At 66.8% G+C, this 54775-nt stretch carries 55 protein-coding genes (1 of these 55 running past the window's edge); 30 read left to right on the top strand and 25 right to left on the bottom strand.

All coding sequences use genetic code 11. The annotated features are described in order from the left end of the window. The first annotated feature begins 12 nt into the window (after positions 1–12). From FJQ54_RS12090 to FJQ54_RS12055, 8 genes are read left to right on the top strand one after another with little or no spacing between them, the layout of a single operon-like run. Positions 13–504 carry a flagellar basal body-associated FliL family protein gene (locus tag FJQ54_RS12090; RefSeq protein ID WP_140928669.1) on the top strand — a complete coding sequence of 164 codons (492 nt, stop codon included), beginning with the start codon at positions 13–15 and terminating at the stop codon, positions 502–504. Between the two features lie 11 nt (positions 505–515). Further along, positions 516–1307, top strand: coding sequence for a FliM/FliN family flagellar motor C-terminal domain-containing protein (locus FJQ54_RS12085; RefSeq protein WP_140928668.1), 792 nt, complete (start codon positions 516–518; stop codon positions 1305–1307). Next, entirely contained in the window at positions 1304–1723 is a 420-nt protein-coding gene (locus FJQ54_RS12080; RefSeq protein ID WP_140928667.1) for a FliM/FliN family flagellar motor switch protein, read from the top strand. Before FJQ54_RS12085 ends, FJQ54_RS12080 begins: the two co-directional genes overlap by 4 nt. Continuing rightward, positions 1723–2031, top strand: coding sequence for a flagellar biosynthetic protein FliO (locus tag FJQ54_RS12075; protein ID WP_140928666.1), 309 nt, complete (start codon positions 1723–1725; stop codon positions 2029–2031). The genes FJQ54_RS12080 and FJQ54_RS12075 overlap by 1 nt, the downstream gene beginning before the upstream one ends. After that, entirely contained in the window at positions 2019–2807 is a 789-nt protein-coding gene (fliP, locus tag FJQ54_RS12070) for a flagellar type III secretion system pore protein FliP (RefSeq protein ID WP_140928665.1), read from the top strand. The genes FJQ54_RS12075 and fliP overlap by 13 nt, the downstream gene beginning before the upstream one ends. After that, positions 2804–3076 carry a flagellar biosynthetic protein FliQ gene (locus tag FJQ54_RS12065; RefSeq protein WP_140928664.1) on the top strand — a complete coding sequence of 91 codons (273 nt, stop codon included), beginning with the start codon at positions 2804–2806 and terminating at the stop codon, positions 3074–3076. The genes fliP and FJQ54_RS12065 overlap by 4 nt, the downstream gene beginning before the upstream one ends. A gap of 7 nt (positions 3077–3083) precedes the next feature. Continuing rightward, on the top strand, positions 3084–3851 hold the full coding sequence (locus FJQ54_RS12060; RefSeq protein ID WP_140928663.1) for a flagellar biosynthetic protein FliR: 768 nt from the start codon (positions 3084–3086) through the stop codon (positions 3849–3851). Further along, positions 3844–4959, top strand: coding sequence for an EscU/YscU/HrcU family type III secretion system export apparatus switch protein (locus FJQ54_RS12055; RefSeq protein WP_140928662.1), 1116 nt, complete (start codon positions 3844–3846; stop codon positions 4957–4959). Before FJQ54_RS12060 ends, FJQ54_RS12055 begins: the two co-directional genes overlap by 8 nt. 11 nt (positions 4960–4970) lie before the next feature. Here FJQ54_RS12055 and grpE read toward each other — a convergent pair whose 3' ends face one another. Together grpE and hrcA are read right to left on the bottom strand one after the other, a co-directional pair. Beyond that, positions 4971–5489 carry a nucleotide exchange factor GrpE gene (gene grpE, locus FJQ54_RS12050; protein WP_140928661.1) on the bottom strand — a complete coding sequence of 173 codons (519 nt, stop codon included), beginning with the start codon at positions 5487–5489 and terminating at the stop codon, positions 4971–4973. Next, positions 5486–6529, bottom strand: coding sequence for a heat-inducible transcriptional repressor HrcA (hrcA, locus tag FJQ54_RS12045; protein ID WP_140928660.1), 1044 nt, complete (start codon positions 6527–6529; stop codon positions 5486–5488). Before hrcA ends, grpE begins: the two co-directional genes overlap by 4 nt. A gap of 101 nt (positions 6530–6630) precedes the next feature. Here hrcA and rph point away from each other — a divergent pair, with 101 nt between their 5' ends. The 4 genes from rph to FJQ54_RS12025 are packed head-to-tail and all read left to right on the top strand — an operon-like array spanning position 6631 to position 9461. Next, positions 6631–7347 (top strand): ribonuclease PH, encoded by a 717-nt coding sequence (gene rph, locus FJQ54_RS12040; RefSeq protein WP_140928659.1) that lies wholly within the window; start codon positions 6631–6633, stop codon positions 7345–7347. Next, positions 7344–7955 (top strand): RdgB/HAM1 family non-canonical purine NTP pyrophosphatase, encoded by a 612-nt coding sequence (gene rdgB / locus FJQ54_RS12035; RefSeq protein ID WP_207790417.1) that lies wholly within the window; start codon positions 7344–7346, stop codon positions 7953–7955. Before rph ends, rdgB begins: the two co-directional genes overlap by 4 nt. Beyond that, positions 7952–9118, top strand: coding sequence for a radical SAM family heme chaperone HemW (hemW, locus tag FJQ54_RS12030; RefSeq protein WP_140928658.1), 1167 nt, complete (start codon positions 7952–7954; stop codon positions 9116–9118). Before rdgB ends, hemW begins: the two co-directional genes overlap by 4 nt. A gap of 19 nt (positions 9119–9137) precedes the next feature. Then, positions 9138–9461, top strand: coding sequence for a hypothetical protein (locus tag FJQ54_RS12025; RefSeq protein ID WP_140928657.1), 324 nt, complete (start codon positions 9138–9140; stop codon positions 9459–9461). Between the two features lie 5 nt (positions 9462–9466). Here the strand turns inward: FJQ54_RS12025 and FJQ54_RS12020 are convergent, their stop codons facing one another. Further along, positions 9467–10330 carry an alpha/beta fold hydrolase gene (locus tag FJQ54_RS12020; RefSeq protein ID WP_140928656.1) on the bottom strand — a complete coding sequence of 288 codons (864 nt, stop codon included), beginning with the start codon at positions 10328–10330 and terminating at the stop codon, positions 9467–9469. Positions 10331–10470: 140 nt separating this feature from the next. Here FJQ54_RS12020 and FJQ54_RS12015 point away from each other — a divergent pair, with 140 nt between their 5' ends. Together FJQ54_RS12015 and FJQ54_RS12010 are read left to right on the top strand one after the other, a co-directional pair. Further along, positions 10471–11181, top strand: coding sequence for a TetR/AcrR family transcriptional regulator (locus tag FJQ54_RS12015; protein ID WP_235890434.1), 711 nt, complete (start codon positions 10471–10473; stop codon positions 11179–11181). 31 nt (positions 11182–11212) lie between these two features. Next, positions 11213–12580, top strand: coding sequence for a protein adenylyltransferase SelO family protein (locus tag FJQ54_RS12010; protein WP_268920581.1), 1368 nt, complete (start codon positions 11213–11215; stop codon positions 12578–12580). 210 nt (positions 12581–12790) lie between these two features. Here the strand turns inward: FJQ54_RS12010 and FJQ54_RS12005 are convergent, their stop codons facing one another. After that, positions 12791–14188 carry an N-acetylmuramoyl-L-alanine amidase gene (locus FJQ54_RS12005; protein WP_181160135.1) on the bottom strand — a complete coding sequence of 466 codons (1398 nt, stop codon included), beginning with the start codon at positions 14186–14188 and terminating at the stop codon, positions 12791–12793. Positions 14189–14357: 169 nt separating this feature from the next. Between FJQ54_RS12005 and FJQ54_RS12000 the strand changes: the two genes are divergently transcribed. After that, entirely contained in the window at positions 14358–15068 is a 711-nt protein-coding gene (locus FJQ54_RS12000) for a hypothetical protein (RefSeq protein ID WP_140928654.1), read from the top strand. Here FJQ54_RS12000 and FJQ54_RS11995 read toward each other — a convergent pair. Both FJQ54_RS11995 and FJQ54_RS11990 read right to left on the bottom strand, forming a co-directional pair. Then, entirely contained in the window at positions 15058–15543 is a 486-nt protein-coding gene (locus tag FJQ54_RS11995; RefSeq protein WP_140928653.1) for a vgr related protein, read from the bottom strand. The genes FJQ54_RS12000 and FJQ54_RS11995 overlap by 11 nt on opposite strands. Further along, complete coding sequence (locus FJQ54_RS11990; protein ID WP_181160134.1) at positions 15521–16015, bottom strand: copper chaperone PCu(A)C; 495 nt, start codon at positions 16013–16015, stop codon at positions 15521–15523. Before FJQ54_RS11990 ends, FJQ54_RS11995 begins: the two co-directional genes overlap by 23 nt. Positions 16016–16249: 234 nt before the next feature. On the opposite strand from FJQ54_RS11990, the gene dnaK reads away from it, so the two are divergent. The 3 genes from dnaK (at position 16250) to FJQ54_RS11975 (ending at position 21537) form a co-directional block, all read left to right on the top strand. Next, positions 16250–18151: a molecular chaperone DnaK gene (gene dnaK, locus FJQ54_RS11985; RefSeq protein WP_140928651.1), complete on the top strand. Its 1902-nt coding sequence runs from the start codon at positions 16250–16252 to the stop codon at positions 18149–18151. A gap of 74 nt (positions 18152–18225) precedes the next feature. Continuing rightward, a complete protein-coding gene (gene dnaJ, locus FJQ54_RS11980) occupies positions 18226–19371 on the top strand; it encodes a molecular chaperone DnaJ (RefSeq protein ID WP_140928650.1) in 1146 nt (381 codons plus the stop codon). A 774-nt stretch (positions 19372–20145) separates the two neighbouring features. Further along, entirely contained in the window at positions 20146–21537 is a 1392-nt protein-coding gene (locus tag FJQ54_RS11975) for a RyR domain-containing protein (protein ID WP_181160133.1), read from the top strand. Between the two features lie 19 nt (positions 21538–21556). On the opposite strand, the gene FJQ54_RS11970 is transcribed toward FJQ54_RS11975, so the two are convergent. After that, the gene (locus tag FJQ54_RS11970; RefSeq protein WP_140928648.1) at positions 21557–23122 is read right to left on the bottom strand and encodes an AbgT family transporter; all 1566 of its coding nucleotides are present in this window, start codon (positions 23120–23122) and stop codon (positions 21557–21559) included. Between the two features lie 161 nt (positions 23123–23283). On the opposite strand from FJQ54_RS11970, the gene FJQ54_RS11965 reads away from it, so the two are divergent. After that, positions 23284–25125: an SLC13 family permease gene (locus FJQ54_RS11965; protein WP_207790416.1), complete on the top strand. Its 1842-nt coding sequence runs from the start codon at positions 23284–23286 to the stop codon at positions 25123–25125. Between the two features lie 56 nt (positions 25126–25181). Here FJQ54_RS11965 and FJQ54_RS11960 read toward each other — a convergent pair whose 3' ends face one another. The 4 genes from FJQ54_RS11960 to hslV are packed head-to-tail and all read right to left on the bottom strand — an operon-like array spanning position 25182 to position 27650. After that, positions 25182–25514, bottom strand: a complete 333-nt coding sequence (locus FJQ54_RS11960; RefSeq protein ID WP_140928646.1) for a hypothetical protein — start codon at positions 25512–25514, stop codon at positions 25182–25184. 26 nt (positions 25515–25540) lie between these two features. After that, positions 25541–25720 (bottom strand): hypothetical protein, encoded by a 180-nt coding sequence (locus tag FJQ54_RS11955; RefSeq protein ID WP_140928645.1) that lies wholly within the window; start codon positions 25718–25720, stop codon positions 25541–25543. Positions 25721–25776: 56 nt separating this feature from the next. Further along, positions 25777–27108: an ATP-dependent protease ATPase subunit HslU gene (hslU, locus tag FJQ54_RS11950; RefSeq protein WP_140928644.1), complete on the bottom strand. Its 1332-nt coding sequence runs from the start codon at positions 27106–27108 to the stop codon at positions 25777–25779. Then, positions 27108–27650, bottom strand: a complete 543-nt coding sequence (gene hslV / locus FJQ54_RS11945) for an ATP-dependent protease subunit HslV (RefSeq protein ID WP_140928643.1) — start codon at positions 27648–27650, stop codon at positions 27108–27110. Before hslV ends, hslU begins: the two co-directional genes overlap by 1 nt. Before the next feature lie 124 nt (positions 27651–27774). On the opposite strand from hslV, the gene FJQ54_RS11940 reads away from it, so the two are divergent. Further along, positions 27775–28890 (top strand): DUF2157 domain-containing protein, encoded by a 1116-nt coding sequence (locus FJQ54_RS11940; protein WP_181160132.1) that lies wholly within the window; start codon positions 27775–27777, stop codon positions 28888–28890. Next, complete coding sequence (locus FJQ54_RS11935) at positions 28887–29384, top strand: GDYXXLXY domain-containing protein (RefSeq protein ID WP_140928641.1); 498 nt, start codon at positions 28887–28889, stop codon at positions 29382–29384. Before FJQ54_RS11940 ends, FJQ54_RS11935 begins: the two co-directional genes overlap by 4 nt. Before the next feature lie 15 nt (positions 29385–29399). Here the strand turns inward: FJQ54_RS11935 and FJQ54_RS11930 are convergent, their stop codons facing one another. The 3 genes from FJQ54_RS11930 to acnA form a co-directional block, all read right to left on the bottom strand. Continuing rightward, complete coding sequence (locus tag FJQ54_RS11930; protein WP_140928640.1) at positions 29400–31142, bottom strand: N-acyl-D-amino-acid deacylase family protein; 1743 nt, start codon at positions 31140–31142, stop codon at positions 29400–29402. A 77-nt stretch (positions 31143–31219) separates the two neighbouring features. After that, entirely contained in the window at positions 31220–32032 is an 813-nt protein-coding gene (locus FJQ54_RS17530; RefSeq protein WP_181160131.1) for a hypothetical protein, read from the bottom strand. Between the two features lie 130 nt (positions 32033–32162). Beyond that, the gene (gene acnA, locus FJQ54_RS11915; protein ID WP_140928638.1) at positions 32163–34847 is read right to left on the bottom strand and encodes an aconitate hydratase AcnA; all 2685 of its coding nucleotides are present in this window, start codon (positions 34845–34847) and stop codon (positions 32163–32165) included. Between the two features lie 154 nt (positions 34848–35001). Between acnA and FJQ54_RS18015 the strand changes: the two genes are divergently transcribed. Next, positions 35002–36096: a GGDEF domain-containing protein gene (locus tag FJQ54_RS18015; RefSeq protein WP_140928637.1), complete on the top strand. Its 1095-nt coding sequence runs from the start codon at positions 35002–35004 to the stop codon at positions 36094–36096. A 9-nt stretch (positions 36097–36105) separates the two neighbouring features. On the opposite strand, the gene FJQ54_RS11905 is transcribed toward FJQ54_RS18015, so the two are convergent. Next, positions 36106–37446, bottom strand: coding sequence for an MFS transporter (locus FJQ54_RS11905; protein WP_181160130.1), 1341 nt, complete (start codon positions 37444–37446; stop codon positions 36106–36108). A 73-nt stretch (positions 37447–37519) separates the two neighbouring features. Here FJQ54_RS11905 and FJQ54_RS11900 point away from each other — a divergent pair, with 73 nt between their 5' ends. From FJQ54_RS11900 to FJQ54_RS11890, 3 genes are all read left to right on the top strand, one after another. Next, on the top strand, positions 37520–38953 hold the full coding sequence (locus FJQ54_RS11900; RefSeq protein ID WP_181160129.1) for a lipopolysaccharide biosynthesis protein: 1434 nt from the start codon (positions 37520–37522) through the stop codon (positions 38951–38953). A 116-nt stretch (positions 38954–39069) separates the two neighbouring features. Beyond that, a complete protein-coding gene (locus FJQ54_RS11895; RefSeq protein WP_140928634.1) occupies positions 39070–40182 on the top strand; it encodes a DUF898 family protein in 1113 nt (370 codons plus the stop codon). Beyond that, complete coding sequence (locus tag FJQ54_RS11890) at positions 40151–41230, top strand: M48 family metallopeptidase (RefSeq protein ID WP_181160128.1); 1080 nt, start codon at positions 40151–40153, stop codon at positions 41228–41230. Before FJQ54_RS11895 ends, FJQ54_RS11890 begins: the two co-directional genes overlap by 32 nt. Before the next feature lie 10 nt (positions 41231–41240). Here FJQ54_RS11890 and ruvB read toward each other — a convergent pair whose 3' ends face one another. Further along, a complete protein-coding gene (ruvB, locus tag FJQ54_RS11885) occupies positions 41241–42272 on the bottom strand; it encodes a Holliday junction branch migration DNA helicase RuvB (protein WP_140928632.1) in 1032 nt (343 codons plus the stop codon). A 37-nt stretch (positions 42273–42309) separates the two neighbouring features. Here ruvB and FJQ54_RS11880 point away from each other — a divergent pair, with 37 nt between their 5' ends. Together FJQ54_RS11880 and FJQ54_RS11875 are read left to right on the top strand one after the other, a co-directional pair. After that, complete coding sequence (locus tag FJQ54_RS11880) at positions 42310–43416, top strand: dipeptidase (protein ID WP_181160127.1); 1107 nt, start codon at positions 42310–42312, stop codon at positions 43414–43416. Position 43417: 1 nt separating this feature from the next. Then, positions 43418–43642 (top strand): putative hemolysin, encoded by a 225-nt coding sequence (locus tag FJQ54_RS11875; protein WP_140928630.1) that lies wholly within the window; start codon positions 43418–43420, stop codon positions 43640–43642. A gap of 438 nt (positions 43643–44080) precedes the next feature. Here the strand turns inward: FJQ54_RS11875 and ruvA are convergent, their stop codons facing one another. The 3 genes from ruvA to FJQ54_RS11860 are packed head-to-tail and all read right to left on the bottom strand — an operon-like array spanning position 44081 to position 45902. Then, a complete protein-coding gene (gene ruvA, locus FJQ54_RS11870; protein WP_140928629.1) occupies positions 44081–44680 on the bottom strand; it encodes a Holliday junction branch migration protein RuvA in 600 nt (199 codons plus the stop codon). Beyond that, positions 44677–45162: a crossover junction endodeoxyribonuclease RuvC gene (gene ruvC, locus FJQ54_RS11865; RefSeq protein WP_140928738.1), complete on the bottom strand. Its 486-nt coding sequence runs from the start codon at positions 45160–45162 to the stop codon at positions 44677–44679. The genes ruvA and ruvC overlap by 4 nt, the downstream gene beginning before the upstream one ends. Continuing rightward, the gene (locus FJQ54_RS11860) at positions 45162–45902 is read right to left on the bottom strand and encodes a YebC/PmpR family DNA-binding transcriptional regulator (protein WP_140928628.1); all 741 of its coding nucleotides are present in this window, start codon (positions 45900–45902) and stop codon (positions 45162–45164) included. The genes ruvC and FJQ54_RS11860 overlap by 1 nt, the downstream gene beginning before the upstream one ends. 94 nt (positions 45903–45996) lie before the next feature. On the opposite strand from FJQ54_RS11860, the gene FJQ54_RS11855 reads away from it, so the two are divergent. Further along, the gene (locus FJQ54_RS11855; RefSeq protein ID WP_140928627.1) at positions 45997–46494 is read left to right on the top strand and encodes a GNAT family N-acetyltransferase; all 498 of its coding nucleotides are present in this window, start codon (positions 45997–45999) and stop codon (positions 46492–46494) included. A gap of 15 nt (positions 46495–46509) precedes the next feature. On the opposite strand, the gene FJQ54_RS11850 is transcribed toward FJQ54_RS11855, so the two are convergent. Beyond that, the gene (locus FJQ54_RS11850) at positions 46510–47250 is read right to left on the bottom strand and encodes a hypothetical protein (RefSeq protein WP_408006027.1); all 741 of its coding nucleotides are present in this window, start codon (positions 47248–47250) and stop codon (positions 46510–46512) included. 137 nt (positions 47251–47387) lie between these two features. Further along, positions 47388–47633, bottom strand: a complete 246-nt coding sequence (locus tag FJQ54_RS11845) for a DUF2312 domain-containing protein (RefSeq protein ID WP_140928625.1) — start codon at positions 47631–47633, stop codon at positions 47388–47390. A 77-nt stretch (positions 47634–47710) separates the two neighbouring features. Between FJQ54_RS11845 and FJQ54_RS11840 the strand changes: the two genes are divergently transcribed. Both FJQ54_RS11840 and FJQ54_RS11835 read left to right on the top strand, forming a co-directional pair. Then, positions 47711–49078, top strand: a complete 1368-nt coding sequence (locus tag FJQ54_RS11840; RefSeq protein WP_140928624.1) for an MATE family efflux transporter — start codon at positions 47711–47713, stop codon at positions 49076–49078. Then, complete coding sequence (locus tag FJQ54_RS11835) at positions 49075–49710, top strand: queuosine precursor transporter (protein ID WP_140928623.1); 636 nt, start codon at positions 49075–49077, stop codon at positions 49708–49710. Before FJQ54_RS11840 ends, FJQ54_RS11835 begins: the two co-directional genes overlap by 4 nt. A 199-nt stretch (positions 49711–49909) precedes the next feature. On the opposite strand, the gene FJQ54_RS11830 is transcribed toward FJQ54_RS11835, so the two are convergent. The 4 genes from FJQ54_RS11830 to FJQ54_RS11815 form a co-directional block, all read right to left on the bottom strand. Then, complete coding sequence (locus tag FJQ54_RS11830) at positions 49910–51844, bottom strand: S9 family peptidase (protein ID WP_140928622.1); 1935 nt, start codon at positions 51842–51844, stop codon at positions 49910–49912. A gap of 16 nt (positions 51845–51860) precedes the next feature. Then, positions 51861–52514, bottom strand: a complete 654-nt coding sequence (locus tag FJQ54_RS11825; RefSeq protein ID WP_140928621.1) for a YoaK family protein — start codon at positions 52512–52514, stop codon at positions 51861–51863. A gap of 1240 nt (positions 52515–53754) precedes the next feature. Further along, complete coding sequence (locus tag FJQ54_RS11820; RefSeq protein WP_181160126.1) at positions 53755–54612, bottom strand: N-formylglutamate amidohydrolase; 858 nt, start codon at positions 54610–54612, stop codon at positions 53755–53757. A gap of 10 nt (positions 54613–54622) precedes the next feature. Next, a protein-coding gene (locus FJQ54_RS11815) for a HesB/IscA family protein (RefSeq protein ID WP_140928619.1) crosses the window boundary here: on the bottom strand, positions 54623–54775 show its final stretch. 210 nt of this gene lie beyond the right edge of the window; only the last 153 of its 363 coding nucleotides appear in the window; its start codon lies beyond the right edge, outside the window — the gene reads right to left on this strand; its stop codon occupies positions 54623–54625.

Raw genomic sequence — 54775 nt, 5'->3', positions numbered from 1 at the left:
AGGCCCGCCCCCATGGTTGAAGCCGCCGCACCCGCAGCGCCTGCGCCGAAGCCCGGCTTGCTGAAGCGCCTTGCCCTGCCGTTGATCCTGCTGCTGGGTGGCGCGGCGGCGGGCGCGGCCGGGGCCTATTTCATGCCTGCCCTGATCCCGGCCAGCCATGAGAAAAAGCCGCCTGCGCCCAAGGTCGCGCCGCTGGAATATGTGGAAATCCCCAACAGTTTCACCGCGAACCTGAAAGATACCGGCCGCTTCGTGCAGGTGAAGATCGCCATCTCCACGCAGGGCGGCGAAACGGTGACGGAGGCGGTGAAGCGCCACCAGATCGCCATCGTCGCCGCCGTGCTGGATATATTGGCGGATACGACGGAGGCCGATCTCTCCAATCCCGGCGGACGGGAAAAACTCACCCGGCAGATGCGCCTCGCCATCAACGATGTGCTGCAACGCAAGAGCGGGATCGCCGGCGTCGATGACGTCTTCCTTACCAGCTTCGTGATGCAATAGGGAGGCTGCCCGTGGCCCGCGCCATCGTCTGGCCCAGCATCGGCGATCCCGCCCCCGAAGCCGCGCCTGCCCTGATGGAGGCGCTGGATGCTCCGGCGCTCGCGGCGGCATTTGGCCCGGAACTCGCCCGACTGATGGGTGCGCGCATCACCGCACGCGTCAGCAATACGCCGTCGGCGTCGCCGCTGCTGCACCTCTCCTCCATCGCGCTGTCTGCCCCCGTCGAACTGTCCGCGATCGGCCTCGGCTGCCCGGCTGACAGCGCCGCGCGGCTGTTGGAACGGCTGTTCGGCACCCGCGCCGCCGATGGTGCCCGCCCGGCGGGGGTGGAGGCGCTGCCGCCCGGCTCGGCCTCGTGGGCGGTGCTGTGCCACACGCTGGCGCAGGCGCTGGCGCGCGCACTACCCGCCGCCAACGCCAGCGCCGCCGCGCCCGCCCGCCATACGGACAGGCCGCGCGCGCTGAACCCCGAACCGGCCTTCCTGCTGGAGCTCGACGTGGAAGGCATGGCCTGCACGCTGGCGGTCGTGCTGGAGGGTGCCCGCCCTGCCCCACCCCCACCGGACGCGCCGGATGCCGCAGAATGGCGCCAGCGCGCCCGTGCCCGTGCGCTGGATCTGGAACTGCCCGTGGCACTGCGCATCGCTGAGCGGCGGATCGGCCTTGCCCAGCTCGCCGCGCTGCAACCCGGCGACATTCTGCCGCTGGAGCGTCCGGAAACGGTGGACGTGCTGGCCGCAGGCCGCCGCATCGCCCGCCTGCCCGCCGCCCAACTGCTCCCGCCCGAAGGACCAGAGGAATGAACGCCATCCCCCCCAAAGGCCAGATGGCCGCCAAGCCCGCGCCGGATGGCGATCCGGTGCGCCTCACCATGGATTTTGGCAGCGATCTGGCGGCCGATGCCCTCGCCGAACCGGAAATGGCGGAGATGGGCGAACCGCTCCCCCGTGCCCGCGCGACTCCCAGAGCACCCGCCATGCCCGCCGGGCTAGCCGGGCTGGAACTCACGCTCACGGTGGAAGTCGGCCAGCTACGCATCCCGCTGAAAGACCTGATGGCAGTCGAGCCGGGGCAGCTGCTTGCGCTGGACCGGATGACGGCCGAGCCGGTCGCCGTGCTGGTGAACGGCAAGCTGTTCGCCCATGGCGAAATCGTCGCCGTGGGGGAGCGGTTCGGCGTGCGGCTGACGGACATCGCCGCCCCGGCAGGTCTCGCCTGATGTTCGGCGAATTCCTGCTCCGCCTCGCGGTCGCGCTGCCGCTGGTCTGCGCGCTGGCCACGCTCAGCCTGTGGGCGGTGAAGCGCGGCTGGTTTCGCCTGCCCCCTATAAAGATGCTCGGCGTGGTGACACGCGCCCCACAGGAGCCTCCCCCGCTCGACCTGATCGCCACCCGCAGCCTCGGCCCCGGCGCGCGCCTCGCCGTGGTGCGCTTCGATGGCCGCGATCATCTGGTCGGCCAATCCGGCAACGCCTTCACGCTGATCGCCAGCACCGTCCCGCAGGAGCAACCGCCATGCGCGTCCTGACTGCCGCCCGCCGACGCCACGCCCTGCTGTTCGTGGTGGGGCTGCTGGCCATGCTGATGGCCGCGCCGGTGTTCGCGCAAACCGCGCCGGAACAGCCCAGCGCGCTCGGCGGCCTGATCGCGCTCGCCGGGGGCGAAAAGGGCACCGCCTTCTCGCTTTCGCTGCAGGTGCTGCTGCTGATGACGCTACTCACCCTGCTGCCCTCGGTGCTGCTGATGATGACGGCGTTCGTCCGCATCGTCGTGGTGCTCGCCATCCTCCGGCAGGCGATCGGCCTGCAGCAGGCCCCGCCCAACCAGTTGATGATCGGGCTGGCGCTGTTCCTCACCTTCTTCGTGATGCAGCCCTGGATGGAGCGGATCAATGATCAGGCGCTGCAACCCTTCGTCGCCAACGAACTGCCCGCCGAACAGGCCATCAGCCGCGCGTCTGACATCCTGCACGGCTTCATGCTGCAGCACACCCGCACGGCCGATCTGAACCTGTTCGCGGGCCTCGCCAATGCCTCGCCCTTCGCCAGCGAGGCGGAGGTGCCCATGCGCATCCTGCTGCCCGCCTTTGCCACCTCCGAACTGAAAACGGCGTTCCAGATCGGCATTCTGCTGTTCCTGCCCTTCCTCATCATCGATCTCGTCGTTGCGTCCGTGCTGATGGCGCTGGGGATGATGATGGTGTCGCCGGTGCTGATCGCGCTGCCGTTCAAGCTGATGCTGTTCGTCGCAGTGGATGGTTGGGCGCTCGTCACCGCCTCTCTCGCGCGGAGTTTCGCCACATGAACGGCACCGATCTTCTGTATGATACCGCCGCGCGGGGGGCGTGGGTGCTGGTGCTCGCCACCCTGCCCGCGCTGCTGCCCGCGCTCGCCATCGGCCTTGTCGTCGGGCTGTTGCAGGCGGCCACCTCCATTCAGGAGGCAACGCTCAGCTTCATCCCCAAGCTGATCGGCGTGTTCCTTGCCCTCGTGCTGTTCGGCGGCGTGATCGGCGGGCTGCTCAGCGATTATCTGCGGGAGGCCGCGAGCGCGATTCCCATGATGGCCCGCTGACCCCCCGATGCTCCCTCCCGCCATCGAGCCATTCCTTCTCGCCCTCCTCTTCACCAGCCTGCGCACGGGGGCGGCGCTCACCTTCCTGCCCGCGCTCGGTGGTCAGTTGATCCCGGTGCGCGTGCGGATCGGGCTGGCAGGGGCCGTCAGCTGGCTGGTGATCGGCAGCGGCCACGCCCCCACGCCGCCTACAGACCTGCTCAGCCTCCCCGGCTTCGCGGCCATCGCGGGCGAACTGCTGATCGGCCTCGCCGCCGCGCTGTCGCTGCACGCCGCCTTCGCCGTCGCGCTCGCCGCCGGGGACTGGTTGGCTCAATCCATGGGTCTTGGCTTCGCACAACTGGTCGATCCCACGATGCCGCAGGCCCCTATCCTTTCCGGCCTGTTCGCCATGCTGATGTGGGCGTTGCTGCTCACGGGAGGCGGCCATCTCGTGTTTCTGGACATCCTGATCCGCAGCTATGCCGCCATGCCGAACGCGGCCGCGCTGTTCGAACCCGGACGCCTTTCCGCCGTCACCGCATGGGGCGGCTATGCCTTCGCCTCGGCCTTCATCGCCGCGCTGCCCGTCGGCGCGACGCTGCTGATGGTGAACCTCGCCATCGGCGTCGCCGCCCGCTCCGCGCCGCAGCTGAACCTGTTTTCCATCGGCTTCCCGCTGATGCTGCTAATCGGGCTCATCGCCCTGCCGCTCGCACTGCCCGCGCTCGCCGCCAGCTTTCAGGGCGCGCTCACCGCCTCGCAATCCCGCCTCGCGGACCTGCTTCTTGGCTGACGACAATCGCACAGAGGCCCCCACCCAGCGCCGCAAGCAGGACGCGCTGGAGAAAGGGGACCGCCTGCTCTCCCGCGATCTCGCCACCGCGGTCGCGGGGCTGGCGGGCTTCCTCTGGCTCTGGTCTCAGGCCGACACGCTGGCCGCCCGCCTCTCCGCCGGTCTCGCCAATGCGCTGAGCTTCGCGCCCGCCGACGTCCGCCGCTTCACCCCCGTCGAACGCGCGGTGGAAATGGTGGCCCCGCTCGCCATCCCCATCGCCCTGCTGGGCGCGCTGCTGCTGCTCGCCGCCGCCGTCGGGCAAGCCGCCAGCGGCGGCATCGGCTTCGTTCCCGGCCTGCTCGCCCCCAAGCCGGAGCGACTGAACCCCCTCGCCGGGCTGAAGCGGCTGTTCGGCTCGCGCGGCCTGATCGAACTGGCGAAGTCGATTTTGAAGGCGGCTCTGCTGCTCGGCGTTTCCACATGGTTCCTTCGCGGCCATCAGCAGCATCTCGCCAGCCTGTCCGCCTTGCCGTTCGAAGCCGCCGTGCAGCAGGCTGCCCGTCTCGCCGGGCTGCTGCTGCTCTGGCTGGGCGCGGGCCTTGCCTTCATCGCCGGGATCGATCTGCCGGTGCAGCTGTTCCAGTGGTTGAAGAAACTCCGCATGTCGAAGCAGGACATCCGCGACGAGCATAAGCAACAGGAAGGCTCGCCGGAAATGAAGGCCGCCATCCGCCGCGCCGCGCGGGACGCCATCCGCCGCTCCAACCGCGCCGGCATGGCCGAGGCCACCGTCGTCGTCACCAACCCGACCCATTTCGCGGTCGCGCTGCGCTACCGCCCGGATGCCGATTCCGCCCCCACCATCGTCGCCCGCGGCCGCGGCACCGCCGCAGAGGTCATCCGCGAAATGGCCGCCGCGCAGGCCACGCCGATCCTCTCCTACCCCTCCGTCGCCCGCGCGCTCTATTTCACCGGCAAGGTCGGCCAGCTCGTCCGCCCCGATCTCTACACCGCCGTCGCCACCATCCTAGCCTTCGTGCTGCGCGTCGGCGCGCAGGGCGAACCGCCGCCCGCAGAAGCCCCGGCCTCAGCGTTGTTCGACGAGAATGGACGACGGGCGGGGTAACGCGCGGGGGGCTACCCCTTGGCCTTCGCCACCGTCACCAGTGCCGGGCGGAGCAGCCGGTCTTTCAGCATATAGCCGGCTTGCAGTTCGGAGACGATGGTGCCGGGTTCGGCGTCATGCTCCACTTCCACCATGGCCTGGTGGCTGTTCGGGTCCAGCGGCAGGCCGACTGCGGGCACGCGCTTCACGCCATGGCGCTCGAGGATGGCGGAGAGTTCGCGGCCCGTCGCTTCAAGCCCGGCGCGCAGCGCGTCCGAGGCTTCGGCGGGCAGCGATTCGAGGGCGCGGGTGAGGTTGTCTGCCACGGTCAGCATGTCGCGCGCGAAGTTGGCGGCGGCATATTGTACGGCGTCGGCCTTGTCCCGCTCAAGGCGGCGGCGGGTGTTTTCGGCTTCGGCGGCCATGCGCAGGGCGCGGTCGCGCTCTGCGTCGCGCTCGGTCACGAGGGAGACGATCTCCTCCCGGGCGGCGGCCAGTTCCTGTTCCACGGTGTGTTCGTCTGCGCCGATGTCCGGCGTTTCGGCAGTCATGCCATCAACCTCGATAATCTGTTTGCGGTGAAATCCACCATGGGGACGACGCGGGCATAGTTCAACCTTGTGGGGCCGATTACGCCGACAACGCCGATCACCCGGCCATCCGCGCCGCGATAGGGCGCGGCGATCACGGAGGAGCCGGAGAGGGCGAACAGCCGGGTTTCCGCGCCGATGAAGATTCGCATCGCGTCGGATTGCCGCGCCTGATCCAGCAGGCGGGCGAGTTCGGCCTTTTCTTCCAGTTCCTCCAGCAGGGCGCGGGCGCGATCCAGATCGACATCGTTCAGCAGATGCGCCTGCCCGCGCACGATCAGCACCGGGCCTGCGCCATCCGACGACCATGAAGCAAGACCCTCTGCGACGAGGGTGGCGGTGAGCTGATCCAGTTCGGCGCGGTTGGTATCGATTTCCACCTGCAGCCGGGCGACGGCATCCGCCAGTGTGAGGCCGGAGAGCCGGGCGTTGACGTAATTCTGCGCCTGTTCCAGCGCTTCGCGGGGCAGGTTTTCCGGCAGCGCGATCACGCGATTTTCGATGCCGCCATCCGCGCCGACAAGGATGGCGAGCGCCCGCCCCGCGCCCAGCGGCACGAGGTTCAGCTGGCGGATGACCGGTTCGGTTTTCGGCGCGGCGACGACGGCGGCGCATTGGGCGAGGCCGGAGAGCGCCGACGTGGTGCGCGACAGAAGGTCTTCAAGGCTGGCACCCGCGCGCATCGCTTCCGCTTCGATGGCGGCGATGTCAGCGGCGTCCGGCACGGCGACCTGCATCATCCCATCCACGAACAGGCGCAGGCCCTGTTCGGTGGGAACACGCCCAGCCGAGGTGTGCGGGGCTTCCAGCAGGCCCAGCTCCTCCAGATCCTGCATCACGTTGCGGATGGAGGCAGGCGACAGTTGCAGGCCGCCAAGCCGGGATAGCGTGCGGGAGCCGACCGGCGCGCCGGTGGCGAGATAGGAGTCCACGATGTCGCGGAAGATGCCGCGCGCGCGGTCTGACAGCTGGGATACGGAAATTCCGCCATGCTCGTGCATATGGGGAATGTAGGCGGGAAGGCTGTGCGGCTCAACCGGCTTGGCACTGGCGCTTGCTCGGCTTAAGGCAGTGGCAACTTCCGTGGAACAGAGGAATTCAGATGCGACCTTCGGGCCGTTCGCCGGACATGATGCGCGAGATCGGGATGCAGCCGGGCTTTTCCGCCCATGCCGAAGGGTCTTGCCTGGTGAAGTTCGGGCAGACCCATGTGCTGGTGACGGCGAGCGTGGAAGAGAAGCTGCCGCCGTGGATGCGCGGCAAAGGCGAAGGCTGGGTGACGGCGGAATATGGCATGCTGCCCCGCGCCACCCACACGCGCGGCAGCCGCGAAGCCGCCAAGGGCAAGCAGAGCGGGCGGACGCAGGAAATCCAGCGGCTGATCGGGCGTTCCCTGCGCGCGGTGACGGACCTGAAGGCGCTGGGCGAGCGGCAGATCACGCTGGATTGCGACGTGCTGCAGGCCGATGGCGGCACGCGCACGGCGGCGATTTCCGGCGCCTGGGTGGCGCTGCGGCTGGCGCTGGACAAGATCCATGCCGTGACGCCGTTCGCTGTCGACCCCCTGCCGGTGCAGGTCGCGGCGGTGTCCTGCGGCGTGTATGAAGGCACGCCGGTGCTCGATCTGGATTATGACGAGGATTCGGTGGCGCACACGGACGGCAATTTTGTGCTGACATCGAAAGGCTCGCTGGTGGAAGTGCAGGCGACAGCCGAAGGCGCGGTGTTCGAGGAGGAAACGCTGCTGCGCCTGCTGCGGCTGGCCCGCATCGGCACGGACGCGATCTTCGCAGCGCAGCGGGCGGCTACGGGTCGGTGATTGCCGCCGTCGGCCCGAAGCTGGTCCTCGCCTCCCACAACAAGGGGAAGCTGCGGGAGATTTCGGCACTGCTGGCTCCGTTCGGGATTGAAGCGGTGGCGGCCAGCGAGTTCGGGCTGGCGGAGCCGGTGGAGACCGAGGACAGCTTTGCGGGCAACGCCTTGCTGAAGGCGCGCTTTGCGGCCGAGGGCGCGGGCTTGCCTGCCTTGTCTGACGACAGCGGGTTGTGCGTGGCGGCGCTGGGCGGGGAGCCGGGGGTCTATACCGCGGATTGGGCCGAAACCCCGAACGGGCGGGACTGGATGCTCGCCATGACGAAGGTGGAACAGCGGCTGGCGGCGTTGGGGTCGGATGTGTCGCGCGCGGCGGAGTTTGTCTGCGTGCTGGCGCTGGTGTGGCCTAATGGACGGGCGGAAACCTTCGAGGGGCGGATGCCGGGCACGCTGGTGTGGCCGCCGCGCGGCGAGCTGGGCTTCGGCTATGATCCGGTGTTCGTGCCGGAGGGCTATACGCAGACCTTCGCCGAGATGGACCCGGCGGAAAAGCATGCGATCAGCCACCGTGCCAGGGCCTTCGCCAAGCTGAAAGCGGCGCTGGGGGGCGGATGAGCGGCGATCTCGCCCTTTATGTTCACTGGCCCTTCTGCGTCACCAAATGCCCCTATTGCGACTTCAACAGCCATGTGCGGGAACGGGTGGATCAGGCCGGGTGGCGCGCGGCGCTGGTGGCGGATTTGCGACATGAAGCGCGGCTGACGGCGGGGCAGCGGCTGGTCTCCATCTTCTTCGGCGGCGGCACCCCCAGCCTGATGGACCCCGGCACCACCGAAGCGCTGATTGCCGAGGCGCTGGCGCTGTGGCCGAACGATGGCGCTGTGGAGATCACGCTGGAGGCAAACCCTTCGTCCGTGGAGGCTGCGCGCTTTGCCGATTTCGCCTCTGCCGGGGTGAACCGGGTATCCTTGGGGTTGCAGGCGCTGGACGATGCAGCGCTGAAGCTGCTGGGGCGGCCGCATGATCTGGCACAAGGCTTGGCGGCGCTGGAGGTGGCGCAGCGGCATTTCAGGCGTGTCAGCTTCGATCTGATCCACAGCCGCCCGGGGCAGACGGTGGCGGCGTGGGAAGCGGAACTGGCCCGCGCGCTGAGCTTCGGCACCGAGCATCTGTCTGCCTATCAGCTGACCATCGAGGAAGGCACGCGCTTCCACACGCTGGCGCGCAAGGGCCTGCTGGACTTGCCCGACGAGGAGGCGGCGGCCGATATGTTCGAGCTGACCGGTGCGCTGTGCACGGCGGCGGGGCTGCCGCTGTATGAGGTTTCCAACCACGCCCGGCCCGGCGCGGAGAGCCGGCACAATCTGCAATATTGGCGCTATGGCGATTATGCGGGTGTCGGCCCCGGCGCGCACGGGCGGCGCGGCGGGCTGGCGACCACGCGGCTGAAGCGGCCGGAAAGCTGGCTGGAGGCCGTGCAGGCGCGCGGCGAAGGGCTGGAGGCAGAGGAGGCGATCGCCCCCGAAGACGCCGCCGAGGAAGCGCTGATGATGGGGCTGCGCCTGGCGGAGGGGCTGGACCCGGCTGACTTCGCGGCGCGCACCGGCGTGGCGCTGGGCGCGGTGGCCTCTCAACCCGCGCGGGCGCGGTTGCAGGCGATGGGTTTGCTGGCACCGGGCGCGCGGCTGCGGGTGACGGATGCCGGGCGGATGTTGACCAATCGCTTGATTCTGGAACTGGCTTCGGGCTTGAAACAATCGGATGCCATGCCAAGTTGAAGGCGCGAAGGAGACAGGCATGATCGGCAAGGTGATGACGGCACTGGCAGGGCGCAGCATCGCCCAGACATTGGGCGGAGCCGCTGCCGGCCCGGCCGGTGCTGTGATCGGGGCCGCCGTGCCGGTGGTGTTGCCGCGCGTGGCGCGCGCGCTGGGGCCGGTGGGCATGGTGAGCGTCGCCGTGGGTGGCCTGCTGTTCAAGCGTTGGCTGGATCGGCGCAACGCGCGGGAAAAGGCGAAGGCCACGGCGCTGGCCGCCCTGCCACCGCGCGATCCCGCCGCCGTTCTGGGCAGCCCGACCCCGCCCGATCTGCTGGAAGGCGAACTGCTGACAGACGCCTGAGGGCTTCAGCCGAAGCGGCCGAGGAAATCGTCCAGCGCGGCGACGGCCTCCGGCTCCTCCAGCGTGGGGGCGTGGCCCACGCCGGGCACGGTGACGGCGCTGAGCATGGGCATTCGCGCGGCCATTTTCGCCTGCGTATCCGCCGCCAATATGTCAGACAGCGCGCCGCGCACCGAAAGCAGCGGCCGGTCCCGGTAACTGTCCAGCGCCAGCCACAGGTCCAGCTGCTGATCGCCATGCGGCAGGTTCAGCGGCGCGGCGATTTCCGGATCATAATCCCACATGATCGGCCCGGCGCGGCTGACCCGGCACAGCCGCTTGGCGTGCGCCAGCCATTGGTCCAGCCCCCAGTGCGGGTAGAGATCGGCCTGCCGGCGGGCGATGTCGCGCGCGGCCGTCAGCCAGCTGGGCCAGTTGCCGCCCTTGCCCAGCCCGATGCGGATTCGCGCCAGCCCTTCCGGGTTCATATCCGGCCCCACATCGTTCAACGCGAGTCCGGCGATGCGCTGTCGCTGAGTCACGTCCAGCAGCAGACCGATCAGGCCGCCGAGCGAGGTGCCGACGATTACCACCTTGTCCACCATTGCCGCATCCAGCAGCCGCCCCATGTCCTGCAGGTAGGTGAGCGGGACATAGGTGAGCGGGTCGCGGGCATAGCCGCTGTCTCCCCGGCCGCGAAAGCTGGGGGTGATCACGCGAAAACGTGGGGCATAACGCCCTGCAAAGGCTTCGAAATCACGGGCGTTGCGGGTGAGGCCGGGCAGGCAGAGCAGCGCCGGGCGGCCGCCTGCGCCGCCCGCATAATCGCGGTAGTGCAGGCGGACATTGTCGCTGGTCCACAGATATTGATCGGTGAAGGCGGGTTCCACGATTGCCTTCTAGGCCGGGCGTGCGCAGGGCGCAATTTCCCCTTTATGGTGGGATGTTACATGAACTTTTGACTGCCACTCAGTTTTAGCGCATAAGCCCGCCGGGGACCGGGGCTGCGTAGAGAGGACGCGGAACGACAGTGGCGACACGTGCGCGCGCAACCGACGGCAAGGTGACAAAGGCTCAGGCCGAAGCCCGGACCCGGAAGACAGAGGTGGACAACAAGGTTCGCCGCTACGATCCGGCGGAAACCCGCACGCGCGTGCTGGAGGCCGCCTATCTGCTGTTCGGCACGCGCGGCTATGCCAGCACCGGGACGGCCGATATCGCAGCGCAGGCGGATGTGTCTGAAGGCTCCATCTTCTATCACTTCGGATCGAAGCGGGCGCTGCTGGTGGAGCTGGGTAAGCTGCACGGGCTGAAGATCATCGCGGCGATGCAGGGCGACGACAGGCTGGAGGATGTGACCTTCACCGCCAGCCTGAATCGCTGCTTCGACTTCTGTGAAGTGAACAATGTGTGGGAGAAATCCAGAAGCTGTTCGGAGCAGGGGGCAGAGCGGAAGATCCACAAGCAGAATCCCGAAGCGGAACCCTTTTTTCATGCCGCCAAGGAAACGGTGGTCGCCTGGACCCGCGCGCATCTGGAGGCCGTGCTCGCCAAGCAGGGGATCACGAACGTGCGCCCTGACATCACCTCCAACCTGATCTTTTCCGCCGTGGGCGAGGCGATGCACCTGTATTTCGAACCCGACACCACGGCCGAGATGAAAGCGCACATTCGCAGCGAATCGATCCGCTTCTGCGACGCGGCGGCCGGTCTGTCGTCTTTCCAGCCCCGGCAGGATTGATCCACGCAGCGCGCTGCGCCAATGGGGCGGCGTGACCGGCAATCCCGCTTACCAGCCTGAAACGGCGATGATGGCGCTGGGGGGCGACTTTTTTGATGTCGTCGCGCCGGCCCAGTTTCCGCAGCATATTCTGCGCTGGCGCAACGACAGCGCCGCCGCCGACGTGGGGCTTTCCGGGCTGAGCGACGCGGCGTGGATCGCGCATTTCGGCCGCTTCGAACCTCTGGATGGCAGCCTGCCCGCGCCGCTTGCGCTGCGCTATCACGGGCACCAGTTCCGCACCTACAACCCCGAACTGGGCGACGGGCGCGGCTTCCTGTTCGCGCAGTTGCGCGATGGCGGCGGGCGGCTGATGGATCTGGGCACCAAGGGATCGGGGCGCACGCCATGGTCCCGCTTTGGCGACGGGCGGCTGACGCTGAAAGGCGCGGTGCGCGAACTGCTGGCGACGGAAATGCTGCAGGCGCTGGGGGTGACGACGTCGCGCACGTTCAGCGTGATCGAGACGGGCGAGGAGCTGGAGCGCGGCGACGAGCCTTCACCCACAAGATCCGCCGTGCTGGTGCGGCTTTCCCACAGCCATGTGCGCTATGGCAGTTTCCAGCGGCTGGCGGCGCTGCAAATGCCGGAGGCGATGGCGCGGCTGGTGGATTATGTGCTGCGCGAGATCGCGCAAGCGGAGCCGGGGGCGGACCGCATCGCCACGCTGATGACCTATGCCGTGGAAGGTGCGGCGCGGCTGGTGGCCGAATGGCATGTGGCGGGGTTCGTGCACGGGGTGCTGAACACCGACAATATGAACATCTCGGGCGAGAGTTTCGATTATGGCCCGTGGCGTTTCCTGCCGCGCTGGCAAAGCGATTTCACCGCCGCCTATTTCGATCATTTCGGCCTTTATGCCTTTGGGCGGCAGGCCGAGGCGGTGCACTGGAATCTGGTGGAACTGGCGAAGGCGCTGCGGCTGATCGCGCCTGCGGACAGCCTTGTGCCGGCCTTGCAACGCTGGCCGGAGCTGGTGGCGCAGGAGGTGCGGCGGCAGGCGCTGTGGCGGCTGGGCCTGCAACGCGGCAGCGCCGAGGCGGAGGAAGCGCTGGTGCGGGCGCTGGAGGTCGGGCTGGGTGAAGGGGGGACGCAGCCCGACGCCATCTGGTTCGGCTTCCGGGGCGGGCGAGTGCCTGCCGATATGCATCCGGCGCTGGGATTGTTCCGCGAATTGCTGGCCGGGTTCGAGCCATTGCCCGGCGCGCTGGCGCATCCCTATTGGGCGGATGCCACGCCGCAGACGATGCTGATCGACGAGGTGGAAGCGTTGTGGGCGGCGATTGCCGAGGCGGATGACTGGGGGCCGCTGGAGCGGAAGATCGGGGCATTGCGGCAGATGGGGGCGGCGTTGGCGTGATGGGTTGAGAGGTGGGATGTTGTGGATCAGGCCAACCGGTGACACCCCCTCTCCATCTCTCCCCCCTTGCAGGGGGAGAGTGCTTCGTTGCGCCGCAGGCAATCGAATCTGATCACTCACATGGTGTTTGAGTTTTGACACGACGCCAATTTTGAGGGTGCAGGGAAATCAATTCCCTGCCCGCCGGAGGCAAAGAAACGGACGCCCCCCTCAGCGTTTCCCCACGAAGCTCACCACGGATTCGGCGATGCCGTTGGCGATGGCGCGTTGGCCTTTGCTGGAAAACAGGTAGCGGGCGTCGTCTTCGTTGGAGAGGAAGCCGGTTTCCAGCAGGACGGCGGGCACGCCGAGGTTGCGCAGCACCTGGAAGTTGGCGAAGCGGTGGAACTGGCTGCGGAAGGTGACGCCTTCGGGTTCCATGCCATTTTGCAGCGATTCTGCGAAATCGGCCGAGGCGTTCATGCTGTCTCGCATGCCGAGATCGACGAGGATGGAGGCGACTTCGCGGTTTTCGCCGGAGAGGTCGACGCCCGCGATCAGGTCGGCGCGGTTTTCCTTGGCGGCGACGCGGGCGGCCTCGCGGTCTGATGCGACTTCGGAGAGGGTGTAGACGGAGGCTCCGCGCGCCAGCAGATTGGGCGCGCTGTCTGCGTGGATGGAGATGAACAGGTCGGCCTTCCAGTCGCGTGCGAGGCGGACGCGGTTGCCCAGCGTGACGAAGTAGTCCTTGTCCCGCGTGAGGCGGACGTCGACGGGCACGCCCTTTTCGCGGGCGCGGCGCTCGATGGCGGCCTTGGCCTGTTGCGCGATGGCGAGGGTGACATCCTTTTCCGATCCGCCGCCGATGGCAGAGGGTGCGCCCGGATCGTGGCCGCCGTGCCCGGCGTCGATCACGATCACCGCCTTCTTCGTGCGGGTCGGCCGGGCGCTGGTGATGGCGGGCGGCAGGGGGGCGGGCTTCGCGGGCGGCGGGGGCGAAACGCGCTTGTCCTGCTGCGGGGTGATTTGCGGGTTCAGGCGTGGATCGATGGGCTGGACAGCTGGCTGGACGGTGGGGGGCGGCTGAAGCTCGCGCCCGGCTTCCGCCAGCGCGGCCTCTACCGCATCCAGCCGGGCGGCGCTGTCGGCTGCGAGATCGGCGGGCGGGTTGGGGCCGGGCGGGACGGCGCGCGGGGCCTCTTGGTAGAAGCCTGCCACGGGGTTGCGGCCGCGCGCGACGAGGCGCTTGAACTCGGCTTCGGCCACGGGGCGGAAGCGCAGTTCCAGCACCTGATCGCGGCCCTGAATCACTTCTGCCAGCCGCATCGGCTTGGCAAGATCGACGACCATTCGCACGGTCGCGGGATCGAATTGCGAAACGCGGGCGGCCTTCACGTCACCTGCACCGGGGGCATCCCGTCGCACGGCGGAGGCGTCGCCCAGATCGATTGCCCAGCGCATGGGATCGCCCAGCGCGAAGGCACGCGGCGGCGCGGCAAGCGGCTCTGACAGCGCCAGCCGCACGGTCGCGCCCTCGGCGGTGGGGATCACGCGGATGTTGCCCGCGACAGCCGTGGCGAGTGCGGGCTGGGCGAGCAGCAGGAGCAACAGGGTGAACAGGCGGCGCATGGCTGGCCGCCTTGTGGCATCGGGAGGGGCGAAAGGGAATCCCCCGGCGGCGCGGCTGGTCGGAAGAAAGCGGGCATGTGGCTTTGGCTCAGCTGTGGGGCGGCGAAAGCCCCCTTGCGTTCCCCCTATCCGCCGCACATCCTCCGGACCAAGGCCATAGGGGGGGCAAATGGCAAGCAAACGCGATCCGTTTTTCGCGCGCATGGGCTGGCTGATGCTGGCGATCACCCTGCTCGCCTTCCCGCTCACCTATTTCGCGCCGCTTGCTGCCGGATCGCGCAGCTTCGCGCCGATCATCCACATCTACGGGCTCGCCTATTTCAGCTGGATTCTGCTCTATGCCTGGCAGTCGCAGCTGGTCGCCTGGGGCAAGGTGGCTCGTCACCGCGAACTGGGGTTGGCTGGAATCGCGATTTCGGCGCTGATGCTGCCGCTGGGCATTGCGGCGGCAATCCATGCCGCGCTCCGCCGTGAACAGCGCGGCGTTGAGCAGCCATGGGCCTTCACCCTGTTCAACATGGTCGATCTGGCGCTGTTCATCGCCTTCGTTACCGCGGCGATCGCCAGCGTCACGCGCCACCCGCAATGGCACCGCCGCTTCATGTATGGCGCGGCGGTCTGCCTTGTCGGCCCGGCGATCTCGCGCTGGTTCCTCTGGGTGCCGCCGATGCCGCACATCATGGATTCCGCCCCCAATCTGCTGGCAGACCTGTTGCTGATCCCGCTGATGCTGCATGACAGGCGGGTGCTCGGTCGGGTGCATCCCGCGACATGGTGGGTGATTGCTATCGCGGTGCCGCTCCACATCGCCGCCGCATGGTTTTACCCCGGCGAATGGTGGAATGCGCTGGCCCCATCCCTGCTGGCGCTCAGGGTCTGAACGGCAGCAGCGCCCGATACACCTCCAGCGGCGGCCGGTCCTTCAGCCGCAGCCCTTCGCCCAGCAGATAGGCGTCTTTCACGATCTCGGCCTGCTGCTCCAGCCCATAGGCGCTGAACGGCTTGCCCGGTGTCAGCGGGAGGTAGGCGTAACGCGCGAACGGCGGGCGCTGCCAGATAAGGCTGACGCCCTGCTGGTGCTGCCACACATGCGTCAGTTCATGCACGAAATGGCCGCGCAGCGCGGCACCCTCGCTTGAAAAATCCTCGCTCCACACATCGCCATTGGGGTGGAACCACAAATGCCCGTCCGGGGCCATGGTGATCCACGCGGGCTGCCACATCCACCATTTCAGCCGGTTGATGCGCACCGGATCAGGGTTCAGCGCCGAGCCGAACACCCGCGCGGCAAGCGCCCGCTCGCCCGCGCTCAACGGGCGGCTGGCGGGGCTGTCAGTGCTGATGGGCAGGCGCATCCGCCTTAACCGGCGCATTCGCCGCCCGCGCCTCGGCATTCAGCGTCACTTTCGCGCCGGACTGGAAGCTGAAAGTCAGCGGAATGGCCGCGCCCGGCTTCACGTCCGGGGCAAGGCCGAAGATCATCAGATGGCTGCCGCCCGGCGCGAATTGCAGTACCCCCTTGGCGGGCACGGCGAAGCTGGGTTCGGCGCGCATTTTCATCACCCCGCCCTCATTCGTCATCGAATGCAGTTCGATCCGCTCGGCCTTGGGGGACGAAACGCCCGTCAGCGCATCGGCCTTCGCCGTGCCGTGGATCAGGAAATAGCCACCGGCCGGGCGACCGCTGACGGCAGGCAGCCGCACCCATGCGTCCTGCACATGCGGCTGGGCCATGGGGGCCATCTGCGCCAGCACCGGGGCACCCGCCAGCAGCAACGCCGGGGATCCGGCCAGCAGCAAAGCGGAAAGGGCAAATGCGCGCACCATGGGGAAAGCCTTTCTGAACTTCGTCCGCGCCGCTCTAGCGCGGGCACCGCCGCCGCTGCAACAGCGCGGCTGTCGCGGGAATGAACCGCCGAAGGAAAAGCGCAGCGGCACCATTGATGCCGGAAATCGTCCACCTATATGCCCAAGCGAAAGGCTGTCTTCGGGCAGCTGAACTTATTCTCACGGAAAGGTGCGCAAGGGGGCGTCCCCACGCGCAAACAGGCAAGGACAATTATGGCGAAGGTTATCGGAATCGACCTCGGCACCACCAACAGCTGCGTCGCTGTGATGGAAGGGGCCGCGCCCAAGGTGATCGAAAATGCGGAAGGCGCGCGGACAACCCCGTCGCAAGTCGCCTTCACCAAGGATTCGGAACGTCTGGTGGGCCAGCCCGCCAAGCGTCAGGCCGTGACCAACCCGGAAAACACCGTGTTCGCGGTGAAGCGGCTGATCGGCCGCCGTTTCGACGATCCGATGACCCAGAAGGACAAGGATCTCGTCCCCTATAAAATCGTGAAGGGCGCCAACGGAGACGCATGGGTGTCCGCCGGCGGCAAGGATTACAGCCCCTCGCAGATTTCCGCCTTCATCCTGCAGAAGATGAAGGAAACGGCCGAGAGCTATCTGGGCGAAACCGTGACGCAGGCCGTGATCACCGTTCCCGCCTACTTCAACGACGCCCAGCGTCAGGCCACCAAGGATGCCGGGCAGATCGCGGGCCTTGAAGTGCTGCGCATCATCAACGAGCCGACCGCCGCTGCGCTGGCTTATGGTCTGGACAAGAGCACATCCGCCCACACCATCGCCGTTTACGACCTTGGCGGCGGCACCTTCGACGTCTCGGTTCTGGAACTGGGCGACGGTGTGTTCGAAGTGAAATCCACCAGCGGCGACACCTTCCTTGGCGGGGAGGATTTCGACGCCAAGATCGTGGAATTCCTCGCCGAAGCCTTCAAGAAGGACGAAGGCATCGATCTGCGCAACGATCGCCTCGCGCTGCAACGGCTGAAGGAAGCGGCGGAAAAGGCGAAGATCGAGCTGTCGTCTTCCGCCACCACGGAAGTGAACCTGCCCTTCATCACCGCGGACGCCACCGGGCCGAAGCACCTCGTGAAGGCGATCAGCCGCGCCGACCTTGAAAAGCTGGTGATCGACCTGATCGAGCGCACCCGCAAGCCCTGCGTCGACGCGATGAACGAAGCCGGCGTGAAGGCCAGCGAGATCGACGAAGTGATCCTCGTGGGCGGGATGACCCGCATGCCGCGCGTCCGCCAGTTCGTGAAGGATCTGTTCGGCAAGGAGCCGAACACGAGCGTGAACCCGGATGAAGTGGTCGCCATGGGTGCCGCCATTCAGGCGGGCGTGCTGCAAGGCGACGTGAAAGACGTGCTGCTGCTGGACGTGACGCCTCTCAGCCTCGGCATCGAGACTCTGGGCGGCGTGTTCACCCGCATGATCGACCGCAACACCACCATCCCCACCAAGAAGTCGCAGACGTTCTCGACTGCGGACGACAACCAGTCCGCCGTGACGATCCGCGTGTTTCAGGGTGAGCGGGAAATGGCGGCCGACAACAAGATGCTGGGCCAGTTCGATCTCGTCGGCATCCCGCCCGCTCCGCGCGGCGTGCCGCAGGTGGAAGTGACGTTCGACATCGATGCCAACGGCCTCGTCGCGGTGAACGCGAAGGACAAGGGCACCGGCAAGGAACAGCAGATCCGCATCCAGCCCTCGGGCGGCCTGTCCAAGGACGATATCGAGAAGATGGTGAAGGAAGCGGAGCAGTTCTCCACCGAGGACAAGAAGCGCCGGGAAGCCGCCGAAGCGAAGAATCAGGCGGACGGCCTTGTGCACGCAACGGAACGCCAGTTGAGCGAACATGGCGACAAGGTGGACGCCGCGACCAAGGCCTCCATCGAAGCGGCCATCGCCGACGTGAAATCGGTGCTGGAATCGGGCGATCCGGAGCAGATCAACCAGAAGGCGCAGGCGCTGGCGCAAGTCGCCATGAAGCTGGGCGAAGCGGTGTACGCCGCCGAGCAAGGCGCGGCGCAGGGTGAAGGCCCGGCCGCCGAACAGCCCGCCGACGATGTGGTCGACGCCGACTTCACCGAAGTCGACGACAGCAAGAAGTAAACATCTGTGGCCGGGGGCTTGACCCCCGGCCACTTCTTGCAAAACAGGCTGCTTCTTGCGAAGGACTGGCGCGGATGTACGCCGAAATTGACTATTATGAGCTGCTGGAAGTTCAGAAGGGCTGCGACGACGGCACGCTGAAATCCGCTTACCGCAAGCTCGCCATGCGCTGGCACCCGGACAAGAACCCGGGTGACGCGGATGCGGAAGCGCGTTTCAAGGCGATCAGCGAAGCCTATGGCGTGCTCTCCGATCCGCAGAAACGAGCCGTTTATGATCGCCACGGCCACGCAGGCGTGCGCGGCGGGGCTGGCGGCGGCGCGGGCGGCAATCCGTTCGGTGATGCCTCCCCCTTCTCCGACATTTTCTCCGACATCTTCGATCAGTTCATGGGCGGCCAGCAGGGGCGCGGCGGACGCCGCGGCCCGCAACGCGGGGCCGATATCCGTTATGATCTGCAAGTCAGCTTCGAAGACGCCTTCCACGGCGCCGAAGCCGATATCGCGCTGGACGTCGCCGTCTCCTGCGAACAGTGCGTCGGCACCGGCTCCAAGCCGGGCGCGCGCGTGCAGGCCTGCACCAGCTGCGGCGGACGCGGACAGGTGCGCATGCAAAACGGCATGTTCATCGTGGAACGCACCTGCCCGCAATGCCATGGTTCCGGGCAGGTCATCTCAGACCCATGCGAGCATTGCCATGGCGAAGGCCGGGTGGAGCGCCGCAAGCAGCTGAAGGTAAAAATCCCCAAAGGCGTGGACGACGGCACCCGCATCCGCCTCGCCAACGAAGGCGAAGCAGGCCCGCGCGGCGGCGAGAACGGAGACCTCTACATCTTCGTCCATATGAAGCCGCACCCCATCTGGAAACGCGACGGCACCACGCTCTATGCTCAGGTGCCGATGAGCTTCGTGGACGCGGCGCTGGGCGGCGAAATCAACATCCCCGGCCTCGACAAGCAGCCGGTGGACGTGAAAATTCCCGCAGGCACCCAATCCGGCCGCCAGTTCCGCGTGCGCGGACGCGGCATGCCCGCCCTCAACGGCCACGGCATGGGCGATCTGGTGGTGCAGGTGGAGCTGGAAACCCCCACCAAGCTCACCGCCCGCCAGAAAGAACTGCTGGAAGAATTCCGTGGGCAGGAAAGCCCGCACGAAGCCTGCCCGAAATCCAAAGGCTTCTTCGACCGCCTGAAAGGCGCGTGGGACGAACTGACGGACTGAGCGGGATGGGTCGGGGAGGCTCCGCTGTTGGCCTCCGGCGGCTCGGGCTCTGCCCGAGACCCGGCAGGGGCGTGACGCCCCTGCACCCCCTGAGTTTTTCTTAGCCCCTCCCCTGTAGGGGAGGGGTTGGGGTGGGGGCCATCCGCTTGGCGTGAGGTTGGGGATTTATTGCCTGCGGCGCTTTTTGGGAGGTCTCCCATTACCCCTCCCCCCGCTCAGGCTGAGCTTGTCGAAGCCCCACGTGGCATGACTGCGGGCTTAGCCGTTGCGCTTTTGTTTTGGGGGCTTCGACAAGCTCAGCCTGAGCGGGTTAGAGAGCGGGTTGGGGTGACGGTGGGTTTGTGGGTGGGGGTGTGGGGACGCTGGCGGATCAGGCCCGGCGGTGACACCCCCTCTCCATCTCTCCCCCTTGCAGGGGGAGAGGGCTTCGGTGCGCCGCAGGCAATCGAAGTTGATCACTCGCACGGCGTTGGGAGTTCGGGCACAACGCTAATGTTGAGGGTGCAGGGAAATCATTTCCCTGCTGGGTTCCAAGGGCAAAGCCCTTGGCCGCCGGAGGCCTCCGCCCTGCCCCCCACACCCCACCCCCCAACAATGCAACAAAGCGCAACATCTTGCCGCACCCACTTGCCTCGCCCCACCCCGGCGTTCATGCTCGGCCCAAGGGTTGGTGCAAAGGTGAACAGGGCAGCGCGAATGCGTGGTTCACGTAAATCGGTCGGAGGGCCAGTTGGGGCTGCTCCGTTTGCGTCGTCGGGGCGTCAGCCGATTTTATTGATCGGCGATCATCCGTTAATCGATGGCGTGGTGGCGGCTGCCGCCAGCCGCCGCACCCGTGTCACATGGATCACCGGCAGCCCGGATGCCGCGCCCGACGCGGCGGCGGAGGGCGCGTTGCTTGTGGCCGGGCCGCTCGATCCGGATCATGCGCGGCAGCATGGCAACAGCGCCGCGCGGGCGATCATCGCCTTTGCCGATGAGGCCCGGCAGGTGTCCGCGATCGAGGCGCTGAGGGCAGAGGCCCCCGGCCTGCCGATCACCGTGAATTATACGGATGGCCTGTTCACCGCCCGGCCGACGGGGCCGGGGGTGCGTATTGTCAGTCAGGTGCAGTTGGCGGTGCGCGATCTGCACTGGCGCAACCCGCCCGCGTTGATCGCGCAGCAACTGGGGCAGCCGCGCATCCACGCCCTGCTGTTCGGCTTCGGACGCGGCGGCAATATCATTCTGACCGATCTGCTGCTGTGCAGCCTGACGGGGTTTCAGGGGAAGCCGCTGATCACCATCGTCGATCCGCGCGCGGCGGAGCGCGAGGCGGCGCTGTTCCGCCGCTGCCCGGAACTCCGGGAATCGGCGGATATCCGCTTTGTTGATCCCGGCCCGGTGGAAGATGCCCGCCACCTGCCCGCCGATCTGCTGCGCCGCGCGCAGGCGGAGGCGCCCTTCACCACCGCGCATGTGTCGATCGATTCGGATGCCCGCTCGCTCAGCCTTGCGCGGGCGCTGCATGCGCTGGCCTTGCGGGAAAAGTGGCGCATGGGGCCGGTGTTCACGCGGCTGTCCAACAGCCGCGATCTCGCCCGCCTGCCCGTCAGCCACGAAGCGGCGGAACTGGTCGGCTTCGGCGCGAACGCCGATTTCGCCGAATCCATCGGCCTGTTCGATCCCAACAGCGATTATCTCGCCCGGCTGTTCCATCAGGCCTATCGCCGCACCGCCCGCGCGGATGCCCCCGCCAACCGCCCGTGGGAGGATCTGCCGGAGGAATATCGCGAATCCAACCGCCGCCTGCTGATCCATCTGCCCGCGAAGCTGCTGACGGCCGGGGTCGATCTGGCGGCATGGCTGCGCGTGCCGCTGCCCCGCCCGAACGACATGGGCGGCATCCCGCTGCCCGATCTTTCGGCGGACCCGGCGCTGATGGAAGAACTGGCGGAGCTGGAGCATCGCCGCTGGATGGTGGACCGCCGCCTGTCAGGCTGGCGCTATGGCCCAGTGCGGGACAATGAGGCGCGGCTGCATCCCGATTTGATCCCCTATGATCAGCTGGACGAATACACGAAAGATCTGGACCGCGCGATTGTGCGGGAGGCTTGGGAAACGCTCGGCTCCTCGCGCGGGAGCGGCTTCTTCGCGCGGGGAAGCATGGTGCGGCAGGCCGGCTAGGCCCCGCTCAGAACCCCGCTCAGAACCCCCACGGCAGCCCCAGCAGATACCAGCCCACCAGCAGCGCCGTCCAGATCGGCACCAGCCACATCGTATAGGGCAGCATGATCGCAATCACCGTGCCAACGCCCGCGTCCTTCACATATTGCTGGCAGAAAATCACCACCAGCGGGAAGTAGCCCATCAGCGGGGTGATCACGTTCATCGGGCTGTCCGCCACGCGATAGGCCGCCAGCACGGTGGCCGGGTCGCTGCCCAGCTGGATGAACAGCGGGATGAAGGTCGGCGCGAAAATCGCCCATTTCGGGATGGCGCCCGGCATCAGGATATCCAGCAGCAGGATCGCCGCCACGAAACCCAGCAGCAGCGTGACAGAGCCAAGGTTCGCCGCCACCAGCGCGTCGGCCATGTTCACCGCCAGCACGGTTGCGATGTTGGTGAAGCCGAAGAAGGCGAGGAACTGCGCGATCACAAGGAACAGGAACACCAGCGGCCCCATGTTGCGGAAGGTCTTGTCGATCATGCCGATGGCTTGGGAGGTGTTTTTCAGCGTGCCCGCACCGGCGCCATAGGCCGCGCCCACCGCCAGAAACAGGATGGCCACCAGCACGATCAGCCCCTTCATCAGCGGCGAATCGGAAATCAGCGATCCGGTTTCCGGGTTGCGGAACACCGCGCCTTCGCCCCAACTGAGCGCGACGATGGCGGCCAGTGTCAGCAGCAGCGCCCAGCCTGCCCAACGCAGCCCGCGCGCCTCGGCTTCCGGCCCCGGCCCTTCATCCTGCGCATCGGCATGGCCGGTGCCTTCGGCCGCAACCGGCCCGGCCTGCGCGGGATCATATTTGCCAAGGTGCGGCTCCACGAACCGCTCCGTGATCCATGCGCACAGCGCAGACATCGCGATCAGGCTGACGATGGAGAACCACATGGTCGCCGTCAGGTCCAGCGTGGTGCCGGGCTGCACCAGCGCGATGGCGTCGTTGGTGATTTCCGTCAGCGCGCCATCCAGCGGCGTGATCAGAACATTCACGCCGAACACGGCGGAAACCCCCGCGAACGCCGCGGCGATTCCGGCCAGCGGGTGCCGCCCGAGACTCATGAAGGCCATCGCCCCCAGCGGGATCAGCACCACATAGCCCGCGTCCGCCGCGATGGAGGAAAGTCCGCCCAGAAACACGATCACGAAGGTGATCAGCTTCGCCGGCGTCACCGCCACGATCTTGCGAATCAGCGCCGCGACAAGCCCGGTCTGCTCCGCCACGCCCACGCCGATCATGGCGACAAGGATCATCCCCGTCGCCGAAAAGCCCATGAAATTGTCCACCCAGCTCGTCAGCATGAAGCGCAGGCCTTCGGTGGAAAGAAGGCTGTTCACCTCCACCAGCCGGCTGGTCAGATTGCCGTCGGCGTCAGTCGTTTCCAGCGTGACGGACGAACCCAGCGCCGACATGATGACAGAGGCGACGATCACCACGCCGATCATCACCAGGAAGATCACCGCCGGGTGCGGAACCTTGTTCCCCACCCGCTCGATCACATCGAGCATGCGGTCCATTCCGCCCCGCTTCGCCGCTGCTTCCGCCATGTACTTTCCCCGCCTCAACGCCGCGGCCTTGCCGCACCACCCATACCGCCTGATGCACTCCTTTCGCGACATTCTGTCAAGCACATGGTCATCAAGTCACTGTGCATGTTGCGTTCGCTGCCCTAATGGCCCAGCGTGCGAGCACGGCAGGGAGAAGCCCTTTGAGCGACATCACCATCGTTTTTCTGATCATCATCTGCGCGGTTATCCTGTTCATCCAGAACAAGCTGCCGGTCGTGATCGTGGCGATGGCGGTGCCTTTTGCCCTGTACATGACGGGCGTTCTCTCCCTGCAGGAGGTGTTCGCGGGCTTCGGCGATCCTGTGATCATCTTCATCGCCACCCTGTTCATCGTTTCGGGCGGGCTGGAGGCAGCGGGGATCACCGCATGGGTTGGGCAAAAGCTGATCCAATGGTCCGGTACGGGGAATCGCTTCCGGCTGATCAGTTTCACCATCCTGATCGTCGCCGCTCTCACAGCGATGATCTCGGTGAACGGCGCGGTCGCCGCGCTGCTGCCCGTCGTCGTGGTGATGGCGATCCGCACCGGCACGAAAACCTCGCAACTGCTGATGCCGCTCGCCTTCGGCGCGCATTGCGGGTCCATGCTCACCATGTCTGGCACCAACATCTCCGTCATCGTCAACGATGCGCTGGCCGATGCAACCGGCGGGCAGACCTTCTCCTATTTCGAATTCGCATGGGTGGGCGTGCCGATGGTGCTGGGCGGAATCGCCATCATCTACCTGTTCGGGGAAAAGCTGCTGCCGCACACGCAAGGGCCTTCGCTGCCCGGCGATTTCTCCCGTCATGCCAGCACGCTCTCGGAACAATATCTGCTGGACGGGCGCTTCTTCCGGCTGAAACTGCGCGAGGAGTCGCCGCTGATCGGCACGCACGCCCGCACGCTGGATCTGGGCGGCTATCCCAGCCTGCGCATTGTCCGCCTGAAGGATGCGGACGGCGCACCGATGACAGAGGATCAGCCGCTGCTGCCCGGCCAGTCCCTCATCGTCGCAGGCCCGGCAGAGGCAATCGCGGCGCTGGCGACAGACAAGGGCCTTGCGCTGATCGGCGCCGCCAAGACCGAGGATGAGGAGATCGCCGAAGGCACGCCGATTTCAGAGGCTTTCTTCAACCGCGCCTCCGGCCTTGCCGAAGTGATCATCCCGCCGCGCTCGCGGCTGGCAGGCACCATGGCCTTCCCCGGGATGACCGCCGGAGACGGCGAGCTGGTGGTGCTGGCGCATCATCGCGGCGGCGAGGCGCTGCCGCCCGGCGCGCACAAGCTCGCCGCCGGAGATACGATGCTGGTGCAGGGCAGCTGGGCCGCGCTGGACAGCCATCTGGCCGATCCGGCGGTGCTGGTGGTGGACAGCCCGGCGGTTGTGCGCAAGCAGGCGGTGCCGATGGGGCTGGGCGCGAAGGCGGCCATCATCATCCTGCTGGCGATGGTCGCCATGCTGGCCTTCAACCTTGTGCAACCGGCCATCGCCGGGCTGATCGCCGCCACGGCGGTGATCCTGACGGGCTTGTTGAAAGTGGAGGAAGCCTATCGCGCCATCAACTGGACAACGGTGATCCTCGTCGGCGCGATGATGCCGCTCTCTACCGCGATGTTCCAGACGGGCGCGGCGCAGTTGCTTGCAGACAAGCTGATCCTGCTGCTGGGTGATGCCGGCCCCACGGCGCTGCTGGCCGGGCTGTTCGTGATTTCCGCGATATTGGGACAGGTGATTTCCAACACGGCCACCGCGCTGATCGTGATCCCCATCGCCGTGCTGGCGGCGAAATCCATGGGCCTGAACGTCACGCCCGTGCTGATGAGCGTGAACGTCGCCTGCGCAGCCGCCTTCCTCACACCCATCGCCACCCCGGTGAACCTGATGGTGATGGGCCCGGGCGGCTACAAATTCACCGATTATTGGAAGCTTGGCAGCGTGATGATGCTGATGTTCTTCATCGTTTCAGTATTTTGGGTGCCGGTGGTGTGGCCCTTCTGAGCCTTTGAACTCTGCATGGTTATGAACGGCTGCGAAGCCGACGTGCTCGGTGTCGTTCAAGACGATTCACGCTCTTGGATCGAGCGTATCAGCTCATGGAATTTGGTCACTTCAGCTTCCGCCTGCAGGCGCTTCTTGCGTGCGGACCATGCGCTCCAGCCAAATGCTGCAGGGAAGATCAGCATCATCGCCAGCAACGCAGCCAACTTGATATCTCCGAACCCAATTCTTAAGTCTATATAAATCACCATTGCCGCTATTCCTGCGACCATCAGAAGTCCTACGAATGCGTAAATTCGCTCCAAGGACCGATCAGGCGCTGACGGCGCGGAGAATGGCTTAACTCCGACGCCCCAAAATTCCGGCAGCTTCTGGTTCTGCTCCGACATTCGGGAATATTGCTGTGAAAGCGAAGTTACCGCAACTTCGCGATCTTCAACCCTTCACCCCGCGCCTTGTCCTGCACCGATTCCTCGCTGCGCGTCAGCGCCTTGGCGATGGCCTTCAGCCCCATCCCCTTGGCCGCCAGCGTCCGCAGCTTCGCCAGTTCCTCCGGCTTCCACGGCTGCCGGTGCCGCACAAAATCCTGCGCCATTTCGATATCCTTGCGGTGCCGCCGCCCCTGCCTAAACAGGGGCAGCGGCAACCGGGTTAGAGGATGAACTTCGACAGATCATTATCCCGCGCAATCGGCGCCAGCTGCTTCTCCACATAGGCCCCGTCCACCACCAGCGCGCGCGGGCCGCCGTCCGCTGCTTCGAAGCTCAGCTCCTCCAGCAGCTTTTCCATCACCGTCTGCAAACGCCGGGCGCCGATATTCTCCACCCGGTCGTTCACCTGCGCGGCGATGTCAGCAATCGCCTCGATCCCGTCGGACGTAAAGCTCAGCTCCACCCCTTCGGTTCCCAGCAGCGCCACATATTGCCGCGTGAGGGAGGCCTCCGTGTCGGACAGGATGCGCACGAAATCCGCCTTGCTCAGCCCGCCCAGCTCCACGCGGATCGGCAGGCGGCCCTGCAATTCCGGCAGCAGATCGGCCGGCTTCGCCACATGGAACGCGCCCGACGCGATGAACAGGATATGGTCCGTCTTCACCGGCCCATATTTGGTCGCAACCGTGGTGCCCTCGATCAGCGGCAGCAGGTCGCGCTGCACGCCCTCGCGCGACACACTGCCGCCGCGCACATCGGACACGGCGATCTTGTCCACCTCGTCCAGAAAGACGATGCCATTGGCTTCCGCGTTCTTCACCGCCTCGCGGGTCAGGTCATCGCTGTCCAGCCGCTTGTCGGATTCCTCGTTCACCAGCAGTTCCCATGCGTCTTCCACGGGCATCTTGCGCCGCTTCGTCCGCTTCGGCCCCATGCCCTTCAGCATTTCGCCAAGGTTGATCATCTGCATGCTTCCGGGCTGGCCGGGGATGTCGAACGGCATGCCGCCACCGGCATCCTCCACTTCGATATCCACTTCCTTGCCTTTCAGCTGGCCCGCGAACACCCGGTCGCGGAAGGCCAGCCGGGTCGCCTCGCTGGCATCCTTGCCCACCAGCGCATCCAGCAGTCGGTCAAGTGCGGCGGCTTCGGCGGCCTCGCGCACATTGGCGCGCTTCAGGTCGCGCGTCAGCCGGATGGATTCCTCCACCAGATCGCGGATGATCGAATCCACGTCGCGGCCCACATAGCCCACCTCGGTGAACTTGGTGGCCTCGATCTTCAGGAAGGGCGCATCCGCCAGCTTCGCCAGACGGCGGCTGATTTCGGTTTTGCCGCAGCCCGTCGGCCCGATCATCAGGATGTTCTTCGGCGTCACCTCGTCGCGCAGTTCCGGTGCCAGCTGCTGCCGCCGCCAGCGGTTGCGCAACGCCACCGCCACGGCCTTCTTGGCCTCCGTCTGCCCCACGATGTGCCGGTCCAGCGCCGCCACGATGGCCTTGGGCGTCAGGGCGTCAAATCCCGCCACTTGCGGGTTCGCGATTGCATCCATCACAGGCTTTCCACAGTCAGATTGTTGTTGGTGTAGACGCAGATGTCCGCCGCGATCCCCATCGCCTTGCGGGCAATCGCCTCTGCATCGATGTCGGTATCGATCAGCGCCCGCGCGGCAGAGAGCGCGTAATTGCCGCCGGAGCCAATCGCCGCCACGCCGTCATTCGGCTCCAGCACGTCGCCGGTGCCGGTCAGGATCAGCATGGTATCGGCATCGGCCACGATCATCATCGCCTCCAGCCGCCGCAGGTAGCGATCCTGCCGCCAGTCCTTCGCCAGTTCCACGGCGGCGCGCGTCAGCTGGCCCGGATACCGCTCCAGCTTGGCCTCAAGCCGCTCGAACAGGGTGAAGGCGTCTGCGGTGGAGCCGGCAAAGCCGCCCACAACCTTGCCGTCCGCGCCCAGCCGCCGCACCTTTTTCGCATTGGGTTTCATCACCGTCTGGCCCATCGAAACCTGCCCGTCCCCGGCCACAACCGTGCGTCCATCCTTCTGCACGCCCAAAATGGTCGTGCCGTGCCAGGTTGGAATATCACTCATCAGGAAATTCTGCCTTTCTCGAAGGCCCCGCAGCCGGCGGGGCCTGCACCGCCCCGATGTAGGAAGCCCGTCGCCCGCATTGAAGGCCCTTGCACGGCCGGTCCCAAACGGGCACCTGTGCCCCATGTCGCTGGAAAGCCGCCTGAACGATTGGGTAGAGGCAGGCCTGATAGACCTTGCCACCGCAGAGCGGATCCGCGCCCATGAATCCGCGAACGAACGCCCCGTGCTGCGCTGGGCGCTGGCGGGGCTCGGCCTGTTCGCGGTGGTGCTGGGCATCATCCTGCTGATCTCCGCCAACTGGGATCGCATCCCCCATGGCGTGAAGCTGGCCGCGCATATGGCGCTGCTGCTGGGCGCGGCGGCGGCCCACTGGCACTGGAAGCAGCAGCGCAAACTCTGGCCCGCGGAAGGCGCGCTGTTCCTGTTCGCCGGGCTGGTGTTGGCCGGAATCGGCCTGCAATCGCAGGTCTATCAACTCACCGGACCCGTATGGCACGCCCTGCTGCTGTGGCTGCTGCTGGCAGGCCCGGCGCTGCTGCTCTCCGGTGAAACCCGCCTCACCGGCACCGGCTTCGCGGGCCTCGCCCTTGTCGGCCCCGCCGCCATGGCGCTCGACAGCATCGATAAGGGCGGCCCATGGCTGATCGCTCAAGGCACGGCAATGGCCGTCCCTGCCCTCCTCATCGCCCTGTCGCTATCCTTGCGCGAACGCGGCCCCGGCTTCCGTCTTGCCCTGCGCGAAGCCGGGATCGTCTCCCTGCTGGCAGGCGCGGGAATCGTGCATTTCGCATGGGCTTCCAACATCACCGGCGCGCAAGCCGCCGATAACGCCGTGCGCCTGATCCCTGCCGCGCTCGCCTGCCTCGGCACACTGGCGCTGGGCTGGAACAGGCCGGAGATCCCGCGCGCCATCCTGCTGCCGCTGCTGATCGGCCCGCCCGCCGCCTTCGCGCTGGCACTGGCCATCCCCCATCCGGATGGCATGGCCAGCCGCCTGATCGGCATCGCCATCTATATGGCGCTGTGGTCGGCGCTGGCGCGCGGCGCGGCGCTGTCCGGCTGGAACAGCCTGTTCGCAGTCTCCATCGCGGCAATCGCGCTCAGGATCTTCATCATCTACATCGAATTGTTCGGCTCACTCGCAGCCACCGGCGGCGGCCTCGTCATCGGCGGCCTGCTGCTCGTCGGCCTCAGCTGGCTCTGGCACCGCATCGTCACGCGCAGGCAGTCCGCATGAAGCCCCACCCTGCCCTTCTCGCCGCCCTCGCGCTTCCGGCGCTGTGGCTCGCCGCTGGTATCTTCACCAACGAACGCGCGCTGTCCGCCGCGCCCGAATGGCGCATCCCGATCACCGGCTATGACCCGCGCGACCCGCTGCGCGGCCGCTTCATCAGCTTCAGCTATGATTGGACCATCAGCGGAGACCCGGCGCTGTGCCAGGACCCGGCGCAATGCCGCCTCTGCCTTGAAACCACCCCCGCCGGGATCAGCGCCACCATCACCGCCGTCCCCACGGACTGCCCCCACCCGGTGGACCCGAAACTCTCCGCAATCGACATCCGCCAGGGCTTCGGCCCGGCCGCCGAAACCCGCTTCAACAGCCGCATCTTCGTCTCGGAAACCAGCGCCCCGGCTCTGGAAACGCAACTACGCCAGGGTCCGATGACAGTGGTGGCGGCCCTCGCGCCGGATGGGCGGCTGATCAACCGGCGCCTGGAACCGGCGGGCTAGAGCCGGATTCGCCGCCTACTCAGCCGCCATGCGCAGCGCCGGGTCTGCCTGCGGGCCTCGGATCAGGACTCCGGGCAGTTCGCCGGTGGGGACGCCTTCGCGGAAGGTGATGACGCCCTTTTTCATCGTCAGCACATAGCCGTCCGCGCGTTGCAGCAGGCGCTTGCCGCCGGCCGGCAGGTCGAACGCCATCCATGGCTTGCCCAGTTTCAGCCGCGCCATGTCGATCAGGTTCAGGTCCGCCAGCAGGCCGGGGCGAATCTGGCCGCGATCTTCAAGGCCATAGAGTTTCGCGGTGTCGTGGCACTGGCGTTTGACGGCTTCTTCCAACGGGATTGTGCCGCGCGCCCTGTCCCGCGCCCAATAGGCGAGGAGATAGGTGGGGGAGGCGGCGTCGCAGATGGTGCCGCAATGCGCGCCGCCGTCTGACAGCGAGATCACCACATCGTCGCGTTCGAACATGGGCTTCACGAAATCCAGATTGCCGTCGGCATAGTTCAGGATCGGGAAGTAGATGAAGCCGCTGCCGTTCTCGCGGCAGAGCATGTCATAGGCATATTCGGCCGGGCTTTGCCCGGCGGCGGCGGCGCGGGCAGCGATGCTGTCTGCCGCGGTGGGTTCGTAATCGAAATCCTCGCCCATTTCATATTGGGCGGCGAAGCCCTCGGCGATGATCATCACAAGGCTCAGGATGTCGGTTTCCGGCCAGACATTGGCTTCGGAGAGCATGCGCTGGCGGAAGGCCGGGTCTTTCAGCTTCGCCCATTGCTGATCCCATGGCAGTTCGGCGATTTCGGCCCATGCGGGCTTGAACAGGAAGGGATGCAGCGTGCCGCGCCACGCCATCAGCACGCCGTTGCCGCGCAGGGCGATCTGCGCAACGATGTTCGCGCCCTTCGCGTTCCATTCCTCCATCGCGGCGATCTGTTCGTGCCAATCCAGTTCCTTGGCGATGGATTGCAGCATGGCGAAGGTGACGGGCAGGCCGGTTTCGGCGGACAGCTGGCCCATCCAGCCGAACTCGTCCCACTCGCGCTTCAGGTCAGAGGCGATTTCGAACACGCCATGCCCGGCGCGGCCCATGGCGCGGCCGATGCCGATCAGTTCTTCCTTGCTGGCGGTGGTGCCGGGCACCACTTCGCCGTCCACGGATTTGTGCAGGATGGTGCGGCTGCTGGAAAAACCCAGCGCGCCCGCGCGCAGCCCTTCCTCCACGATGGCCGACATGCGGGCGATTTCATGCTCGGTCGGGTCTTCGTTGCGGGCACCGCGATCCCCCATCACATAGGCGCGCACGGCCCCGTGCGGCACATGCGTGGCGACATCGATGGTGCGCGGGCGGCGTTCCAGCGCGTCCAGATATTCCGGGAAGCTTTCCCAATCCCACGCCATCCCTTCGGCGAGCGCGGTGCCGGGGATATCCTCCACCCCTTCCATCAGCCGGATCAGCCATTCGTGCCGGTCTGGCGCGGCGGGCGCGAAGCCGACCCCGCAATTGCCCATGATCACGGTGGTGACGCCGTGCCAGCTGCTGGGCGCCATTTCCGAATCCCATGTGGCCTGCCCGTCATAATGGGTGTGCACATCGACGAAGCCGGGCGCGACATGCAGGCCGCTGGCGTCGATTTCGGTGCGGCCCTTGCCGGGCACGTCGCCCACGGCGGTGATATGGCCATCGTCGATCGCGATGTCGGCGATGAAGGCGGGCGCACCGGTGCCATCCACCACGGTGCCGCCACGGATGACGGTGTCATGCATGATCAATCTCCTCTCCCCGGCGCGAAGGCTATCATGCGAGCGGGGGCGGGAAACCGGACGATTCGGATAGAGGGGGATCAGCGGGCACGGCCGTCCGGCTTGTCTGTGTAATCGATGCGGATGCGCACCCATTCGCCGACCTGCGGTTTCCCCCCGATGCGTGGCGGGCGGACGAGGAACTGCCAGGCGGCGGCCTGCGCCGCGCGGGCGATGCGGGAGCCGGGCGGGGTTTCGCCAAGGACGATGCAATCCTCCACCCGGTTGCCGGGCGCGGTGCGGCAGGCGATCAGGCCCGATCCGGGGCCGATGGCGGTGGAAAGATAGCCCGCCAGTTCGTCATGATAGGGTTCGCGCACCCATGCGGCGGCGTAGAGCGGTTCGCCGTTGGGGCCGGAGCCTTCGACGCGCGGGGTGTCCGCGAACATGTCCGTGCCTTTGGAGCGCAGATCGGGCGGGCCATAGGCGGGTTTGGGCGGCCCCATGGGGGCGGCGGGGCGCGGTGGGGTGGGCGTGGGTTGCGGCGGGGCGGGCACGGGTTCCGGGGTGATTTCCGGCACGGGAGGGGCGGGCGGCGTGGGCGGTTGCAGCTGCGCGGGCGGTTGCGGCGTGGGGCGTTGCTGCGCGGGCGCGGCGGCTTTTTGCGCCGGTTTGGGGGCGGGTTCGGCGGCCGGTTTCGCGTCCGGGATGTTCACCGTGATCATCGCCATGTCGATGATCTTCTTCTTCAGCGTGTTGGGCGCAAGGGTGAGCAGCAGCCACGCCAGCAGGATGTGGATGATGGTGACGGCGATCAGCCCCGGCGCGCGCCTGCGAACTCCTTCCGGCACGCGACGGCGGACGCCATCCAACGGGCGCCGTTCCGGGGCGGGAAGGCTGGGGAACAGGGGCATGTGCGGGCAGTCTCTTGGGCAGGCGGCGGCTTTCCCGCCCATGAACAGGCCGGGGGCGAACGGGCCTTAGAAAAAAGAAAGGCGCGGGGGAACCCCCGCGCCTTCCGGATCGCAATGCTGTGGGCTGCGTTTAGGCCGCCAGCTTCCGCAGCACGTAGGGCAGGATGCCGCCCGCGTAGAAATAATCGATCTCGTTTTCGGTATCGATGCGGCACAGGGTTTCGAAGCTGCCGGTGCTGCCGTCGGTGCGGGTGTAGTTCACCTTCAGCGGCTGGCGCGGCTTCAGCGATTGCAGGCTGTCGATGGTGAAGGTCTCATCGCCCTTCAGGCCAAGGCTTTCCGCGCTTTCGCCGTTCACGAACTGCAGCGCCAGCACGCCCATGCCGATCAGGTTGGAGCGGTGGATGCGCTCGAAGCTTTCGGCGATGACGGCGCGCACGCCCAGCAGGTTGGTGCCCTTGGCGGCCCAGTCCCGGCTGGAGCCGGTGCCATATTCCTTGCCCGCCAGGATGATGAGCGGGGTGCCCGTTTCCTTATACTTCATCGCGGCGTCATAGATGGCTTCCACCTCGCCCGTGGGCAGGTAGGTGGTCACGCCGCCTTCGGTGCCCGGGGCCAGCCGGTTGCGGATGCGGATGTTGGCGAACGTGCCGCGCATCATCACTTCATGGTTGCCGCGGCGCGCGCCATAGCTGTTGAATTCCGCCTTGGGCACCTGCCGTTCCATCAGGTAGCGGCCGCCGGGGCTGTCCGCCTTGATGGAGCCGGCCGGGCTGATGTGATCGGTGGTGATCGAATCGCCCAGCAGCGCCAGCGCGCGGGCGTTGACGATGTCGGCCACGGGCGCGGGCGTCATCGTCAGGCCGACGAAATAGGGCGGATTCTGCACATAGGTGGAGCTGGGGTTCCAGCTGTAGGTGTCTCCGCCGGTCACGCGGATGGCCTGCCAGTGCTTGTCGCCCTTGAACACGTCGGCATAGCGGCTGCGGAACATTTCCGGCGTCACGGCCTTTTGCACCATTTCCGCGACTTCGCCGTTGGTGGGCCAGATGTCTTTCAGGAAGATGTCCGTGCCATCGGCCTTCTGCCCCAGCGGGGTTTCGGTGATGTCGGAGCGGATGGTGCCCGCCAGCGCATAGGCAACCACCAGCGGCGGCGAGGCGAGATAGTTCGCCTTCACGTCCGGGCTGACGCGGCCTTCGAAGTTGCGGTTGCCCGACAGCACCGAGACGGCGACGAGGTCGTTGGCGTTGATCGCTTCCGAAATCGGCTCCGGCAGCGGGCCGGAGTTGCCGATGCAGGTGGTGCAGCCATAGCCGACAAGATTGAAGCCCAGCGAATCCATATCCTCGGTGAGGCCGGCCTTGTTGAAATAATCGGTGACGACCTGCGAACCTGGCGCGAAGCTGGATTTCACCCACGGCTTGCGTTGCAGGCCCAGCGCGCGGGCCTTGCGGGCGACGAGCCCGGCCGCGACCAGCACGGAGGGGTTGGAGGTGTTGGTGCAGCTGGTGATGGCCGCGATCACCACGTCGCCATGGCCCAGATCATGCTGGCCGGTGGAGACGGGCACGCGGAAATCCGGGTTTTCGGATTTGCCGTAACCGCCCAGCAGCTCGGCTTCGAAGGCTTCGTCGGCTTGATTCAGCAGCACCCGGTCTTGTGGGCGGCGCGGGCCTGCGAGCGAGGGGAGCACGGCTGCGAGGTCCAGCTCCAGCGTGTCGGTGAACACCGGGTCCGGCGTGGAGCTGTCGCGCCACATGCCCTGCGCGCGGGAATAGGCTTCGATGATGGCGATGCGGTGATCGTCCCGGCCGGTGAGGCGGAGATAATCCAGCGTCTTGTTATCCACCGGGAAGAAGCCGCAGGTCGCGCCATATTCCGGGGCCATGTTGGCGATGGTGGCGCGATCCGCCAGCGAGAGATTATCGAGGCCGGGGCCGTAGAATTCGACGAAACGGCCCACCACGCCCTTCTTGCGCAGCATCTGCGTAACAGTGAGCACGAGGTCGGTCGCGGTCACGCCTTCGGGCAGGTTGCCGGAAAGCTTGAAGCCCACCACTTCGGGCACCAGCATCGAAACCGGCTGGCCCAGCATGGCGGCCTCCGCCTCGATCCCGCCCACGCCCCAGCCCAGCACGCCAAGGCCGTTCACCATGGTGGTGTGGCTGTCCGTGCCGACGAGGGTATCCGGATAGGCGATCATCTTGCCGTCCGCGCTTTCCGAGACCCACACCGTCTGCGCCAGATATTCCAGGTTCACCTGGTGGCAGATGCCGGTGCCGGGCGGCACCACACGGAAGTTGCGCAGCGCCGACGAACCCCAGCGCAGGAATTCATAGCGTTCGATGTTGCGGGCATATTCCAGCTCCACATTGTCCTCGAAGGCTTGCGGCGTGCCGAATTCATCGACCATCACCGAGTGATCGATGACGAGATCGACGGGCACCAGCGGGTTGATCTTCTGGGGATCGCCGCCCAGCTTCGTCATCGCGTCGCGCATGGCGGCCAGATCGACCACGCAGGGAACGCCGGTGAAATCCTGCATCAGCACGCGCGCGGGGCGATACTGGATTTCATGATCGGATTTCGGATCTTTCAGCCATGCGGCGATGGCTTCGATGTCGCCCACCTTCACGGTGAAATCATCTTCGAAGCGCAGCAGGTTTTCCAGCAGCACCTTCATCGAGAAGGGCAGGCGCGAGACGTCGCCGATACGGGCGGCTGCGGCCTCCAGGCTGAAATAATCATAGGACTTCCCGTCGACGTTGAGAGTGCGGCGGGTGGAGAGCCTGTCGTGGCCGATCGCGGTCATTGAATCATGTCCCTTTGTTACTGCGCGTGGGGATGCGCGAGCCTGTTAGAACGAGGGGAGCGATGCGGCAAGCACCCCTTCAGTCGTGCTTTAAGGGACTGGGGGCAGTTGCCGTTACGTCACCCTATGATCAGAACAGCCGGAAAGGGCGGACATGGAGCAGACGGGCGGGCTATCGGCGCTGCGGGAGGCGGACGATCCCGCCGATATGCGCGGGCAGGGGCATCCGGCGCTGATGCACTTCGACGCTGTGCGGCGACTGTTCGTGGAAACCGGCCTGCCACCGGACCCGGAAACCTATGAACTGTTCTGGCTGCACGCCACCGGGGCCGATCCGGCGCTGTCCCGCGCGCTGAACACCCGCCGCGCCGCCGGGATGCTGGATGCGGGCGTGGTGAAAGAGCTGCGCCGCCAGCATCTGGGCGATATCGCCGCCGCCGAGGTGCAGGCGCTGCTGGAATCGGCGCAGGCGAGCGCGGCTGCGCTGGCGGGCGGGCTGGACCGGGGTCGCAGCGATCTGAAGGCCTATGACGAGGCGCTGTCCGCCGAAGACGAGGCGATGGCGGTGACTCGCGATGTGCGGCAGCTGGGGGCGATGGTGCAGACGCTGCGCCGTGCCAATGCGCTGATGATGGCCGCCAACCGGCGGATGGAGGCCGATATCGCCACCGCCGCGCTGGAAACGAGCCGCCTGCTGGAGCGGCTGGACAGCGCCGAGCGGGCCGCCCGCACCGATCCGCTGACGGGGTTGCCCAACCGGCGCGGGCTGCTGGACGCGATGAAGAAGGCGGTGAAGGCCGCGCGCGATGGCGGCACACCGCTGGCCGTGGCGCTGGCCGATATCGACCATTTCAAGCGCATCAACGATCAATGGGGCCATGCCATCGGCGATGAGGTTCTGCGCTGCGTGGCCAGCCATCTGCAGACGCAATCGCGCCGCGCCGCCGGAGATGGGGCGCTGGCGGGGCGGCATGGCGGCGAGGAATTCCTGATGCTGTTGCCCGGCCTTTCCACCCCGGAGGCCGCAGCCGCCGTGGACGCCGCCCGCGCGGCGCTGGCGCGGCAGGTGTTGCGCAAGGCCGACGACGGGCAGGTGCTGGGCCGGGTGACCTTTTCAGCCGGGGTGGCTCAGCTGCGCGCAGATGACAGTGCGGACAGCCTGATCGACCGGGCCGACGCCGCGCTCTATGGCGCGAAGCGCGCCGGGCGGGACCGGGTGATGCCGGAAAAGCCCGCCGCGCGCGCCTAGGGGCGTGGCTCAGCCGTTGGTGAGGCGGGCGCGGATTTCCGCGTGGCGGTCCGCACTGATCGGCCAGCGCGCCAGCAGGGCGGCGGCGGCGAGACCGAGGATCACCGGCGGGGCGAGGAACAGCAGCTGCAGATTGGCGAGGGTCTGCGGGCTGTTGGCGGCGTCAGGGAGCGGATCGAAGCCGATCAGGCTGAGCAGCGGATAAGTGAGGCCGACGGGGATGGCATAGCCAAGCTTCTGTGTGGCGGTGAGCAGGGCGAACGACAGGCCCGTCGTCTCTCCCGCAGGGGTGCCGGATTCGCGCGCGTCCAGCTGCTGCGCGTCGTTCAGGTCTGCCAGCATGGCGCGCAGCAGGAAGGGGGGCGCGGCATAGGGCAGCCCGCCGATGGCAATGGCGATGGCATCCGCCAGCGGGTTGCCCGGCGCGATCAGCAGCAGCGACAGCGGCGCGATCCCAAGCCATAGCGCGGCGAGGAGACCGGCGCGGTGCTTGCCCTTGCGCTGCGCCAGCTTGATCCACAGCGGCGCGGCGACAAGGCCCGCGACGAAATAGCAAAGCAGGATCTGCGAGGCGGTTTCCAGCGGATAGCCGCGCGCGCGGGTGAAATAGAACAGGAACAGCGCCCCGGTGATGCCGGGCAGGATGGACAGCAGCAGGTCTGCCAGCAGCAGCCGCTTCATCCGCCCGTCTGACAAAACGGCGAGCGCCGCGCGGGCGGAAAAGCCGTGCGTCGGGGCGGGAGCCTCCCCTTCCGGGACAGTGCTGACGGCGATGGCGATGGTGATCGGGATCAGCGCGAGGATGAACCAGCCGATGGCGTGGATGCCCTGTGTCGCGGTGCTACCGGGCAGCAGCACCAGCAGCAGCGGCGGGATGAACAGCACCGAGAGGTTGCCCAGCACGTTCGACGCTGTCCAGAAGCCGAAGATGCGGGCGCGTTCGCCATAATCCGCCGACAGCCACGCGCCCCAGCTGACCTGCGCGAGCTGGATCGACGAATAACCCAGATAGAGGATGAAAAGGGCAACCGCAGTGCGGATCGCGCCGACGCCCGGTTCCGCCATGAACATCAGCCATGTGCCAAGCGACAGCAGCAGCGCGCCGCCCAGCAGCCATGGCCGGAACTGGCCGATACGGCTGCGGGTACGGTCCATCAGCGCACCCAGCAGCGGATCGAATGGGATATCCACCATCCGCACGATGGCGAAGATGAGGCCAACGGTGGTGAGCGGCAGCCCCAGCGTGCCCGCATAATGTGGCGGCAGGTAGATGACGAGCGGGACGCCCAGCGCTGCGACCGGAATTCCCGGCCCGCACCATGCGAGCAGATGCTTCAGACGGACACGCAAACCTGTATCCTCCCCCCGGACCTCCGGCGCGGCTTCTTGCCGGAAGCGGGGCGCGGACGCTAGGGCCATGGTGATGAATGAAGCAGCGGGAAGTCTGGCACGCGGGGGGCGGACGAACTTTGCCGGATTCCTGCTGCGGCTGGCGGCGCGCTTCCCGTTCCTCGTGCTGGCGGCGCGGCTGTATGGCGCGGAGGAGCTTGGCTATTTCGCCTATGCGGTGATGGTGGTGGAGTTTGTGGCGGCGCTGGCGACGCTGGGGCTGAAGCGCGGGCTTTCCGCCGAAATGGCGCGTGGCGGGCGCGACGAGCGGCATGTGCTGGCCGACGGCTGGCTGCTGGGGTTGGCGCTGGCGGCGCTGGGCACGGCGGTGCTGTGGCTGTTCCCCGGGCTGATGTTTCCGGGGCTGGAGCGCGCCGGCGCGGCGCGGGGCTTCGCGCTGATCGTGCCTGCAATCGTTATGGCCGATATCTCTCTGGCAGGGCTGGCCTTTCGCCACCGGATCGAGGTGGCGGTGCGGGCGCGATCGGTGATCGAGCCATGGGTGCTGACGATCGCGGCGACCTTGCTGGCCTTCACCGCCGCGAAGCAATGGGGGCTGCTGATCGCCTATTGGCTAAGCCTGCTGGCAGCCGTGACCGCCTCTGTGCTGCCCGCCGTCAGGGAGTTCGGCTGGCCGGACGGCTGGCGGCCCTCCGTCGGGCGGATGGCGTGGATGGGCTGGCGAAACCTGCCGCTGGCCGGGGCCGATCTGGTGGAGTGGAGTACGCGGCGGCTGGACCTGTTCATCCTTGGCCGCTTCGCCGGGCCGCAGGAGGTGGGGCTTTATTATGTGGCGCAGCAGGTGGCCTCTCTGGCGGGGAAAATCCGCGTCAGCTTCGATCCGATCCTTGCGCCGATGCTCTCCAAGGCGGTGAAAGAGGGGCGGCCGCACGAGGCGGCGGCGCATCTCAACCAGGTGGGCTTCTGGGTGCTGAGCTTCCAGTTGCCGGTGGTGCTGGCGCTGGGGCTGCCGGGCGAGGGGGTGCTGGGGCTGTTCGGGCCGGAGTTCGCGGTTGGCGGGCTGGTGCTGGCGCTGCTGCTGTGCGCCGAACTGGCGGCGGCGGGCAGCAGCCTTGCCGAGATGGGGCTGATCTACACCCGCCCCAAGGTGAATCTGGTGGTGGCGGCCGCAACTCTGGCGTTGCAGGCGCTGCTGAGCCTGTTGCTGGTGCCCAAATTCGGCGGTGCCGGGGCGGCGGGCGCGCTGATGCTGGCGCTGGTGGCGGGCGCGGTGGCGCGGCAGTTGCTGCTGGGCCGGGCACTTGGCGCATCCGTGGGGATGTGGCGCTGGAGCCTGCTGGGGGCGGGGGCAGTGGCCTTTGCCTTTGGCTGGGCGGCGCGCGCTTTGCCCGAACTGCCGCAGATGATCCTGACCATTCCGGGCGTGCTGCTGCTGTTCGCGGCGCTGATCTGGCGCTTCGGCTATGCACCGGCGGATCGGGCGCTGTTGCGGCGGGGGCATGGCTGACCCGCCACTATTGGGCTTTTCACAAGGGCCGCGGCAGCATAGCATCCGCCTTGCCCGCCGGAAGGTGGGCGCGGCCCGAGCGGGGGCAACCAGCCGGGCCCGGATAAGGGGCTGACATGGATGTGCGCGTAGCAGGACGCCCGGCCGGTGACCGGGTGCGGTTCGAAGGGCAGCAAGGCCCATGGTTCAAGGCGCAGCTGGGGCGGCTGGCGCTGACGATTTTCACATTGGGGTTGCACCGCTTCTGGTGGAAAACGGCGATCCGCCGCTGGCTGTGGGCGGAAACCACGGTGGATGGCGATCCGCTGGATTATCGCGGGCGCGGCATCGAGCTGTTGCTGGGCGCATTGCTGGTGTTCCTGCTGTTGCTGGCACCGCTGTCTCTGCTCACTCTGGCGATCGGCGTGCTGCGCGGGATGGGCATGGGCTGGCTGGCCTTTGCGGCGCAGGGCGCGATCATGCTGGGGCTGGTGTGGCTGTTCGGCTTCGCCGTCTATCGCTCGCGCCGCTACATGCTCAGCCGCACCAGCTGGCGCGGCATCCGCGCCGGCATGGCGGGGGATGGGCTGGCCTATGCGTGGTTGAACCTGCGGCTGGTGCTGCTGAACCTTGTGACTCTGGGCTTTGCCACCCCCTATGCCGACGCGCAGCGCTGGAACGCGCTGTGGGGTGCGGCGATGTATGGCAATCTGCAGGTGCGCGCCGATGTGGACTGGCGCACGCTGACGGGCAGCTTCTGGCCCGCCTATCTCGGCTCCATCCTTGCCTTCGGCCTTGCCTTTGCGATGGGCTGGGAAGGGGTGGAAATCCTGTGGCGCATGCTCAGCGGGGCGGGCACCGGGGCGATGCTGGATAACGGCGCGAACTTCGCGCTGGTGGAAACCGGCGGCTATCTCGCCATCGCGCTGGTCGCCTCGGTGTTCCTGATGCTGGGTTATCGCGCGCATTTCCATCAGGAGGCGCTGGGCGCGACCAGCGTGGGCGGCATGCGCTTCGGCTTTTCCGCCACCGCCGGGGACTGGCTGCGCTTCTATGCGGGCAATCTGGGCTGGGCGGTGCTGACACTGGGGGTGGGGCTGCTGCTGCTGCGCTTCCGGCTGTGGCATTTCTGGATGGATCACCTGTTGCTCTATGGGGAGCTGGATTCGCGCAGCGTGCGCCAATCGGTGCTGTCTGTTCCGTTGCAGGGGGACGGGCTTGCCGACGCCTTCGCCATCGGCCGGATCTGAAGCCGCCGCCTGGCTGTTCGATGGCGAAACCGCCACGCGGCATCTGGTGCAGATCAGCCCATGGGCGGGCGGGCTGCAACTGAGCGGAGACGTCGACGCACTACTGGCGCGGCGCGAACTGCGGCAACTGACATCGGGCGCGCGCCGCACCGTGTTGGGGCATGTGCAGAATCCGGATTGGCGGCTGATCGCCGAGCCGCCGCTGCCGCCCGCATGGCTGGCCGGAATTCCCAGCAACGCCGACATGCAACCGCGCGACCTGCGGCTGACCGCCATGGCGGCTACCGGGATCGCTGCCGCCGCCGCCGGGCTGTGGCTGTGGGGCGGCCTGCTGCTGGCGCAGACCGCGCCGCTGCTACCCGATGCCGTGGCGGAACCGCTGGGGCGCGACATGGTGCGGCAGATCGTGGGCAACCGCCGCTGCGACAGCGCAGAGGCCAGCGCGGCGCTTTCCCGGCTGGCGGCGCGACTGACGCCGCCGGACGACGCGCCGATGCCGCTGACCATCACGCTGGCGGACTGGCCGCTGGCCAACGCCTTCGCCGGGCCGGGCGGGCAGATCGTGCTGACGCGCGGGCTGATCGACGCGGCATCCGGCCCGGACGAACTGGCCGGGGTGCTGGCGCATGAAATGGGGCATGTCGCCCACCACCACCCCACCCGCGCGTTGCTGCGTGTGCATGGATTTTCCCTGCTGGCCGGAACCATCGCCGGAGACGGCGGCCATCTGGCCGACCTAGGCCTGATGCTGGCCGCTACCCGCGACGGCGAGCGCGAAGCCGACAGCTTCGCCCTGACCGCGCTGGCCACAGCCGGAATCTCCAGCGCTGGTCTGGAGGCCTTTTTCGAACGGCAACTCTCCACCCAACCGCCCCCCACCCGTCTGAGCGGGCTGGGCGACTGGGCCAGCACCCACCCGGCAGACGCCGAACGGCTCGCCACCATCCGCGCCGGAGGGGTGCGCGCAGGCAGCCCGGCGATGGGCGCGGCGGATTGGGCGGCGGTGCGCGGGGCGTGTGCGGGGGGTGCGGATCAGGCCGGGCGCTGACCCCCCTCGCCTACTCCCCGTCCGCCTCCAGAGGCAGTTCCGACTGCCCGGCGGGTGGTTTCAGCCCCAGATGCTTCCACGCCCCGGCGTTCAGCACCCGGCCGCGTGCGGTGCGCGCCACCAGCCCCGTCTGGATCAGATAGGGTTCCACCACATCTTCCAGCGTGTCGCGCGCTTCGGACAGGCCCGCCGCCAGCGTTTCGATGCCGACAGGCCCGCCCTTGTAGAGGTCGGCGATCATCCACAGGTAGCGCCGATCCTGTGCGTCCAGCCCCAGCCGGTCCACCTCCAGCCGGTTCAAGGCGTTGTCGGCGAAGGCGGAATTCACCGGTTCGCTGCGTCCGGCGGCGAAGTCGCGCACCCGGCGCAGTAGCCGCCCGGCGATGCGCGGCGTGCCGCGCGCGCGCCGCGCGATTTCGCGCGCGCCGTCCTCGCTCAGCGCCAGCCCCAGCAGCCCGGCAGCGCGTGTCACCACGGAATGAAGCTCATCCTCGGTGTAGAAGATCAGCCGCACCGGAATACCGAAACGGTCTCGCAGCGGCTGCGTCACAAGGCCGGAGCGGGTGGTGGCCCCCACCAGCGTGAAGGGCGGCAGATCCACCCGGATGGATCGCGCGGAGGGGCCTTCGCCGATCATGATGTCCAGCGCCCGATCCTCCATCGCGGGATAGAGGATTTCCTCCACATGCGGCGCAAGCCGGTGAATTTCATCAATAAACAGAACGTCGTTGGGTTCCAGATTGGTCAGCAGCGCGGCGAGATCGCCCGCCTTGGCGATCACCGGCCCGGATGTCGCGCGGAAGCCCACACCCATTTCCCGCGCCACGATCTGCGCCAGCGTGGTCTTGCCCAGCCCCGGCGGCCCGGCGAGCAGCACATGATCCAGCGCGTCGCCGCGATGGCGGGCGGCGTCGATGAACACGCGCAGATTCTCCCGCGCGGCCTTCTGCCCCACGAAATCGGCGAGCGTCTTAGGCCGCAGCGCCGCATCCGCATCGTCGGCCCGCTTCAGCGGATTGATCAGCCTGTCCGCATCGTCCATCGTCAAACCCTTAGCAGCGCATACAGGGGATGAAAGAGTGCTCACACGTCGAACTTTGCTGGCGGCGGGTGCCGCGACTCTTGCCGTCCCCGCGCTGGCGAAGCCGCCGGGCTGGTTCGCCAACGCGTTGGTGATCGACGGCCTTTCCGGCCTCAGCGATCCCTACGGCCCCGAAGATCAGACCCGGCTGTCTGACCGGGCGATCGCCGAGCTTCGGAAAACCGGCCTTTCCACCATGCGCACCACGCTGGTGCCGGTGGGTAACCAGCCCGATATCTGGGAAAAGGTGAACGGCTTCATGGACGATCATGATTCCGTATTTGCGGCCAACCCGGACGTGCTGGTGAAGATCAAAACCGCTGCAGACATTGAAGCCGCGAAGAAGGCGGGCAAGCTGGGCATCCTCTACGGCACGCAGGACACCGCCATGATCGGCTCCGATCTGGATCGGGTGGGGAAGCTGAAGGAACGCGGCGTCCGCTGCGTGCAACTCACCTACAACCTCCGCAACCTGTCGGGCGACGGCTCGCTGGAGCCCGCCAACGCCAGCCTCTCCCGCCTCGCCAAGGCCACTATCGAGCGGATCGAGGCGGAAAAAATGCTGTTCGACCTCTCCCACGGCGGCGCGAACACCATCCGCGAAGGGCTGGCACAGGCGAAGCGCCCGCCCAGCATCAGCCACACCGGCTGCCGCGACCTGCATGATCACCCCCGCAACGCCTTCGACGCCGACATGAAAACCGTGGCGGACAAGGGCGGCGTGGTCGGCATCTACTTCATGCCCTTCCTTGTGCCGAACGGCAAAGCCACCGCCGCCGACGTGATCACTCACATCGAACATGCGTGGAAAGTCTGCGGCGAAGACCATGTCGCCATCGGCACAGACAATGGCCCCATCCCCACGCCGATCACCGACGACACATGGAAACGCGCGCGCGAGGAGTATGAATATCGCAGCAAAATGGGCTTCGCCGCGCCGGGCGAAGGCCCGGACGTGCTGCCGCTGGTGCTGGAACTGAACCGGCTGGATCGTTTCCCCTATCTCGCCAGCCTGCTGGCCGCGCGCGGCCATGGGCAGGCGAAGCTGGAAAAGCTGTTCGGAACCAACTGGCTGCGGCTGTATCGCGATGTGTGGGGCGGGTGAGATGAAACGACTTTTGCCCTTGATACTGCTGGCCGCCTGTTCGCAACCGGAACCGCCGGAAAAGCCCATCGGCATGCCGAATCCAGCTTCGAAATATTGCACGGATCAGGGCGGCAAGCTGGAAATCCGCAACGGGCCGGGCGGGCAAACCGGCTGGTGCCACCTGCCGGACGGGCGCGTGGTGGAGGAATGGGCGCTGTTCCGGGCGGCCAAGCCGGTGGGATGAATTTGGTGGGCGGGGGGTTTTTGCCTCCGGCGGGCCGGGCTCTGCCCGGCACCCGGCAGGGGCGTGACGCCCCTGCACCCCCGGAGTTTTTTAAGCCCCTTCCGTTGACGCTTTGCGTCAGCTTCGCTTCCAGGGGAGGGTTGGGGTGGGGGCCATCCGCTTGGCGCAAGGTTGGGAGTTTATGGCCTGCGGCGCTTCCCGCTGTGCGTGTTCGACCGTTGTGGATCAGACCCGGCGGTGACACCCCCTCTCGTACTCTCCCCCTTGCAGGGGGAGAGGGCTATGTAGCGCCGCAGGCAGTCGAATCTGATCACTCAGACGACGTGGGAGTTCAGACGCAACGCAAATGTTGAGGGTGCAGGGACATCATGTCCCTGCTGGGTTCCAAGGGCAAAGCCCTTGGCCGCCGGAGGCAAAAACCCCCGCCCCCGCCCGCCCCTACCGGCTTGCGCGTTTCAGCGACTCGCGGATCAGATTGGGAGTGGATTGGTCTTCGCCGAGGTCGCGCAGGGCTTGTGCCACAGCTCGGGCGGCTTCGGCTGTTCGGAAGCCCAGCGATTCCAGTGCGGCGATGGCGTCCGCTTCGGAGGAGTGGGGGCGCGCGGCGTTGAGCGGAGATCGTTCAGAGAGGCCGCCGGCCGCGGGAGCCTTGCCTTTCAGTTCGGTGAGGATGCGCACGGCGAGGCGGGGGCCGACGCCCGGCGCGCGGGCGATCATGGCCTTGTCGTCCAGCGTGATGGCGCGGGCGATTTCGTCTGGCGCGAGCGTGCCGAGGATGGCGAGCGCCAGCTTGCCGCCGACGCCCTGCACGCCGGTGAGGAGGCGGAACCAGTCCCGTTCGTGGCTCGTGCCGAAGCCGAACAGTGTGATGGCGTCTTCGCGGACCTGCGTTTCCACCAGTAGGAACACGCCCGCGCCCGGTTCCAGCGCGGAGAGTGTCCGGCCAGAGGCCTGCACGAGGTAGCCGACACCGCCCACCTCGATCACCGCATGGTCCGCGCCTATGGCCTGAACTGTACCTTTCAGGCTGGCGATCATGCGGAAACCCGCATTTGCGTGGCGGTGCGAAGGTGCGCGTGCGCGATGGCGACGGCGAGTGCATCGGCTTCATCCTCGCCCATCGGGCCGCAGCCGGGGAGGATGCGGGCAACCATGGCGGCAACCTGCGCCTTTTCGGCAGCGCCGGTGCCGGTCAGCGCCTTTTTCACCAGCCGGGTGGCATGTTCAGACACGCTGAGATGCCCCACGGCCAGCAGCACCACGCCGCGCGCCTGCCCCAGCTTCAGGGTGGATTGCGGGTTCTTGTTCACGAACACCTCCTCCACGGCGGCTTCCTGCGGCGCGTGAGCGGCGATGAGGGCGGCGATGCCGTCGTGCAGAATTTTCAACCGCGCGGGCAGCGGATCGGCGGCGCGGGTGGGAATCGCGCCATGGGCGATGTGCACCAGCCGGTTGCCCTCGGCCCCGATCAGGCCCCAGCCGGTTCTGGACAGGCTCGGGTCGAGGCCGAGGATTCGGATCACAGCTGGCTCAACACCTCGTCCGGCACGTCGTAATTGCCGTAGACATTCTGGACGTCGTCCAGATCTTCCAGCGTGTCGATCATCTTCAGCAGCTGCTGGGCGGTTTCCGTGCCGACTTCCACCCACTCTTTCGGCCGCCATGCGAGCTTGGCACCGGCGTTGTCGCCCAGCGCGGCTTCCAGCGCCTTGGCGACTTCGTGCAGGCTGTCTGCCGCGGTCCAGATTTCATGTTCGTCTTCGCCGGATTCCACATCGTCCGCGCCGGCTTCCAGCGCGGCTTCGAACAGCTTGTCCGCGCTTCCGGCCGAAGCAGGATAGGTGATGAGGCCGAGCCGTTCAAACCCGTGTGAGACGGAGCCGGAGGTGCCGACATTCCCGCCATTCTTCGAGAAGGCGGTGCGCACGTCTGTCGCGGTGCGGTTGCGGTTGTCCGTCAGGGCCTCGACGATCACGGAGACGCCGCCGGGGCCGAAGCCTTCGTAGCGGATTTCCTCGTAATTTTCCGCGTCGCCGCCTTCGGCCTTTTTCAGCGCGCGATCGATATTGTCTTTCGGCATGGAGACGGCCTTTGCCGCCGCGATGACGGCCCGCAGCCGGGGATTGAACGCCGGATCGGCATTGCCGCCCTTGGCCGCAGTGGTGATTTCCCGCGCCAGCTTGGAGAAGACCTTGGAGCGCTTCGCATCCTGCGCACCCTTGCGGTGCATGATGTTCTTGAACTTGGAATGACCTGCCATGGGCAGCGCTTTAGGGAAGTAGCGGCGATTTGAAAAGATCGTGCGGGCAGGCCCGGACGTTGCCGCGCGGCCATGGCGGCCCTACCACGGCGCCATGCACATCCGCCCCGCAACCCCCGCCGATTCCGGGGCCATCGCCGCCATCATCCTGCCGACTATCCGCGCAGGCGAAACCTATGCGCTGGACCCGGCGCTGAGCGAGGCCGAGGCGCTGGCCTATTGGCTGGGCGCAGACCGGGAGACCTTCGTGGCCGAAGATGGGGCCGAGATTCTGGGCACCTATTATATTCGCGCCAATCAGGCGGGCGGCGGGGCGCATGTGGCGAACTGCGGTTACATGACGGCGGCGAGTGCGACCGGGCGCGGGGTGGCGCGGGCGATGTGCCTGCATTCGCTGGCGCATGGCGCAACGCGGGGGTTCCGGGCGATGCAGTTCAACTTCGTGGTGAGCACCAACGAGCGAGCGGTGCGGCTGTGGCAATCGCTGGGGTTTCAGGTGGTGGGGCGGCTGCCCGGCGCGTTCCGGCATCCGGCGCTGGGGTTTGTGGATGCGCTGGTGATGTTTCGGGGGTTGGGGCCAGCCAGCCGATAAATGAGCGCTGATCGATCAGGCTGCGACGGCAACTCCTCGACGACGAACGTTGAATCCAACCAGGCCGAAGCCCATAATCATCAAAGCCCACGAAGACACGTCCGGCACGCCGCTGACATCCACATAGGTTCGAAAACCGCGATCAGAGCCAGATATCGACCGATTGCCATTGCTATCAATCAACGTGTTGAAGCCGCCTTCATATACAAGGAAGCCTTCGGGGTAATAGGAACCATCCTCCGGCGTCAGGCCATAGGCCCAGCGGGGCCCCGTTACTGTCGGAGACGTCGGCCCCAGATCAAAATTTGGCAGCATCAGCAGAATGCTGAATTTCTGACCGGGCACGACTTTATAGCCAAATGAACTGACATCGACTGAGAAAAAGCTCCCAGACTCAACATCAGTGATGAAAGGAGTGTCGCCCAGTCGGAAATCTAGAGCACCGACAACGTCGATTAGACCCGCGACACCGGGCTCTCCCGACACAAGACTGATGCTGAACGGGAGCGACAGGTTATGTCCGCTATTTGCGATTTGCAGATCTAGCCGCGTTAACAACCCGCTCTTTCCGGCCGTAATCGACTGCATCTGCCCCAACCTGCCAACTGCAAAGCTCGGCTGTAGAAATGTGTTGGACCAGCCGAAGGCGAAGCTTGGCGACGCTTCGACAACGGCCGACTGATCCATCACCACAGCGGAATATGCCGGCGCACCACACATCAAAGCAGCGGCGCACGAAAGAACAACCCGGTTCATCTGTTCCACTCAACCCTTACAAATTTTGACCGTCAGCATGAAAGCTGGATGTCTGATTGTCCATCGGAACCAAAAGACAATTTAGAGTTAATGTGCCCCAGACCGGGCTGCTTGACAGCGCCGCATGTCCGAAAGCCTCAGATCTCCAGACCCAGCGCGGCCTTATACGTATCCAGCAGGGCTTCCATTTCCGCCCGGGCGTTGGTGTCCATTTTGCGCAGGCGGACGATGGTGCGCATGGTTTTCACGTCGTAGCCATTGGCTTTGGCTTCGGCGTAGGTGTCTTTGATGTCGTCGGCGATGCCGCGTTTTTCTTCTTCCAGGGTTTCGATGCGTTCGATGAACAGCTTCAGTTGCTCGGCGGAGACGTTCGCGCTCGACATGGGATTCCTTCGATTCGGATGTTTGGCCGATTGCTAGGGCGCTTTGCCAAACGGGGCAACATCGCTATGCGCCGCCGATGGACGCGATTGTCGCCAACAGGGAGGGAGCGCCGGAGGGCACATACCGGGAGCTGCTGAAGCTGTCTGGCCCGAACGTGCTGTCGCGGTTGGGCGTGATGGCGATGGGGCTGACGGACGCCATCGTGGTGGGGCATTTTTCCGCCGTGGAGCTGGGCTATCACGCGCTGGGCTGGGCGCCGACGGTGACGGTGCTGGTGGCGGGGATCGGCCTGCTGCTGGGCGTGCAGGTGATGACGGCGCGGCACATCGGCGCGGGGCAGCCGGAAAAGACCGGCGCTGTGCTGCGGCGGGGGCTGCTGTATGCGCTGCTGATCGGGCTGGCCTCTACGGCGGGGCTGGTGTTGCTGGGGCCGGTGGTGCTGCGCAACATGGGGCTGGAACCGGGGCTTGCCGCCGGTGCGACGGCGGCGCTGATCGTGTTTTCCTTAAGCCTGACGCCCTATCTGCTGGCGGATTCGATGTGGTTCTGGCTGGAGGCGCAAGGGCGGCCGCAGGTGCCGATGGCGGCGATGTGGGCGGCCAATGCGATCAATCTGGCTCTGGCGCTGTGGCTGGTGCCGGGGACATCGCCCTTCCCGGTGCAGGGCGCGGTGGCGGCGGCGTGGGTGACGTTGGTGGCGCGGCTGTGCCTGCTGACGATGCTGGCATGGTGGGTGTGGCGCTGGCCGCGCGCGCATCAGGTGGGGGTATTCCGTCGCAGCCCGCCGGATCGGGCAGAGGCGCGGGAGCAGCGGCGGATCGGCTATGCCTCCGGCGTGTCGTTCGCGATCGAGGCGGGGGCGTTTTCCGGCATGAATTTCGTGGCGGCGCAGCTGGGCGTGATGGTGGTGGCGGCCTGGGCGGTGGTGCTGAACGTGGCGGCGGCGGTATTCATGGTGCCGCTGGGGATCGCGGCGGCGACGGGCGTGCTTGTCTCGCGCGCGGTGGGTGCTGGCGATGTGGCGCTGGTTCGGCGCTGCTTTGCGATGGGGCTGCAGCTGGCGCTGGCGGCGCTGCTGATCCTGACGCTGCTGGTGTTTTTTGATCGGGAACTGGTGGTGAAGGCCTATTCGAGCGATCCCGCCGTGCTGGCGATGACAGGCGGCGCGCTGCTGCTGGCCTGTCTGTTCTTCATGGCCGACGGGGCACAGGTGGTGGGATCCTATGCGCTGCGGGCGCGGGGTGACATCTGGTGGCCCACGGGGATGCATTTCATCAGCTATGTGCTGATCATGATCCCGCTGGCATGGTGGCTGGCGATCGGGCGCGGGCTTGGGCTCGACGGCATTATCTGGGCCGTTATCGTGGCGAGCCTGATATCGGGCGCGGCACTGGTGGCGCGATTCTACTGGCTGGGGGATCGGATGAAGCAGGTGGACGGATGAGCGACGCAAGCGTGGACACAAAGCCGGCGAAATCGCTGCAGCAGTTCGCGGTTCTGTATGGCGGGCTGCTGGTGGTGGCCGGCGTGTTGGGCTTCAAGCTGATCAAGCTGGGGCCGCTGGCGGTGCCGGGCGGGGTGTTCGGCTTTTTGCTGGCAATCGTGGTGACGAACGCCACCGCCGAACTGCATGGGCGGCCGGTGGCGCAGCGCATGGTGCTGATGGGCTTTGTGCCGCTTCTGGTTTCCGTGGGGCTGATGCAGCTGGTGCTGGCGCTGCCGCCCGCCGCCGGGTGGGACGGGCAGGCGGTGGCCGAGCAGGTGATGGGCAGTTCGATGCGGCTGATTCTGGCCGGGATCGTCGCCTATGGCATTTCACAGACGCTCGACGTGACGATCTTCACATGGATGCGCGGGCAGCCGGGCGGGCATATGCTGTGGGTGCGGGCGACGGTGGCGGCCTTCGTAGCGCAGACGGTGGACACGCTGATTTTCGTGACTATCGCCTTTTACGGCAAATTTCCGCTGCTGCCGGTGATCGGCGGGCAGCTGGCGGCCAAGGCGCTGGTGTGGGGGCTGGCGATCCCGCTGCTCTATCTGGCGGTGGCGGTCGGGCGGAGGATGGACCGCAACTGACCTGTCGGGACAGTTTACAATTCGCTCCCACGGCTCGGAAACATGGTTAACGCCTTTTCCGGGGATTCCAGCAGCTTGGGAAAAACAAGGGCAACTGGCACCCTTCTTGCTGCGTCAGCCTCGTTCAGAGCTCTTCCGCTAGGGTTGGAAGAGGCCCCGGGGTCGGACGCGGCCCCGGGGTTCTAGCCTTCAGGCCCGATCAGGGTTGAGCGAACAATTTCTGCAGGAACAGCGTTTCCACTTCGCGGCGCAGATCGTTGTTGGGCTTTTTCAGGAAGCCATGGCCTTCGTCTGCGAACAGCACATACCAGGTCTCATTGCCCTGTGCGCGCAGCTTCGCCACCACCTGATCGGATTCGGATTGCGGCACGCGCGGATCGTTCGCGCCCTGCATGATCAGCATCGGCTTAGTGATTTTGCCGATATTGGCCATCGGCGAGATGCGGGCGAACACTTTCTGCATGGCGGGATCGCGCTCGTCGCCATATTCGGCGCGGCGGTTGTCCCGGCGGTAGCTTTCCGTGTTGTTGAGGAAGGTGGCGAAATCGCTGATGCCATAGCGGGCGACGCCGCCCGCCAGCCGATCCGAATAATGCGTCATCACGGCCAGCGACATATAGCCGCCATAGGATTGGCCATAGACGGCGACTTTCGCGGGATCGAGATCGGGCTGGGCCTTCACCCAATCCAGCAGCGCGCCGATGTCTTTCACCGAATCCTCGCGCTTGGCGGCGTTGTCGAGGTTCAGGTAGCGGCGGCCATAGCCGTCTGAGCCGCGCACATTGGGCAGGATTACCGTCGCGCCCAGCGCATCGGCGAAATATTGCGCGCCATAGTTCCACACCGGGCGGCTCTGCGATTCCGGGCCGCCGTGGATGTCGATGATCACCGGGGTGCGCACGCCCGCCGCCACGCCCTTCGGGCGATAGACGAAGGCGGGGATGGATTCGCCGTCGAAGGATTTGAAGCGGATCAGGCGCGGTTCGGCGAGCGTCGCCGGGTCCAGCTCGCCCAGTTCGGACGTGGTCCAGCGCACCAGCTTGCCGTCTGCGATGTCCCAGATCCACACGTCTCCGGCTGAGGTGGCGTTGGTGAAGCCGAGGCCGAGGCGCTTGCCATCGGGCGAGAAGGACAGCGCCTGCAGCACGCCGTTCGGCAGCGCGGGCGCGGGCAGCGCCGCGCCGCTGGCGAAATCGATCAGGTGCAGGCGGGAGAAGCCATCCTCATTCTGCGCATAGGCGAGCGTGCGCTTGTCCGGCGAAAGGGCGAATTCCTCCACATCCCATTTGCGGCCTTGCGCAGGCGGCGGGGCGATCACCCGTTGCGCGCCGGTCGCCATGTCCAGCTCCGCCAGTTGCCGCGTGTCGGACTCGCGATCGGAGATGACGAGCAGCTTGCCCGCGTTCGGGCTGTAGCGCACCGATTCATAACGGGCGGGCGGGGCCTTCGGGGCGATGCGGCTGGCTTCCCCGGTGGCGAGGTTCAGACTGAACAGCTGATTCTCCCGGTTGGAGAGGCTGCGCGTGATGATCAGGCTGCCGCCATCCGGCGCGATGGCGGCCGGGGTGACGGCGCCATCCGAGCGGTAGAGTTCCCGCGCCGGGGCGTCCGTGGCGGGATCGAGGCCGAGGATGCGATAGCCGGCGCTGCCCTTGCGCGCCTCTGCCCACACCAGCAGGTGGCCATCGGCGCTGACGACGGTTCCCTGATTGCGCGTGCCGGGCTGGGTGATTTGCCGCGCCGGGCCGTTCACCCCCCGCAGGAACAGCTGGAACCATTCATCGCCGCCCGTGTCGCGGCTGTAGACGAAGCGATCCGTGCCGGGGATGGCAAGCGCGGAGGCGACCGGCTCGCTGCCGAAGCTGAGCTGGGTGCGCGCGCCGCCCGGCTGCGTCACCCGGTGCAACTGCCGGGTGGCGCCGAAGCGGGTGCCGATCAGGATGGAGCCATCCGCCAGCCAATCCTCGAACTCGGCGGCGCGGTTCATCTGGTAGCGTTGCACCGCCGCCGTTACCTCGGCAGGCACGGGCGGCACATTTTCCAGCCGGGCGCTGCCCTGCTGCCGGGTTTCCACCGCAGACGCCGTGGCCGGAACGGCGGCGGCAAGCAACAGGGCAAGGATGATCTGGCGCATGTGAAAGGCTTTCGCTTCAGGCGGTTCGGCGGGACTTGTGCTGGACGATGGCCACGCTGGCAAGCGTGAGCACAGCCGCGAACGCCGCCGCCAGCCACAGTGCGCCTGCCTGAAAGCGCAGCCAGGAAAAGGCCCCCAGCGTGCCGCCCGCCACCAGCCCCGCCCACAGCAGCAGCCAGGGCAGCCACTGCCAGCGCGGCCCGCCGGTCAGGGCATCCGCCAGCCGGCTGCCGATCTTCACCAGCGTGCCCGTCATGTAAGTGAGGCCGAAGGCGACTTCGCCGTTGCGCTGGAACACCATGTTTTCCGCCCCCATCGCGAAGGCGACGAACAGGAACGCCCCCGGAGCAGCGCCGGGCTGATGCAGCAACGCCCCCAGCGCCAGCGCCAGCGTGACGAGCAGCAGCACCCCCGGCTTGCGCCACCGCCCGGCCGCGCGCGCCGCCAGCGAGCCGGCGGTGACACCCGCGACAAAGGCGGCCACCAGCGATCCCGCCACCGCCGCCGCCGCCGCTTCGCTGGCAAGGCCGACACCGACACGGGTGCTGTTCCCGCTCATGAAGGAAACGAAAAAGCCGCCCATGCCGAGGAATCCCATGGCATCGGTAAAACCGGCAAGCGCCGCAAGACTCGCGGCGAGCGCCTGAGACGGACGATCCAGCAACTGCATGGCCCGGACCTTAGCGGCTTCGCGGGGGCAGGGAAAAGGGCAACAGAAAAGGGGCCGCCCTTTCGAGCGGCCCCTTCCTGCCCAACCACCGCTGGCCACGGTGGCGGTCGTGACGATGTCTGTGTGTTTAGCGCGTTTGTGGGGGTTTGTGTGTGACGGATCGTGAACCGGGTGGGGTGGGCGGGGTTTTTGCCTCCGGCGGGGCGGGCTCTGCCCGCCACCCGGCAGGGGCGTGACGCCCCTGCACCCCCGACATTATTTTAGCCCCTCCCGTTGACGCTTCGCGTCAGCTTCGCTTCGAGGGGAGGGGTTGGGGTGGGGGCCATCCGCCGGGCGTGAGGTTGGGATTTATTGCCTGCGGCGCTTTGGGGCGTGTTCCGCTCTCCTCTCCACACGTCACCCCGGACTTGATCCGGGGACCCGCTTTCTTCTCCAACGTTGCGGATGGAAAGCTGGACCCCGGATCAAGTCCGGGGTGACGGTTGTGGGTGTGGGGAGGTTGGTGGGTTTCTGTGGGGCCTTCGACCCTTCGACAAGCTCAGGGCTCAGGCTGAGCGGGTGGGGATGTCAGCGGATCAGGCCCGGTGGTGACACCCCCTCTCCATCTCTCCCCCTTGCAGGGGGAGAGGGCTTCCTAGCGCCGCAGGCAATCGAATCTGATCACGCGCACGAAGTTGGAGTTGCAGCGAAACGCAAATGTAGAGGGTGCAGGGAAATCATTTCCCTGCCGGGTGCAGGGCAGAGCCCTGCCCGCCGGAGGCGAAAAACCCAGCCCCAAACGTAAAACGGGCCGCCCCTTCTGCGAAGGAGCGGCCCGCCCGAGCCCTGTGGTGCGACCCAAAGGCTGCCAGTAAACTGCTATTCCGCGACCCGACTGGTTCTGCGGTGTCTGCCGCTTGCTGTCAGACCGACCATGACTGCGCCCAGAGCCAGCATCATCCAGCTGGACGGATCGGGCGCGACACCGGTTGCGGCGAGCACGGGGGCGGCTGCTCCGGCTGCGACAAGTGCTGCGATGATCGGTTTGTTCATAGCGACGACCCCATATTGTTCTGATTACGGGTTTTATTGACCTTGGCCTCCCCGGTTTGCCCGAGTGAGGTGGTAGACCCTGATTAACCCAAAATCAGATGAGTTGCTGTTAACCTTTGTAACATGATGCGCCAGCGGGGCAGCGCCGACCGGTGCCAAAGACAAGCCGTTCGGCGCGGGGGCCGGAATGGCCGCTGGCAGGCCGTTGCTATTCGGCGGCGAACGGCAGCGGCTGGTTCAGGCCGAGTTGCGGCAGCGCCGATTCCAGATCGGAGAGCACGGCTGCGATCTGCGCCGCAAGGGGGGCAAAACCGGCGTGGGGCCTCAGCAGCGCCGGGTCCATATAGAGCGCGCGATCGAATTCCAGCTGCACGCAATGCACGCCTGCCAGCGGGCGGCCATGGCGTTCCGTGGTGTAGCCCCCGGCATAGGGGCTGTTGCGCGCGACCTTCAGCCCGTGCGTGGTGAAGGCATTGTGCAGCCAGTCCACCAGCGCGGGCGCGGCGCTGCGGCCGTGCAGATCGCCCAGCACCAGCGCGGGCGCGTTGGGCGTTTCAAGGCTGGGCATGGAGTGCACGTCCAGCAGTACGGCATGGCCGTGGCGGGCCAGCGTGCGGGCCAGCGCGGCCTCTATGGCGGCGTGCCAGGGGCGGTGCAGGCGGGCGATGCGCTCGGTGCCGGTGGTGGCGGGCAGGCGGGCGTGGTGGATGGGCTGGTTCGGCGCGACGACGCGGGGGAACAGGCCATAGCCGCGCCGCACCCGATCCGTGATGCGGGCGACGGGGGTGACTTGCCCCACGAACATGGACGGGTCCAGCTCGTCCTCGGCGCGGTTCAGATCGATCACGGCGCGGCTGTGGACGGCCTCCAGCAGCGGCAGGCCGGTGGCGGCGGCAGGCGCAAGCAGCGCGCCGACATGGGCATCTTCGATGCGGCGGAGCGAGCGGACATCCAGCCGGGTCGCGGCGAGGAAATCGGCGGGCATATGCGTGCCGCTGTGCGGCGAGGCGAGCAGGATCGGGCGGCTGCCATCGAGCGCGCCGGTGAGGCGATAGGGGGCCGTCACGCCAACACCTTCATATGGTGAAGGATTCTCCGCAGCCGCACATTCCCTTGGCGTTCGGATTGTTGAACACGAACCCCGCGGTGAAATCATCCTCCACCCAATCCATCACCGAACCGATGAGGTAGAGCAGCGACGCGCCATCGACATAGAGCGTGCCCGAGGG

This window comes from Sandaracinobacter neustonicus, assembly GCF_006385875.1.
Classification (GTDB): Bacteria; Pseudomonadota; Alphaproteobacteria; order Sphingomonadales; family Sphingomonadaceae; genus Sandaracinobacteroides; species Sandaracinobacteroides neustonicus.
Note: the sequence above shows the minus strand (reverse complement) of the source record. Positions and strands in the feature narration are given on the sequence as shown.

What these genes read in the sequence shown, in the direction of transcription:
- fliP (WP_140928665.1), top strand. Translation starts at nt 2,019, where the DNA reads ATGCGCGTCCTGACTGCCGCCCGCCGACGCCACGCCCTGCTGTTCGTG.
- FJQ54_RS11835 (WP_140928623.1), top strand. Translation starts at nt 49,075, where the DNA reads ATGAGCGACGCAAGCGTGGACACAAAGCCGGCGAAATCGCTGCAGCAG.
- FJQ54_RS11830 (WP_140928622.1), bottom strand. Translation starts at nt 51,844, where the DNA reads ATGCGCCAGATCATCCTTGCCCTGTTGCTTGCCGCCGCCGTTCCGGCC.
- FJQ54_RS12060 (WP_140928663.1), top strand. Translation starts at nt 3,084, where the DNA reads ATGCTCCCTCCCGCCATCGAGCCATTCCTTCTCGCCCTCCTCTTCACC.
- FJQ54_RS11900 (WP_181160129.1), top strand. Translation starts at nt 37,520, where the DNA reads ATGAATGAAGCAGCGGGAAGTCTGGCACGCGGGGGGCGGACGAACTTT.
- hemW (WP_140928658.1), top strand. Translation starts at nt 7,952, where the DNA reads ATGAGCGGCGATCTCGCCCTTTATGTTCACTGGCCCTTCTGCGTCACC.
- FJQ54_RS11930 (WP_140928640.1), bottom strand. Translation starts at nt 31,142, where the DNA reads ATGCATGACACCGTCATCCGTGGCGGCACCGTGGTGGATGGCACCGGT.
- FJQ54_RS11990 (WP_181160134.1), bottom strand. Translation starts at nt 16,015, where the DNA reads ATGGTGCGCGCATTTGCCCTTTCCGCTTTGCTGCTGGCCGGATCCCCG.
- FJQ54_RS12000 (WP_140928654.1), top strand. Translation starts at nt 14,358, where the DNA reads ATGGCAAGCAAACGCGATCCGTTTTTCGCGCGCATGGGCTGGCTGATG.
- FJQ54_RS11845 (WP_140928625.1), bottom strand. Translation starts at nt 47,633, where the DNA reads ATGTCGAGCGCGAACGTCTCCGCCGAGCAACTGAAGCTGTTCATCGAA.
- FJQ54_RS17530 (WP_181160131.1), bottom strand. Translation starts at nt 32,032, where the DNA reads ATGCCCCTGTTCCCCAGCCTTCCCGCCCCGGAACGGCGCCCGTTGGAT.
- FJQ54_RS11875 (WP_140928630.1), top strand. Translation starts at nt 43,418, where the DNA reads ATGAAACGACTTTTGCCCTTGATACTGCTGGCCGCCTGTTCGCAACCG.
- FJQ54_RS11995 (WP_140928653.1), bottom strand. Translation starts at nt 15,543, where the DNA reads ATGCGCCTGCCCATCAGCACTGACAGCCCCGCCAGCCGCCCGTTGAGC.
- FJQ54_RS11855 (WP_140928627.1), top strand. Translation starts at nt 45,997, where the DNA reads ATGCACATCCGCCCCGCAACCCCCGCCGATTCCGGGGCCATCGCCGCC.
- ruvB (WP_140928632.1), bottom strand. Translation starts at nt 42,272, where the DNA reads ATGGACGATGCGGACAGGCTGATCAATCCGCTGAAGCGGGCCGACGAT.
- FJQ54_RS12065 (WP_140928664.1), top strand. Translation starts at nt 2,804, where the DNA reads ATGAACGGCACCGATCTTCTGTATGATACCGCCGCGCGGGGGGCGTGG.
- dnaK (WP_140928651.1), top strand. Translation starts at nt 16,250, where the DNA reads ATGGCGAAGGTTATCGGAATCGACCTCGGCACCACCAACAGCTGCGTC.
- hslU (WP_140928644.1), bottom strand. Translation starts at nt 27,108, where the DNA reads ATGGATGCAATCGCGAACCCGCAAGTGGCGGGATTTGACGCCCTGACG.
- FJQ54_RS12005 (WP_181160135.1), bottom strand. Translation starts at nt 14,188, where the DNA reads ATGCGCCGCCTGTTCACCCTGTTGCTCCTGCTGCTCGCCCAGCCCGCA.
- FJQ54_RS12080 (WP_140928667.1), top strand. Translation starts at nt 1,304, where the DNA reads ATGAACGCCATCCCCCCCAAAGGCCAGATGGCCGCCAAGCCCGCGCCG.
- FJQ54_RS11860 (WP_140928628.1), bottom strand. Translation starts at nt 45,902, where the DNA reads ATGGCAGGTCATTCCAAGTTCAAGAACATCATGCACCGCAAGGGTGCG.
- grpE (WP_140928661.1), bottom strand. Translation starts at nt 5,489, where the DNA reads ATGACTGCCGAAACGCCGGACATCGGCGCAGACGAACACACCGTGGAA.
- FJQ54_RS11825 (WP_140928621.1), bottom strand. Translation starts at nt 52,514, where the DNA reads ATGCAGTTGCTGGATCGTCCGTCTCAGGCGCTCGCCGCGAGTCTTGCG.
- FJQ54_RS12025 (WP_140928657.1), top strand. Translation starts at nt 9,138, where the DNA reads ATGATCGGCAAGGTGATGACGGCACTGGCAGGGCGCAGCATCGCCCAG.
- FJQ54_RS11935 (WP_140928641.1), top strand. Translation starts at nt 28,887, where the DNA reads ATGAAGCCCCACCCTGCCCTTCTCGCCGCCCTCGCGCTTCCGGCGCTG.
- FJQ54_RS11895 (WP_140928634.1), top strand. Translation starts at nt 39,070, where the DNA reads ATGGATGTGCGCGTAGCAGGACGCCCGGCCGGTGACCGGGTGCGGTTC.
- FJQ54_RS11970 (WP_140928648.1), bottom strand. Translation starts at nt 23,122, where the DNA reads ATGGCGGAAGCAGCGGCGAAGCGGGGCGGAATGGACCGCATGCTCGAT.
- FJQ54_RS11840 (WP_140928624.1), top strand. Translation starts at nt 47,711, where the DNA reads ATGGACGCGATTGTCGCCAACAGGGAGGGAGCGCCGGAGGGCACATAC.
- FJQ54_RS18015 (WP_140928637.1), top strand. Translation starts at nt 35,002, where the DNA reads ATGGAGCAGACGGGCGGGCTATCGGCGCTGCGGGAGGCGGACGATCCC.
- FJQ54_RS12090 (WP_140928669.1), top strand. Translation starts at nt 13, where the DNA reads ATGGTTGAAGCCGCCGCACCCGCAGCGCCTGCGCCGAAGCCCGGCTTG.
- FJQ54_RS11955 (WP_140928645.1), bottom strand. Translation starts at nt 25,720, where the DNA reads ATGGCGCAGGATTTTGTGCGGCACCGGCAGCCGTGGAAGCCGGAGGAA.
- rph (WP_140928659.1), top strand. Translation starts at nt 6,631, where the DNA reads ATGCGACCTTCGGGCCGTTCGCCGGACATGATGCGCGAGATCGGGATG.
- FJQ54_RS12075 (WP_140928666.1), top strand. Translation starts at nt 1,723, where the DNA reads ATGTTCGGCGAATTCCTGCTCCGCCTCGCGGTCGCGCTGCCGCTGGTC.
- FJQ54_RS11940 (WP_181160132.1), top strand. Translation starts at nt 27,775, where the DNA reads ATGTCGCTGGAAAGCCGCCTGAACGATTGGGTAGAGGCAGGCCTGATA.
- hslV (WP_140928643.1), bottom strand. Translation starts at nt 27,650, where the DNA reads ATGAGTGATATTCCAACCTGGCACGGCACGACCATTTTGGGCGTGCAG.
- ruvA (WP_140928629.1), bottom strand. Translation starts at nt 44,680, where the DNA reads ATGATCGCCAGCCTGAAAGGTACAGTTCAGGCCATAGGCGCGGACCAT.
- acnA (WP_140928638.1), bottom strand. Translation starts at nt 34,847, where the DNA reads ATGACCGCGATCGGCCACGACAGGCTCTCCACCCGCCGCACTCTCAAC.
- dnaJ (WP_140928650.1), top strand. Translation starts at nt 18,226, where the DNA reads ATGTACGCCGAAATTGACTATTATGAGCTGCTGGAAGTTCAGAAGGGC.
- FJQ54_RS11850 (WP_408006027.1), bottom strand. Translation starts at nt 47,250, where the DNA reads ATGAACCGGGTTGTTCTTTCGTGCGCCGCTGCTTTGATGTGTGGTGCG.
- hrcA (WP_140928660.1), bottom strand. Translation starts at nt 6,529, where the DNA reads ATGCACGAGCATGGCGGAATTTCCGTATCCCAGCTGTCAGACCGCGCG.
- FJQ54_RS11960 (WP_140928646.1), bottom strand. Translation starts at nt 25,514, where the DNA reads ATGTCGGAGCAGAACCAGAAGCTGCCGGAATTTTGGGGCGTCGGAGTT.